A 57,671-nucleotide genomic window follows, 5' to 3' on the forward strand; every position below is an offset into this window, starting at 1 on the left:
ATTTCTTCATCTATATTTTCGTTCAAAATAAGACGGGTAGCATCTTTTTCCGTCACCAGAATAATCTTATTTTCGGACGGTATTCCCGCAAATTTGTTTACAATATGTTGAATGTCTTTTGCCTTGAAACTATAATGATCGGGATAGGTTAATGTATCTACTTTATCTGTATATTCCTCCAGTTTCTTTAATATCATCTTTGGCGATGCTATTCCGGTAGTCAGTAAGATATGTTTGCCTTTCAGGATATCTAACGGCTGTTCGAGGGCAGAATCCTTAAATACCGGCTGTAACTGTTTATAAGTAAATTGCGTAAAATATAATCCCTGATACGGAAAAGCATTTATATCGTGCGAAATAATACGATAATCGATTGGCTGCATATCATCGGGACATTTGGTTACGATTATCATATTCGCATTTACAAGAGCCGATGCAGGCTCTCTCAATCGTCCGGCAGGAAGCAATTCATCTTCATAGACAGGACGGTTGAAATCGGATAAAATAATGGTATAAGAAGGTTTCACATACCTATGCTGAAATGCATCATCCAATAAGATCACTTCGGGAGGGTTTTCTAATGCCAGCATTTCTTTAATACCTCTTCTCCTGTTGCCATCGACGGCAACTATAGCATCCGGAAATTTTTGTTTCATCTGGAACGATTCATCACCCAAATCACGACTGTCAGAATCTTCCGTAGCCAGCACGAAGCCTTTCGATTTTCGTTTATATCCGCGACTGAGTACCCCTACCCTGTATTTTTGCTGCAACAGGCGCACAAGATATTCGGTATGGGGAGTTTTCCCAGTTCCTCCTACTGTGACATTGCCTATGCAGATAACAGGAATATCAAATTCTTCGTGTTTGAGTATTCCCCAGTCAAAGAATTTGTTGCGTATAAATACAATCAGCCTGTACAACCATGAAAACGGCAGCAACCATTTGTTGATATATACAGGCTGATTCTTTATCATTTTTTCCTAAAAAGAACTTATCTGATATTAATATCGTAAGGCATACGTGCCTGGATAAAGTCCTGCTCTTTTATTTCCTTGATTGTTTTGAACAGTTGATAGTCACTACCAAGATATTCTTTCATGGCCCGTGTGGTCAGTTCTTCTTTCTGATCGCTAAGGAAGGATTCGAAGAAGTCCCTTTTCTTAGGGAAACTGTTTAAAGAATAATCTTCGAGATTTGCCAGTTTAGCTGCTTCTTCAATAGCTTTGTCTATACCTCCCAATTCGTCTACCAAACCTATTTTTAAAGCCTGGTTACCGGTCCATACACGGCCCTGTGCGATAGAATCAAGGGAATTTTTATCAATGCCGCGTCCATCCGAACAACGGGTAAGGAATAAATCGTATCCGCGCTCTATATAATTTTGAAGTATAGCCTTTTCATCATCACGCATAGGACGTGTCAGATCGCCGAAATCGGCAAGCTTATTCGTCTTCACATTATCGAATGTAAGACCTACTTTCTTTGTAAGGCCCTCCACATTCGGGAACATTCCGAATATACCGATAGAACCTGTCAATGTATTTGGCTGAGCTATAATTTTGGAAGCATTACAAGATATATAATATCCACCAGAAGCTGCATAGTCTCCCATGGATACTACTACAGGTTTCTTTTCTTTCAGATCAGTAACAGCTTTCCAAATCTGCTCGGAAGCATAAGCGCTGCCTCCGGGAGAATTTACACGGAATACAACGGCTTTTACCTTGTCGTTGTCTTTCAATTTTTCCAGTTCTTTTACAAAGCGTTTGCTTGTGATACCATCCGTACCCGAACCATCGGTTATAGAACCTTCAGCATACAATATAGCTATGATATCTTTCGATTTGCTTTTGTTTTCGAATGGGACGGTGGTCATATCTTTTACCGAAGCCAGACGTACATCTTTGGCCTTTTCTACTCCTGTGAGCAGTGTTTTCAGATATTCTCTTACTCCCGTTTCATACATCAGTGTATCCACCAGGCCATCCTGTACACATACTTCAGATTTTTTGAAAAGGGCAAGTGAATCAGTGATTACGTTTAATTTTTCCACAGAGATATTCCTCGAAGCTGATATTTCACTCGTGATAGTCGACCACATATCACCTATATAAGAAGATACCTGCTCACGGTTCGCATCACTCATTTTGTCGAGCATAAAGGGTTCTACCGCGGATTTGAATGTACCCACTTTGAATATCTGCATCTCTATACCTATTTTATCCAGCAGCCCTTTGTAAAACATAGGTGAAGCTGAAAGCCCGTGCAGGTCGAGATGGCCTTCCGGATTCATTATTAACTTATCAGCTACAGACGAAAGATAGTAACAACCCTGCGTGTATACATCACTGTACGCAACAATAAATTTTCCGCTTTCTTTGAAATCTACCAACTGATCTCTCATCTCTTTAAGAGAAGCACCGGATGCGGAAAAAGCTCCTGCATTTATGTATATACCTTTTATCTTATCATTCTCCTTTGCCTTTTTTATAGACGAAACAATATCATCAAGTCCGATCTGTGGTTCGCTATTTTGATTCAGCATAGCGAGTAAAGGATTTTCTTCTTCTACCCTTTCGGACAATATACCTTCAAGTTTTAATGTCAATACTGTATTATCTTTCAATGTATAACTCTCTTTGGCCGACATTGCTGCCAAAACAATAAAAAATATAAGGAAACAAATTCCTAATACTATCGAACAGCCTAAAATAGAGGCTAATAAACTTTTAAAAAACTCTTTCATCTCGTAGTTTTTATATTTAAATAAGTAACAAAATTATATATTTATCTGGTAATATGCTATTTAAAATCTATAAATCATTAAAATTTATAATTATTGATTGTATGTTCATAACCTGTTGATAACTGTTGATATATTTTTTAAATAAAAATCATGGTTTATCGGAACTAATCATCATATATGAAATAAGTCGCAAATAACAATTAAAAATCACATCAATTTATCAGGACACATTTCAAAGGATTATCAACAGTGATAATCAAAACAGAAACAAGTTATTTTTCAACAAATATAGTTATCAACATTGTTTTAATAAAGTTCACAATACCTTATATACAAATAATTTGCCTAATTTTATACCGGTTAATAACTCACAATCTTATGCAAACAGATTTTTAATAATGAAATATGCAAGCTTTTTCCAAAAAAACAATGAACACAATTAACAGCCTATAATGATCAACATGATTTTTTTTTAAAGTTTTAAACAAAAAGAATAATATTAATATAATTTGGTAATAACTCCGTAATCCGAAAAAGATAGAGATACAATAAGAATATATGAATAAAGGAAAATTTTTCAGAATTATTTTAGTCTTGTCTATAATATTGAATATTGCGACAGTAGCTTATATAGGTATCAACTATTATATAAACAGAAAAAACGGCAATATTTTTAAACTAAATGCCTATGCATGGGCCAACAGCCAGTTGGAAGCTCCCGAACCGGGTGAAAACCGGGTAGTATTTATAGGTAATTCCATTACTGAAAACTGGGTACATCTGAGATATAAGTTTTTTAAGGACAACAATTATACCTGCCGTGGCATTGGCGGGCAGACCAGTCCTCTGCTTTTGCTTCGTTTCCGTCGGGATGTCATAGAGCTTAAACCCAACATAGTGGTTATAAATGCAGGCATAAACGATATAGCCGAGAATACAGGTGAATATGATCCTGTATTCACGATGGATAATATCAAATCCATGGCTCAACTAGCACAAATAAACGGGATAAAGGTTATACTGACATCTGTACTGCCTTCGAGCGGATATGGATGGAAAGGGCATATAAGGAATATTACGCAGAAAATAAAAGACCTCAATGTAGAAATAAAGGCTTATGCCGAAGAAAACGGCTATGAGTATGTGGATTATTACACAGCTATGGTTAATGATCAGGACAGAGGAATGAAAGAAGGATATAGTTTCGATAGCCAACATCCAAGTGAAAAAGGCTATTCGGTTATGGAACCTCTGATACAGAAAGCTATAAATAATGTATTGAATCAAAATTGAAAACGATATGAAAAGAGCATTTTTATTATTTTCCTTATTGGCGAGTATGACGGTTGCCGGATTTTCTCAACAGTTCGATCCGTCGAAACTGTCCGTTGGAGGTAACTTCAGTTTACAGTTTGGAGACTATACTGTTGTGGGTATTTCGCCGCAGATAGGATATGATTTTTCCAAATATCTTACTGCAGGGGCAGGTTTCGGATATACTTATTTTAAAGATAAGCATTACGATTATAAATGGAATAACAGTTATCTGAGTTTCGATGTATTCGGACGTTTTTATCCTGTCGAATATCTGGTTATCAGTGTACAGCCCGAAATGAGCCGTATGTGGCAGAATATAAAATATAATGACGGTATGGAATTCAGTGAAAGTAAATTTGTACCTTCGTTTCTTATTGGTGGAGGTGTGCGCCTTGGCGGTATGATGGCCATGATACAATACGATGTGGTGCAGGATAAAAATTCACCTTATGGAGATAATATATTTTATAGTGTGGGATATACATTCAGATTTTAAGCTCATATTTAGTAAGTAAAACACCTAAATATAGATATATCATTAAATCCTTTTAATCTCTTATATATTATAAAAACTTTAATTAATCATGAAGAAACTTATTTTAATGGCTTCGTTTTTTTCTCTGTTCAGTTTGTTTTCCAACGCCCAGAATTTTAATGAATTGATAAATTTGAAAAGGTATGCTAAAGCTAACAGCGAATTACCTGCACCTGCTAAAGGTGAAAACAGAGTTGTATTCATAGGTAATTCTATTACCGACGGGTGGGCATCTCAGCGTCCCGATTTCTTCAAATCCAATAATTATGTGGGTAGGGGGATAGGTGGTCAGACCAGTCCGCAGCTTTTATCCCGTTTCCGTCAGGATGTTATTAACCTGAAGCCTGCGGCTGTTGTAATTAATATAGGTACAAATGATGTGGCTGAAAATACGGGACCTTACGATGCTGATTTTACACTCGGTAATATAAAATCAATGGCAGAACTGGCGAATGCCAATGGTATAAAGGTTATCCTGTCATCAGTAACTCCGGCAGGAGAATATCCATGGAGAAAAGAGATTAAGGAAGTACCTCTTAAAATTGCTGCATTGAATGCCGGTATTAAGGAATATGCCTCATCTAATGGATTTGCTTATATAGATTACTATACCCTTCTGAAAGATGAAAACAGAGCTATGATCGCCGCATACACTACCGATGGCGTACACCTTACAAAAGAAGGTTATGCTGTAATGGAAAAGGCAGCAAAGGCTGTGATAGATGAAGTATTGAAATAGTAGAAATATAGATTATAAGTGAGCCTTTTAATAATAATATTAAGAGGCTTTTTTATGTAATAAGAAAAGTTTAAGATTGCCAATATTAAAAGCGATAAATAAAAAAATAGTAACTTTGTACCCAAAATAATTTAAAACTGAATAATGGCATTACAATGTGGTATAGTAGGCCTTCCGAATGTAGGAAAATCTACTCTTTTCAATTGCTTGTCGAATGCGAAGGCACAATCGGCAAATTTTCCGTTCTGTACTATCGAACCGAATGTAGGGGTTATTACTGTACCTGATGAAAGGTTGAATAAACTTTCGGAACTGGTAAAACCTAATCGTATAGTGCCTACTACTGTCGAAATAGTAGATATAGCAGGCCTTGTAAAAGGTGCAAGCAAAGGAGAAGGATTAGGGAATAAGTTCCTTGCCAATATCCGTGAAACAGATGCCATATTGCATGTTCTTCGTTGCTTCGACGATGATAATATCACACATGTCGATGGCAGTGTAAATCCTGTACGCGATAAAGAGATTATAGATATAGAGTTGCAATTGAAGGATTTGGAAACTATCCAATCCCGTATACAAAAAGTAGAAAAGCAGGCTAAAACAGGAGGCGATAAGGATGCCAAACGTGCTTATGATATTTTGTTACAGTTTAAAGAAGCATTGGAACAAGGCAAGTCTGCCCGTACAGTCAAATTCGATAACAAAGAAGATGAGAAAATAGCCAGAGAAGTTTATCTGCTGACCTATAAACCTGTACTCTATGTATGTAATGTAGATGAAGCCAGTGCTGTATCGGGTAATAAATATGTGGAACAGGTACGTGAATCGGTGAAAGAAGAAGATGCTGAAATACTGGTTGTAGCCGCAAAGATAGAATCGGAAATAGCTGAATTCGAATCGTACGAAGAGCGTGAAATGTTCCTTTCCGAAATAGGATTGCAAGAATCCGGAGTGGCACGTCTGATTAAGTCAGCTTATAAATTACTAGGCCTGCAGACATATTTCACAGCCGGAGTTCAGGAAGTACGTGCATGGACATTTACAGCAGGATGGAAAGCTCCTCAATGTGCAGGCGTGATACATACCGATTTTGAAAAAGGCTTTATCCGTGCAGAGGTAATTAAGTATAATGATTTTATTACTCTGGGTTCCGAAGCTGCAGTAAAAGAAGCCGGGAAGATGAACGTGGAAGGTAAAGAATACATCGTTCAGGACGGAGATATAATGCATTTCCGATTTAATGTGTAAAAGATAACCTTAAGGTTATGATAATAAACTATGATTCTCCAGGTCAGTTATGCAACAGAATATGGTCATTGTTACCGTCTATTGCTTACGGGCTCGAATATAAAGAGAAAGTCCTTGCGATAAATCTTGATAAGTATTCGGTAGACTTTGAGAATCTGAATAGTAATAAATATATCCGGTTTGCTTCCCGGAAACTTGTCCAAAGATTCCTCTTATCTATGAAAGCGAGAGGATATATACAAAACGGAAAGCCTAATATTTTTTCGAAGTTGTTTAAGCTCAATCTGATAGAAGGCTGGTCGAACCGCTTGGGCAATGAAGAATTGGTAATAAAACATTCCGGTGAAATAAGGAAGATATTCACATTCAGGAGTGAAGTGACAAGTGCAGTAGACACTGTATTCTCAAAGTTCGATAATACTATTATCATTGGTGTGCATATTCGCAGGGGCGATTACGCTGAATGGAATAATGGTATTTATTATTATACTGATCAGGAATATCTTCATGTGATGAAGGACATAGAAAAGCAATTTGATGATAAGGGACAAAATATAAAGTTCCTGCTGTGTTCGAATGAAAATCTGGATATTGAGTATTTCAAAGAATTGGATTGTTTTATAATACCAGATTCGTCAGGGCCTAAAGATTTGTATGCTTTGTCGAAGTGTTCGTATATAACAGGGCCGCCGAGTTCATATTCGCAGTGGGCTTCCTATTTAGGAAAGAAGCCTCTCAGGCTGATACTAAAAGCTAATGAGAACGTCTTATTATCGGAGTTTTCGCAGATTATAGCATTGAATAAATTTGAAAACGGAGACGTTATTAATATAGATTAAATAAACCTTAAAATAACACTGATATGATTAGTCCAGCAGACAAAAAAGATTACCCGGTACTGATAGCTGTATGGGAAAGCGCTGTAAAAGCTACTCATGATTTTCTGTCAGACGAAGATTTTGAATTTTATAAAAAACATATACCCATTTATTTTGAGCATGTGTCGTTATACAAATATAAAGATGAAAAAGGTGTTGTTAAAGCATTTCTTGGAGTAGCGGACAATAGCATCGAAATGTTATTTGTAGATAATGAAAGCCGGGGATCAGGTGTAGGTAAGATACTACTCGACTATGCCGTAAATAAGCTGAATGCCAGAAATGTGGATGTCAATGAACAGAATAAGCAGGCGTTGGATTTCTATTATCATTTTGGTTTTAAAGAAGTAAGCCGCGACGAATATGATGGTGAAGGAAAAGGTTATCCTATCTTACATTTAGTTAAGCCGGAAGAATAATAAAGAGAAAAAATTAGTTTACTTTGTACATCATTTGTTTACTTATAAATGGATGTTGTATATATAAAAAATAATAAAAAGGTCTCAGACCTTAATATTTTAAATACCTGAGATATGGCTCAAAAAAATAAAATCACTACGGTATTGTTCGGTTTAGATGGAGTTGTTGTAGACACAGAACATGATTATGACAATTTTTGGAGTAAAATAGCACAAGATAATGAACTGAAAATAAATAACTTTCCTGATATAATAAAAGGAATGACCCTAAACTCGATCATAGAGCTTTATTTTGCTATCTCCAGTCCTGAAGAAAAACAGGCTATAAGACAGGCATGCTATGATATGGAACAATCTATCGATTACAGAAAGATAGTGATTCCGGGTGTACTCGATTTTATCAGATATATCAAAAAAGAAGGCTATAAAGTAGGTTTGGTAACCAGTTCTCCTGCCAGCAAAGTAAAAGTTGCACTTGCTCAACTATCGTTGGAAGATGCGTTTGATACGGTTATTACATCCGATAGTATAAAGAAAGGTAAACCCGATCCTATGGGATATGTTTTGGCTAAGAACAATTTGGGTGTTTTGTCTTCCGAATGTGCCGTATTTGAAGATTCATTTACCGGTATTAAGGCTGCTACATATGCATTTATGCGTGTGATAGGGATCTCCACTACATTATCGGCCGATTATCTGAAAGATTATACTTATGCGGTTGTATCTGATTTTTCGGATACAGATAAGTTGAAAACACTTTTAGTATAAAAATAATAGTTAGATATATGATGAAAGAGTACCTGTGTGTACTCTTTTTTCGTTTCTTTCCGGCGGTTTAAAGTAAATATTTAGATTTTTATTATTTCAAAGAACGATAAGCTGACAACTCATTATATTGATAAAATTTTTCTGACAAAATACAAAATAGCTAGAATTTCTTATTCTCAGGGAAATAAATATCGAATCTTGTCCATCCATTCTCAGACTTCAGATCAAATTTACAGTTGTGATTTATCAGTACCTCACGCACGAACATCAGACCTATCCCCTGTCCCGACGACTTTGTAGTAAAAAATGGTGTAAAAAGCTTTTGCTTTACATCATCGGGTATTCCGGGACCATTATTTGCAATTTGGATGGATAAAGGGTTCGATCGTGTAACTATTCGTATCTCCCCGTTCTCCCCGATAGCTTCATAAGCGTTTTTAATCACATTTACGAGTACTTGCTCAAATTGGATACCATCCAATCGGATAACGTTATTATCTTCCGTTAAATCCAATTTAAGACCTATATTACGGTGTTTACATTCGAGCCGTGTAAGTGCATCTACCGAACGTGCCAGTTCATTGAGGTCTGTTTCTGCCAGGGAAGGCTCAGGTATTTTAACCACTTCGGCAAAGTTGCTGATAAAATAACCCAGATGCCTGCACCTGTCGAAAGATGCATCTACCGCAGGAAGCACATCTGACAGTTCGTTATTATCATTTTGCCGTAAGATATCCGATATTACATTCAAAGTAGAACTGACAGCGCCCACCGAATTATTTACTTCATGCGCCATCATGCGGATAATGTTTTCGTACGATTTCTTTTCTATTTCCAGCAGTTCATGCGTAAGTTCTTCTATCAGTATAAATGGATGGGAAAATCCCCTGTCGATAAATGAAGAGCGGATGCAGCGGTACATGGTGATACCCGAACTCCTGATAACTACATCTTCGCTTGCTTTAAGCATTTCCAACTGACTGCCTATACTGATACCCGAATCCGAGAGTTTCTTCCCTTTTACTTCGTTTATATTATTGATGTCGAGTAAACGCAGGCCTGAAGGATTGATCTCGGATATATGGTCATCAAAATCAAGGATAATTACTCCCTGTGGCGATGCCTGGATAAGCAGATCCAGAAAGTGGTTTTTTTCCCTTACTTGTAATCGTTCGTCTTTTAGCTGGTCCATCATTTTGTTGAAAATAGAGATCAGCTTATTGGCTTCACTATCGGAGATAAGGCGTAAGCGTGTCGAAAAATCCTGTTCTTTCAGCAGTTCCATCCCATCAGCTATTATCTGGTAGGGTTTTATGAGCCGGTAATATAAAATGATGAACAGGATAATAGCCAGAATAGCCACACCCTCTATTATCATAAATTTATATATATCCGTTTTATAAAAAAGGAATCCGATGGAAAGCAGTGCCCCAAATACCAATATAACCAATAGCCAAAAGAGAATTTTCGATTTCATACGATTATTGTTCGTTGCTGCTTATGCCATATTTTTCCATACGCCTGTATAGGGCCTGACGTGTCAGGCCCAGAGCCATTGCCACTTTAGAATGATTGTTTCCGTACAGTTCCATTGCTTTCAATATCATGTTTTTTTCCAGTTCTTCAAGAGGATAAACAGAATCGGTTAATCCCGTAGAAGGACCGGGTATCTCAGTATATTGTTCTTTAAAATCCTTATCAGTAATAAGATCCTTACCAGATACGAGGATAACACGGTCGACCAGGTTTTTTAGTTCACGGATGTTTCCCGGATATGGAAGCCTTTGCAGGTAATTCATTGCATCGGATGAAATTTCTATACTATTCAGTCCGTTCAGTTCTGCTTGTTTCTTTGCAAAATGATTGACCAGTAAAGGAATGTCTTCTATACGTTCACGCAACGAAGGCACACGAATAGTGATTAAGTTTATACGATAAAACAGGTCTTCGCGGAAAGTACCTTTCGATACCATTTCGGCCAGATTTCTGTTCGTAGCACTTATCACACGTATATCTACCTGCTTTTGTTTGCTATCGCCCAGCGATTCAAATGTTTTATCCTGTAATACCCGCAGCAGTTTTACCTGACAGGTGGCATCTAGTTCTCCTATCTCGTCCAGAAATATACTGCCCTTATTCGCCAGTTCGAAGCGCCCTACCCTATCATAATGCGCATCTGTAAAGGCTCCTTTCTTATGGCCGAACATCTCGCTTTCGAACAATGATTGGGAAATACCTCCCAGATTGACCTTTACAAATGGATTCTTGCTGCGGTTACTATTTTCATGTATTGCCTCGGCTATAAGTTCTTTTCCTGTCCCACTCTCGCCTGTTATCAGTACAGATGCATTGGTTTTTGCTATACGTGAAATGGTATTGAACACATTTTGTAAAAGGGGCGATTTTCCTATGATTTTGTCACTCCGGAAAGTCTTTATTGTTGAACTACTGCCAGTTTCCGTTTCTTTTTCTGTTTCTTCTTTCAGCTGTATGGCAGTTTGTATGGTATTCAGCAAAGCCAGATTATTCCAGGGTTTGGTTACAAAATCGAATGCGCCTGTTTGTATTCCCTTTACAGCCAAACTGATAGAACCCCATGCTGTAATCAGTATCACGGGTACACCGGGTGCGAATATTTTCACCTGACGAAGCAATGTAAGGCCTTCTTCACCACCGGTACCTTTTGTATAATTCATATCCATCAGGATGAGGTCGGGTAGGGTAGTGCGCACAAAGTCAATGGCTTCTTGTGGGGAAGCGACATTTGCTGTCTTATATCCTGCCCGGTTAAGAACCAGAGTCAGTGAGGAGCGTATGGCAGCATCATCGTCGCAGATTAATATCATAGATTATCTTTTTTGAATCAGTAAAAATAGTTATTTCCAGTATATTGAATCGAAAAAGGTAACAAAAGTAACACCTTTTACACATTTTCAATGGTTGTTACTTTTTGGTTTCCTTGGTCATTAACTCTGTATTTCTCATAAAAGGTAACAAAGGTTACACATTTTCATTCATTTGCTAACTAATTCATTCTTTCAAAGAGCTATAATAACAACTTACTGTATAGATAAACCTTATTTAATTTGTTGCACTTCCATAGTCAACAAAAATCTCCCTGTCGCTGATGAAGTCATATAGCGTCAGACTTCTTATCTGATAATAATAAGACCATAGCTGATACATCTGCTCTATATAATTCCTGCGTGCTTCATCTTTCGATGATTGTGAATCATTCAGGTTTAATACATCTATTTTTCCCAATACGAATGCTTCGATAGATGTATTGTAGCGCTGTTGGGCTATCTTGTCAGTTTCTTTGGCAAGTTCGAGTTGCTTCGACTGGCTGTTGAAATTCTGTACCCGCAGGAAAACGTTCTGATTAAAGTCCATTTGCTCTTTTTCTATTCGTGAGTTTTCTACATCACGTTCCGCTTCGGCGATTTTTACTTTCCCTTTTCCTTTTCCCCAGTCGAGGATAGGTATTTTTATACCTACATTTACTATCTGGTTATTGCGCCAGTTGTTACTGTTGAATGCACGGGAGAATGTATCTTCCTGCCCCGACATGCCGAAGGATACAAACAATTTTGCATTCCAGCGGTCGGCCTTTGCCTGACTTACGTCACGGTTAGCTTCGAGCATCCTTTTCTGTACATTCTGGGTAAATGAATTGTTTTCCCGGGCCAAAGCTATTACCTGCGCATACGAAAGGACAGGTAATTTATCTGCCAGTGATTGGGGTATTACAGGTTCCAATATAATATTTTCCCCATAATTCAGGAAAGAGCGCAGCTGAAACATACGCGCATTGAGTGAAGCCTGAGCATCGGTGAGGTACGATTCGGCTTTCAGTAGCGATACTTTCAGCTGTAATAAATCGTTTTCCGAGATCTGTCCTATTTTTCGCTTGGCTTCGGCAATCGTATATAGTTTCTCCGAGTTTTTAAGGTTTTGCTGTGCTATTTCCATATTTATCTGTCCCAGCAACAGATTGAAATAGTACTGTATGGCCGTGTTGGAAACTTCTTCCATATCTCCTATAAGTTTTTGTTGCGCTTCCTTATATTTCACAGGTTCTATACGTTGAAGCCATTTTACACGGTTGAATCCGAAAATAGGCTGTTCTAATGTAACGGATGCCGGTATGCCCATATAACGTGTAGAGCCTCCTTCCCCATATTGCTGTAAACGTTCGAAGCTGCTTTCTACAGATAGGATACCTCCTGTGAGAGGAATGTTCTGCGATATGGACAGGCCCCCGTCTATCCGGCTGTAATCATTGCTTACATAGGTGTATGTTCCGTCCGTATTCTGGAATTGGTTGTACGACTTTGAATAATAGGGTAGGGTAGAGTTGAGAGTTACTTCGGGTAACAACTCGGCTTTATAGGTACGGTAGCCCCAGTAACTGGACTTGTACTGGTTGCGTGCCACAACTGCATCTACCGAATTGGATACACTGCGGTTAATGGCATCCGTCAGGCTGATAGCAATAGTGTCTTGTGCAGTCAGCCCGGCAGAGAACCAAAGAGAAATTGCTATGGTAGAAAGAGTTTTTTTCATAATCCTTTATTTTTTATTCATCCCTTAGTGCTATTGCCGGTTGTATCTTCGATGCTCTCTTTGCCGGATACCATACGGCAGCGATAGCTATTACGGCCAGTATAATAAACGTGAGCCCGTAATTGATGAAATATTGCGATATGTGTATAGGATTCCATTCCCTGTTGATAGATGGTACTCCTATGTCTTTTAATACATCTACTAATGTCACATTTATGCAAATAACTGTGGCTATTATACTTGCCAGAAACAACAGAATCAACGTTTCGGTCATAAACAATCTTTTTACCCTACTGTGAGATGCACCCAGCGCGATCCGTAATCCTATCTCGCTCCTGCGGGATTGTATACGGAACCAGAATGTACCTACAACAGCGAGGAATATATTGATAAGCAGAAATGCACTGATAGAATAGATGCTTTTCAGGTTATTATCCCAACCATTCCATTTTATATAATTACTGCGTATATCTCTGAAAGATTGTACTGATGACAGGAAGTAGGGGCCTACAGCAATCTGTTCCTGCATATTTTTAGAAAATCTTTCTTCAAAACCCTTAGTTGTTCCGGGTTTTACACGGACACTGATTTCTATGGAAGGTGTATAAAGCAGGTCGCCTTCATCCCTTCTCAGAGGTATATATACCATCGTGTTGTATGCGTCGAACTGGCTTCTCTTCGATTTATTGGCGACCCCTGTTACCTTCAAACGTAAATAATCCTGACTGTTGTGATCTCCGTAATTTATTGTGTCTATCTGGAATACACTTTTTTTCAGGAGTATGTTATCCACATCTCCGGAAACAACAGCTTCGTTCATATTATCTCCGGAAAAACTCTTTCCTTTTTCCATATTGATTCCGAATACATCGAAAAATTCAGGAGTAACACTTTTTTTCTGAGGATAATCTATTACCGTATCTATAAAGAATTCCCGGCTCATCCATGAACCAGAATGAGGTACCGCCGCAGAGGATATACAGGCGTTCTCTATTTCGGGATATGCTTTTATACGATCGAAAATAGTCCATATATTTTCAAATAATTCAGCCTTTTTTTCTTCGTCATCGGAATTAATAACTGACTGTCCTTCATCCTTTATTCCCAGATTTATAGCATAGACTTGTTCTATACCGAACCCTTCCGGTTCTATATACTTCTTGGCGAGAAAATAGATGTAATCGACACAAAACCACATAATACAGAAGACCAGAATAAGCTCGATCAATATCCATATATTCACCTTTCTTTCTGTCCAGATTATTTTGAGAGTATGAAGTATCATATTTATACATTTTTTTGATTAAGAGAATCTACTATTTTCATTGTGGAGGCACGATATGCAGGTAGGCCGGCCGATAACAGGTTGAGAAGGAAACATGCTGCAAATACTCCCAGAAATACCGGAGCTGATACTAAAGCGCCTATTGGTATACTACTGTCTGTACCAATATCGAGCAACCATTGTTTGAGCCATATTACTACCAGATAGGAAAGGATCAGGCCGATGATACCTCCAATGAAAGAAGTAATCAGATTTTCATATATTACCTGAATGAGTATCACGTATTTTTTTGCACCGAATGCTTTTCGTATACCGATCTCTTCGGTGCGCCTTTTTATACGCGACATACTGAAGCTGGAAAGGTTGACGGCAGGTATAAGCAAGAGAATCAATATGATAAAAACCATTTTTCGTGTTGCTTTGCCGTCCTCCGGATCTTCATTCGAATACCGGGCCAGTTGCATTTGTTTATGGTCGTATGGCCCTCTCAGAGTCAGATCCCATTCATTATCCACGGCATTGAATTTCCGTTCGGCAGCCCTGAACTCTTTCCTTAGCAAATCAAAATCTGCCTTGTCTTTCATCAGAAAAAGTATAAGAACCTGCCTGCTTTCATATCCGCTTTTAGATGTATAAGGAATATAAATTTCGCCATATGCGTAGGTGAAGGCCTGTGATACATCTTGTATAATACCTATGACTTTATATTCTTTAAAATCTATTTCTATATTTTTCCCTATTGGATTTGTGTTACCGAATACTTTTGTCGCCATGCTTTCTGTAATTACAGCATTTCTTATACCCGAGTTAAATTCTTCCTGATTGAATGGTCTGCCTTCGATGAATGAGAAAGAAAGCACTTTCCAGAAGTCGGCATTTGTCAGTTTTGTTTTAGCCAGAAAGCGTTGGTTATTATTGTTCTCCTTCACCATATACTGGTCTCCACTCCATGTATTATCTATGACGGCAGTATATTCCGGACTTTTTACCTCCGACAGATAATTCTTATAGACATCATATGGGAGATTACCGCTCCACATACGGTCTTTCTTTTCTTTACCGTATTTAGTGAAATGTTTTATGTACATCGTCCTGTCTCTGTTAATTTCGGGAGCGATACTTATATTTTTTATAGAATCGGTTACTACGATCACCATTATCATCATAATAGCGAGGGCTGTACCTATAATGGTTATAATACTCACAAACTTGTTTAGTTTGAGTATCTCTATGGCTTGTTTGAAGTAGGTTTTATACACGGCTTCTATTTTTATGTTGTTTTTTACTCATCTCTCAGTGCTTCTGTTGGTTGTATATCCGATGCTTTCTTTGCAGGATACCATACGGCAACAATTGCTATCAGTGCAAGGAAAAGGAATGTAAATCCATAGTTTATAAAATATTGTAAAATACCTGCGCTTTCTCCTTCCCTGTTAGGTATAGGTACATTGATGTCCCTGATTACATCTGTTACCGATACATTTATACAGATTATGGTTGCTACGATACTTGCCAGAAACAGCAATAAGATAGTCTCCAATACAAACATATTTTTTACATTCGATTTTGATGCTCCCAATGCGATACGCAATCCTATTTCACTCCGGCGCGATTGTATGCGGAACCAGAATGTCCCTATAATGCCGAGGAATATATTTACAATAAGGAAAGCTGTGATAGAATATATGCTTTTGAAATTGTTTTCATAACCATTCCAGTTCATATATTGCTCCCTGTCTTCTTCTATCGATATTACTGATGAGAGGTAATAAGGGCCTACTTCCAGTTGGTTTCGCATATCTTTAGTAAATTTCTCTTCGAAATTCTTATCGGCTTCCGGTTTTACCCTCACACACACTTCCCTGTATTCGGCTACATAATGGTGGTCCTTTTTCATAGGCCTGTAGAGGACGGCACTATAATTCTCATATTCATTTCTTTTGGTTTTAACAGCTGTTCCTATAACAGTCTCTTCATGTTCTCCTCCGGGGTTTGTACATTTTACTTCTTGTGGAAGTTTATTGGCTATCAGTCCGTCCCGTCCGGGGCTTATTATGATAGGCCTGCCTACAATTACATTATCCCAACTGAAGGGAGTACCCGAAAGGATATCTATTTTGAATACATTAAAAAATTCGGGAGTTATGGTTTTAAATTGGAAATACGCGCTTACCGAATCTATCATCATGTCTCCATTCGACCAGGAACCGGAATAAGGATAGGCTGAACTGGAATAACTTAGATACTCTATTGCCGGATAGCTTTTTATGCGATCATAAATAGTCCATATATCGTCCCTCATTTCATTTTTCTTTTCTTCATCCGATGAGGCCAGTATTTCGCGTCCTTCATCTTTCAGATCTATTCCTATCCGGTATGTATGTTCTATATTGAATCCCCGGGGTTCAAGATATCGCTTTGTCATAAAGTATAAATAATCGGTACAAAACCACAATATGCAAAACACGAGAATCAGTTCCAGTAATATCCACGCATTTACCTTACGTTCTGTCCAAATCAGTTTTAAAATGTGCTTTATCATGGTTATAAGTTATTTCGGTTAAGAGAATCTACTATATTTACGTTAGAGGCTCTGTAAGCCGGAATACCAGCCGAAAGAAGGTTCAGGAGCAGGCATACGAGAAATACAGCGAGGAATACCGGGAACGACACTAACGTTTCCAGCGGGATAGAACTATCTTCTCCTACATCCAGGAGCCATTTCTTCAGCCACATTACCACAGCAAAAGAGAAGATAAGTCCTACGACACCCCCTATAAGGGATGTAATGAGGTTTTCGTATAGTACCTGCATCAGTATGACATATTTTTTTGCTCCGAATGCTTTTCTTATTCCTATTTCTTCTGTCCGTCTTTTTATTCGCGAAAGGCTAAAGCTGGACAGGTTTATGGCCGGTATGATCAATAAGATGGCCAAAACAAATATAATTTTCCTTATATTTCCTTTAATGTCCGGATCGCCGAGAGAGTTGGTCATTTTATGCACTGCGTGACTATACGGCCCTAAAAGTTTAAGTGTCCATTCTTCGTCTGTAGCATTGTACTTCCGCTCGGCTGCACGTACTTCTTCTACAATGGTGTCAAAGTCTTTTTTGCTTTTTGCCAAAAATAAAATCTGAAAAGATCCCTGTTCGTAAGCAGAGCGTGATGTATATGGAATATAAATATCTGTAGAGGCATATTTGAATATTTGTGATACATCTTTCACTATTCCCACTATGGTATACGGTTTAAAATCGATGTGAATGGTTTTACCTAAAGCATTTTGATTCCCGTAAAGTGTTTTTGCTGTTTTTTCTGTTACAACGGCCTTTTTCAGACCAGATTTAAAATCCTCTTCACTGAATGGGCTACCTTCGGTAAACGAAAAAGACATGATTTTCCAGAAATTTGCATCTGTCGATTTCAATTCAAAAGGCATTCGTTCCATCAGGTCTTCAGATGTTGTTACCTGACTTTTGTTCCATGCATTAGCTTGTATGCTGATTAATTCAGGAGACTTCATTTCCGACAGATAGTCCTTGTATACCTGGTAACTGGTATTACCATTGCTTTGCCTTCCTTTGTTGTTTTTCTGTTCTTTTATTTCGCCGCGGATGTACATCGTTCTGTCGCGGTTGACTTCGGGTGCTACACTTATATTTTTGATAGATTCGCTGACTATGAGAACCATAATCATCATAATAGCCAATGCCGTTCCCGCAATAGTTATTATACTGATAAACTTGTTCTGTTTCAGCATTGCAATGGCTTGTTTGAAGTAGATCTTATACATGATATGTGGTTTTCAATTGTCGGATAATCATATTAATACGAATTTGTTATTACCTGTATTTCTGTTGCCGGATAAAGGTCTATTCAACTCTTCTGCCATCAAAGAAGCGGATAATCCGTTTTGTGGTTTTGGCGATATGTTCATCATGCGTTACCATCACTATGGTTGTGCCTTCGTTGTTCAGTTCAAATAACAGGTCCATGATTTCAGCTCCCATTTTGCTGTCCAGATTTCCGGTAGGCTCATCGGCAAGTATGATCTGCGGGTCGCCGATGATAGCACGGGCGATAGCTACACGTTGACATTGCCCGCCCGATAGTTGTGACGGGAAGTGTTTCATACGGTGCGATAAACCAACTTTCTCCAATACTTTTTTAGCCATCTCACGCCGGCTGCTATCTCCCGATTTGCGATAAAGAAGGGGGAGTTCCACATTGTCGAGCACATTGAGCGAGTTTATCAGATGGAAACTTTGAAATACAAAACCCAGAGTTTTATTCCGGAACTCCGCCATCTCTTTATCTTTCATATTATGAGTTTCGGTATTACCGATAAGCACTTTACCCTCGCTGGGTACATCGAGCAGTCCCATGATGTTCAGCATTGTACTCTTTCCACAACCCGAAGGCCCCATTACGGAGAGGAAATCTCCTTTCTGCACTTCCAGATTTACATTTTCCAACGCTACTGTCTCGACCTCTTTTGTGCGGTAAATCTTTGTTATACCTTGTAAGTTGATGATTGACATAATTTTATGAATTATAGGTTATTGATTTCTTGTTTATTTTATCTTTATTGATTTCTTCCCCTTATATTGGCTCATATCAGAGACAATTACCTGTTCTCCCTGATTTAATCCATTGATCACTTCTACATATTCGAAGCTGCTCTCTCCCAGTTTCACTTTACGAATCTCTGCCTGCCCGTCTTTTACTACCCATAGTTCATATTCTCCTGCACCGATGTAGTAGGATGCATTTGGTATGCGTAAGGCATCTTCCTGAATGCCATGCGATACAAATACGTCGGTTTTAAGCCCACTTCGCAGGCGTGAATTCCCTGCATCTTTCAGCATAACTATGAATTGGATAACCCCATTTTTTACAGATGGCGTAATGTTGACGACGGTCCCTTCCAGTTGCAATTGTCCGATTTTGATGATTGCTTTTGCTCCTGTGCTTAATTTTTCGGCGTAGCTGTCTGCTATATCGGCTTCTACCTTAAAGTGGCTTAAATCGGATATAATCGCTATTTGCGTGCCTGCTGATACCTGCGAACCAATCTGGTTGTTTACATAAGTCAGGGTTGCCTTTTGCGGCGACAGTATCCGTGCATCTTTTAGCAGGCGTGCACTTTCGGCTAACGATTTTTCAAAAATGCTTATTTCCAGTTCCTGTACTTTTGTTTCTGCAGAAGCGTTTTTCTTCTGATTCTCTATTTGTTGTTTCAGCTGTTGAAGCTCGAGTTTGGCTACTTCATAGTTCAATGCTGCCTGACGCACTTTATCTGTTGTGCTTGCTCCGATACTGTCGAGGTATTGCTCATTTTTGAGTTCGGTCTGCATCTGTTTCAGGTTCATGTCTTTCACCTGCATCTGCATTTGCAGTTCCGATATTCTATTTTCGAGGGTAATCTTCGATTGGATCAGCTTGCTGGCCTTCATCTCTTTCTCGTCCAGTTTTTGGTTATAGTCCGTTTCTACGGAAGCCAGTTCCAGTTTCAGGATGGGTTCACCGGAAAGTACCGAATCCCCTGCATTTTTATATACTTCGAGTATTCGGCTGTTGATGGGGGAAACGATAATTTCTTCGGTCAGAGGAATCACTTTGCCGGACGCATTTACTGTTACTTCTATTGTACCTTTATCCACTGTACCTATCGTTATACTTTTATAGGAGAGTGTGCTTTCCAGTATATTCATTAAGAAAATAATAACAATTATTATTGCCAATGCAATTATTCCATACCGGAGTATTAATTTCCGTTTTTCTTTTCGCTGTATACTGAGTGGTATTTCCCTGTCCATTTCTGAAATTATTTAGTATTCCATACTTTATTTATCAATGAATATGCCAATAAGTCAATATGTTTATTTTCAATGTTTTGATGATATCCAGATTGTCCGTTTTCGGACAGTTGTGTACGGAAAGTAATATTCGGGCCAGCATGTTTTATTGCTATTTTCTTTTATTGGATGCTTTATATTTAACTTTCCTCATTATATTTATGGAATTTATATCAAAACGCAATCTATCTTATAAACTACTTAGTCATTAATCTAATTATTTATACTATGGGACTACAAACAAAACGATACATCATCCTACTTTTAACATGCTGCTTTTTCATGTTCTCTTACGCTGTACATGCCATTACTGTAACAGGTACAGTGAGAGAAGATAATGGAGATGAACTGATAGGTGTATCGGTGATGGTGAAAGGCACCACAAAAGGAACGGTAACAGATGTTAATGGAGAGTATACCATCGAAGCTAATATAGGAGATCAGCTTCAGTTTAATTATGTGGGATTTATATCACAAACAATTAAGGTAACCAGATCAAAACATGATGTAGTGCTAAAAGAAGACAATAAATCGCTTGATGAGATGGTAGTAATAGGCTACGGGGTATCATCTTCAGATAGTTATTCTTCATATTCCTACAGCGAACCAGTACCTCCTGCCTATTTCGATAATACTGAAAGTTACAGGGCATTTACTGATAATAAGTTTGTCAAGGTTTCTGCTGAGCCTCTTTCTACTTTCTCCATAGATGTGGATAAGGCTTCGTATAGTAATATGCGCCGTTTCATCAATAAGGGTGAAGTGCCTCCTGCAGATGCTATCCGTGTAGAAGAGCTGGTAAATTACTTTAAATATGATTATCCGAAGCCTGAGGGGGATGACCCTGTAGCATTCGGGATAGAGGTAGGGAAATGTCCATGGGATGGTAAACACCGTTTGGTGAAGATAGGTCTGAAAGCTCGAGAGATAGATACGGATAACCTGCCTGCGACCAATTTTGTATTCCTGATTGATGTTTCGGGTTCGATGGATTGGGATGGCAAGCTCGATCTGGTAAAATCATCTATGAAGCTTCTGGTAAATAATCTTCGCCCTATCGACCGTGTTGCCATAGTGGTATATGCGGGTGCAGCAGGACAGGTATTGCCTTCTACTCCAGGCAGTGAGAAGTCTAAGATATTGGAGTCTCTCAACGGCTTGACAGCAGGTGGTTCTACAGCAGGTGGCGAAGGAATAGTACTTGCTTACAAAATTGCGAAAGAGAACCTTATTGAAGGAGGAAATAACCGTATAATCCTTTGTACAGACGGGGATTTTAATGTAGGTGTATCCAGTAACGACGGATTGGAGAAGCTGATTGAGAATGAACGTAAATCGGGTGTATTCTTATCAATACTCGGTTATGGAATGGGCAACTATAAGGATGATAAAATGCAGACACTTGCTCAGGCTGGGAATGGTAATCACGCTTATATAGATAATATGCAGGAAGCAAATAAAGTATTGGTTTCCGAGTTTGGAGGGACTATGTTTACTGTGGCTAAAGATGTCAAGTTACAGATAGAGTTTAACCCTCTGAAAGTTGATTCCTATAGGCTGATAGGTTATGAAACCCGTTTGCTGGAAAAAGAAGATTTTAATAATGACCAGAAAGATGCCGGAGATATGGGTATGGGACATACTGTGACAGCTTTCTACGAGGTAATACCTGCTAAAGAGAAGAAAGATAAGAAGAGTAAGGGAGAAGATACGTCTGTAGATCCGCTCAAATATCAGACAATGTCTCCTACAGGTTCGGATGAGTTGCTGACAGTTAAATTAAGATATAAACATCCCGAAAGTGAGGAGAGCAAGCTAATGTCTGTGCCTGTGATAGACGATGGCCTGGATAATGTCTCCGAGGACTTTAAATTCGGATCTGCGGTGGCTATGTTCGGTATCATGCTTCGTGATGATAAGCAACATGGTTCAGGTGACCTGTATAAGGTTATTTCACGGGCCAGATCGGGTTATGGAAAAGATGAGGATGGGTATCGAAGGGAGTTTGTTCGATTGGTACAGTCGCTAACCGGAGAGTGATAATTTAATCAATTAATATAAAGAGAGTTATCAGAATGATGGCTCTCTTTCTCTATGAGTTAGCTACAAAGAAAAAAGACACCCACATTTCTGTAAGTGTCTCTTCATCAGAGCGGAAGACGGGGCTCAAACCCGCGACCCTCAGCTTGGAAGGCTAATGCTCTATCAACTGAGCTACTTCCGCAAAGTATGTGGGCAGTGAAGGATTCGAACCTCCGAAGACGTAAGTCAGCTGAGTTACAGTCAGCCCCAGTTGGCCACTTTGGTAACTGCCCTTTTATCTTTAGCGAATGCAAAGGTAATATATTTATTTATTCCTCCAAATTTCTACGATAAAAATCTATCATTTTTAGTGCTGTAATAGCGCATTCATCCCCTTTGTTACCATGACGACCACCGGCACGTTCTTCAGCCTGCTGCATATTGTCAGTGGTCAACAGCCCGAATATGAACGGTATATCGTAACGGATATTCATATCGGCGATACCTTGCGTTACACCGCTGCAAACGTAGTCGAAATGCGGAGTATCTCCTCTGACTACACAGCCCAATGCGATTACTGCATCTATTCCTTTATTTTCTACCATATGCTTCGAGCCGAATATCAGTTCGAAACTACCCGGAACAAAATCAATCAGGATATTTTCTTTTTTTACTCCATGCTTTATCAGTGTATTGAAAGCGCCCTGGAGTAGGGGAGTGGTTACAGTTTCGTTCCATTCCGAAACTACAATCCCTATTTTCATATCTTCGCCGTTAGGAACTGTTTCGGGATTATAAGATGATAAGTTGTGATATGCTGTTGCCATAATTATTCTGTTTGTTTTTGAGCAAAGATAAGTTTTTTTTTAATACGTATGCTTCTTATTCCTTTATGCTATCTAGCAAATTATCGGCCAGACGGCTTGCCCCTATACGGAAATACTCATTATTCAAATATTCTTCGCCTAAGACCTCTTTTACAATCGTGTAATATTTGACAGCATCTGCGGTGGTAGAAATTCCTCCCGATGCTTTAAAACCTACTTTTCGGCCTGTTTTCACCGTGTATTCCCTGATAGCTGTACACATTACATATGCGGCCTCCGGAGTGGCCCCTTCATAACCTTTTCCTGTGGATGTTTTGATAAAGTCAGCTCCCGAGTATAGGGCCAGGAGGGATGCTTTCATTATGTTCTTAGCAGATTTCAGCGCCCCTGTTTCCAGTATGACCTTTAATTTTGCCTCGCGGCAGGCGTGTTTTATTTCGTCTATTTCCTCGCTCAGTTCCTCATAGTTTTCATCTAAGAAAAAGCCCAGATTGAGAACGATATCGATTTCGTCTGCACCACTGGCTATCGCGAGTGCCGTTTCTGCTATTTTCACTTCTGTAAATGTCTGTGACGAAGGGAATCCTCCGGCTACAGAAGCGATTTTTACATCGGCTGTAAGGGCTTCCTTTACAGTTTCGATGAAATTAGGATATACACAAATAGCTGCTACATTGGCTACATCGGATGCTCCGTCCCGCTCGTTCACCTTCTCGGTAAACTTCCAGATGTCTTCGCGTGTATCAGTTGCATTTAGCGAGGTCAGGTCTATGCACGAGTATAGTCTTTTATATACCTCTCTATTGTTATTCTGAGCGAATTTCTTGCTTATTATTTCCTCTACTTTTTCAGCTATATCAGCATCTTTGAGGTCTGTTTTATACTTCTTTAGTGTATCGGTATATTTATTTATTTCTGCCATATTAAGTAATTGATATAATTATTGTCGGGTTATAATTTGTTCTTGTTGTATCACTTATCAAAGTAACAAGCAGGCTTATGGGGTTATTTCAATTTTTCATTATTCTTATGCCTGTCTTTATCCCTGTTTGTTTTCTTTTCCAGATTTTTTTGAAAAGCTTCTGTAAGGTTTATTCCTGTCTGGTTTGCTAAGCATATCAGTACCCAAAGCACATCGGCCATTTCGTCTCCCAGGTTTTTGTCCAGATCAGATTTCTTGAAGGACTGATCTCCGTATGTGCGGGCCATAATACGTGCCAGTTCACCGACCTCTTCAGTGAGGATGGTCATATTGGTGAGTTCGCTGAAATAGCGTACTCCGATTGTTTTAATCCAGTTGTCAACCTCCAGTTGAGCTTCTTCTATTGTCATTATTCTTTTACTTTAGAGTCTATCCATATCGTTACAGGCCCGTCATTTATGAGTTCTACCTGCATATCTGCTCCAAACTCGCCTGTTCTTATATCTTTATTTAGTTTTCTTCTCAAAGTCTCGCAAAACGCCTCATAAAGAGGAATTGCTGTATCCGGCTTTGATGCACGGATATAAGACGGACGATTTCCTTTCTTAGTCGATGCATGCAGCGTGAATTGTGAGACTACCAGCATATCAGCCTCGGTATCCAATGCAGACAGATTCATCACACCGTCTTTGTCATTAAAGATACGAAGGTTTGTTATTTTATTGCAGAGCCATTCTATATCTTCTTTGTTGTCGTTATCTTCTATCCCGAGTAATATAAGGAATCCTTTTCCTATCTGCGATTTTATGTTGTTCTCTATTGTTACGGATGCTTTTGTAACACGTTGTATCAATACTCTCATTGTTATTCTTGTTTTAGCTTCGCTGGCAAGTGACTTTCCTGAAAAGGTAACAAAGGTAACACAGAAAACAATTAATAATTAAGAATGAAAAATTAATAATTAGCTTGTCTTGCTGAGCAAAGCATCCCGTCAGTGAACAGTCATCAGTCAACAACTTGTATCTTGTACCTCGCCTATTCGTATCTTATATAACTTTCAACTTACTACTTGTTAAAAGGTAACAAAGGTAACACTTTTGTATTATTTTTCTTAATATCACTTTTTCTATATTTTTTGATGTCATCTGTTTTCGGTTTTTCTTTCTCTATATTGATAAAGTTCCTTCCTCTTTATAATGGATAATATGTGTAAGTATTGGATTTTAGTGTCCGCTTATTTTATACTATACACAACTATAGATTGTTTGTGTTCCTTTTGGGCAATACTAAAATAAATATTCTGGAGAAACGATGCAGGTAAGAAGAATAGAATTTATGTAAAAATATGATTTAAATTTCAGATTTACAGAATAATAAAGCCGTATATCCTAAAAATATGCGGCTTTAATTAATTCTGGATTCCTGTTTGTTATTCTTTTAAATCTTTTTCTATTTCATCCATTTCTTTATGTAAAGATTTCAACTTAAATCCTAGATATATACGGAAGAAACCGTAGGAAATAAATGAAATGCTGACTAACGCTATGATGAAACCGGTGGTAAATGCAGGGCTCATAATGAAGATGAACGACATAATAACTCCGAGTACAGCTAATGCCATCAACCATCCCCATCCTTTTACACCGTTGCGTTGAAGTTCGGCTGCCGAGCCTATCGCCCATATAGACTGGAACATAACCCAGAATCCGACGAAATAAGTTAATACAAGTGCAATAACTTCTACAGGCATGGCGACAAGGATAAGCCCGAAAATAAGGTCTATAATACCGCTAATAAGCGTCCATCCCCATCCCTTTAGGACTTTTTTGTTGGATAGGGCAAAGGCGATTTCGAAGATGCCACTGACAAAGAATGTGATGGCAAAGACCAGAGTAAGAGCCACTAATGTAGTTAACGGTGTTATCAAAGACCATATACCAAGAGCTACGGCAAGCATTCCTACTAATATTGAAACCCACCAAAATTTTACTGCTTGTTTCGCAGAATAAAATAAATCATTTTTCATAATTCTGTAAGTTTAGATTGTTTATACTGAATGTTTTCTTAAAAACCCAGTTTTAATATAAACAATTAACATATCCAAAGAGTTCTAAATGAAGATTCGATATGGCAGTATATTCAGATATATGAATTATGCTCTCTGATCTCAAAAATGGAGTCATCAGATTGATGGATATATCAAATGTATCTTCTCTGGTTACAATAGAAATCTACGTATATAGTTATAGATTAGAAGATTATAATATTATTTATTTACGTCTCTGCTATTTTATTTTAGCTTATTCTTTATCTTTTTATGACTCTCTATTATTGATTTTAGAATATTCAAGTCTTCCTTTGATATTTTACTTTTCGGAATTACATATGCGATATATCTGCTAGGATATAATAGTATCCAACTCTTGGTTTCTGCAACCATATATACTTTATCCCACGTAAAGCTAGAATCAAATGACTCTCCTTTAGATTCTACGATCTCATTATCGAAAGTATAAGTAATGGTTTCTGTAATTCTGGAATCATTAAAATAGTTCCTTCTAAATAAATAATATGTTAAGGCAGGAAAAAAGATTATAAAAATAACACCAAAATAGAGGGCAGAGATATTTGCATATCCTAATATATAGAAGAAAATAGATAATAGACCTACAAAAGGAAGGAGCCACATACTCCATTTCTTAAAGAGTAGATAATAGTTCACTTTTAAATACTCGTTTAGACCTAATTGTGTTGTTACAATAATTTTATCCATGTTGTTTTCCATATTTATACAAATATAATATTGGGATATAAATTATTTAAGCTTTTTCGGGACAAAATGAGATTTTTATACCTTCTTAAATTATCAATTCAGATAATCCATTTGTTAAGTACAGGTATCTTTTTGATTATGAGAACAACCCCAAGAGATGCCATATATACGAGGATAGACAATACAGGAACGGATAGGATGGCCGGGAAGGTTCCTGTGTTTATATTCAGAATATTAAGTATTATATTGAAAAAATCATGTACAAGATATATGCCCAATCCACAGTTTGCAAGGGTAGTTATATACTTATTGTTCGTGTATTTCAGCAATTTAGGGCTATTGTTGACTAGGTCTTTAACAAAGACGAATATAAAGAATGCCGATAGCATGGTATTGGGGCCGGTCCTGTCGAAAAATTGGGTCGCGGGGCCTCCATTGGTGACTCCAACAATAGTAGAGACGGCATATGTTCCTACGAATGATGCAATTCCCAATGTGTATAAAACAATTTTCTCTCTTTTTGTAAGGTCGAATTTATAGAAAAAATATCCTGCAATAAAGTATCCTGTATATGAAAATAACTCACTTATGTTAAAGCTGATATGTATCTGAAAACGAGCGTCTATTGTCGGTATTACAGAACCGAATATAAAGTAGAGAATAAGGAAGTAAATGTAATGTTCCTTTTTTGCATTTGCAGTGAAAATGCGGAGTAGGGGGGTGAGTATATACATTGCCAGTAGCGGATATATGAACCATAGGTGGTGCCATGGTGTACCCAGGAATATTTCTTCATAGATACGGTGGAAATCGTCACCTGTAATGGGTTTTATATCCAGAAAAGAAGCTACCAAAGGCGAAAGCAGGCGATAAGCTATGCTCCAGAATATAAGAGCACATAATATACGTGGTATTGTCTTGCTATACAGCTTTTTAATTGTTGTATGATAAGTGGGATCCAGAAATATCATCCCGCTCAGCATAAAGAATACGGGGACGCACCATCTTAGGCAGGCAACGAATATATTTATTGTATGCCATTCGGCAGGGTTTTCCTGAAATGAAGTAAACCAGCGATTAGTCGTTATATGAAATACTATAATAGCGAATATTGTGAATACTCTTAGTATATCTGCAAACAAGATTCTATCCTTATATTTATTCTCTATCATAATTCGGGTAGTAGTGCTAAGTGGCCTACTGGCAAAGATAAAAAATATTTAATTGTTTTTTTCTTCGAAATACTTTCTTATCAAAGCAGTCTTGAACTTTCCTATAATTTTCTCAAGTTCTCTGTCTTCTGCCAGCTTTATTCTTTTTACACTCCTGAACTCCCTAAGAAGCAGTCTTTTAGTTTCATCTCCGATGCCTTTTATATTGTCTAGTTCGGATTTCACCTGACTTTTACTCCGTTGATTCCGGTGGAAGGTAATACCGAATCTATGTGCTTCATCTCTAAGGTGTTGAAGTACTTTGAGCGATTCTGAATTTTTATCAAGATAGAGAGGAATTGAATCTTCGGGATAGTAAATTTCTTCCAGCCGTTTGGCGATACCTACTATCGCGACCTTTCCATAGATATCCAGTGCTTTAAGTGATTCACAGGCAGCACTTAACTGTCCCTTACCTCCGTCTATAACAATGAGTTGGGGTAGGGGAGCTTCCTCTTCCAGCAATCGGCGATAGCGACGATAAACGACCTCACGCATGGTTGAAAAATCATCAGGGCCTTCAACTGTTTTTACATTGAAGTGTCGGTAGTCTCTTTTCGACGGTTTTCCCATTTTGAAGACAACGCAAGCTGAGACCGGATTCGTTCCCTGTATATTTGAGTTGTCAAAACACTCGATATGGGTAGGTAACTCTTTGAGGTTTAGGTCTTTTTGTATTTCTTTCAGAATTCTTACACTACGTTGTTCAGGGTTAAGACTTTCTGCTTTTTTTAATTTGTCTATTTTGTACTGTCTTACGTTTTGTGTCGAAAGAAGCAATAATTTTTTCTTATCTCCACGCTGTGGAATCATGAATTCTACACCTTCGAGTGTGAGGTCGGGATAAAAGGGAACAACAATTTCTTTGGCCTTCGATCCGAATCGTTCTCTTACTTCTATAATGCCCAAGCCAAGAAGCTCTTCTTTCTCTTCTTCCAGCCGTTTGCGATATTCAAATGTATAGGCTTGTATTATTGCTCCGTTGTGTACGTTCAGATAATTGATATATGCTGAGCTTTCATCTTCATCGTAGCTATACACATCTATATTATAATTTATATTGCTTACGACGGTCGATTTATTTTTGAAGTTTTCTACAAGCAAATATTTTTCTTTCAATTTATTCGCTTCTTCAAATTCCTGATTCTCGGCAAGCTCGAGCATTTTTGCATATATCTCATCACTTACGAGATTTGTATTTCCTTTCAGTATCTCTTTTATCGACTCTACATTTTTTATATAATTTTCAGACGTCTGTAATCCTACGCATGGGCCGAGGCATCTTTTTATATGATATTCCAGGCAAACCTTATATTTTCCCTCTGCGATTTTCTCAGGGGTTAGATTTAGTGAGCATGTGCGGATAGGATATAATTTATGGACAAATTCTAAAAGAGTTTTTACGCTTAATACATTTGTATAAGGCCCAAAGTATTGTGAGCCGTCTTTCGAGATTTTCCTGGTGAGTTCTACTCTCGGATAATATTCGTTACGGATAACAATTGACGGATAAGATTTGTCATCCTTGAGCATTACATTATAGCGCGGTTGAAATTCCTTTATCAGATTGTTCTCGAGTAGGAGAGTGTCTTCTTCTGTGTCTACAATGATATATTTTATGTCCCGTATTTTGCTGACAAGTATTCTTGTCTTTGGACTATCGTGATTTTTTGTAAAGTATTGTGAAACCCTTTTTTTTAGATTTTTAGCCTTACCTACATATATAATAATCCCCTTGTCATCAAAATATTGATAACAGCCGGGTTTGTCCGGAATGTTTTGTATTATATTTTTGAGGTATTCATTCATTTTTTATATAGAAAACTGTATCAAAGCCTTAATGTCTACATCTTTTGGGAATAGTGTCCGTCCTTTTAACTCTTCCAGCTCTATTATAAAATTCACATAAATATTTTTCACACCCATTCTTTTTACCAGATTATAGGCGGCAAACATGGTTCCTCCTGTTGCAAGCAGATCATCGTGTATGAGGACAACGTCATCTTCATATAACGAATCTTTATGGATTTGAATTTTATCCACGCCATATTCTTTCTCATATTCTTCTTCGAATACTTCTGCCGGAAGTTTGCCCGGTTTTCTGATCGGTACAAATCCTGCTCCAAGTTCGAGAGCCATTATCGGACCCATAATAAATCCTCTTGATTCTATACCTACTACTTTAGTGATACCTTTCCCTTTATATTCTTCCAGAAGAACATCTGTTAATATAGATAGAGATTCTTTAGTATTAAATAATGGTGTCACATCTTTAAACTGGATTCCGGGAATTGGAAAATCAGGGATGTTTCTTACTGTATTCCTTAAGAAAGTCAGCTTCTGCTCTTTTGTGAATTGCTTCATTTTTATTGTTAAATATTTATATGTTCCACGTGGAACATTCTTTTCTTGTTTTATAATTTCTCGTGTGTTCCACGTGGAACATCTTGTTTTATCTCCCCAAAATTACCAATAATATTGAGATATCATTCGGTGAAACTCCCGGAATTCGACTTGCCTGAGCAATTGTTTCAGGATCTATTTTTGCTAGTTTTTGACGAGCTTCGGTGGAAAGAGAGAGTATGGCCTCATAATTAAATTTTCCTTTTATCTGGATGTTTTCGAGGCGGGAGATCTTATCTGCGATTAATTGCTCTCTCTTGATGTAGCCGTCATACTTGATGATTATTTCGCAGGCCTCTTTGATCTCTTCTTTTCTGTTTGGGATCTTATCCAGCTCCGCTTTGAATGCAGGGACCAGCTCGGCTATGCTATCTATTGATACCTGCGGACGTGTAATTATATCTTTCAATTTCAACCCGTGCTTTAATGGGCTGGTGCCAAGTTTTTCCAATCCTTCGTTTATATATTCCGGCTTTAAGGAATAATTGGCGGTGAAATCGATGATCCTGTTCATCTCCTCTTTCTTCTGGTTCAGGAGATCAATTCTCTCTCTCTTTGCTAAGCCCATATTGTAACCCTTTTCGGTAAGGCGTGCATCTGCATCGTCTTGACGAAGTAGTATTCTATATTCCGCACGGGAGGTAAACATACGGTATGGTTCGTCAACGCCTTTGGTTACCAGATCGTCGATTAATACGCCGATGTATGCTTCGTCTCTTTTCAGGATGAATTCGTCTCCCCCTTGTGTTTTTATATGAGCGTTTATTCCCGCGATCAATCCCTGGCCGCCTGCTTCTTCATATCCGGTAGTGCCATTTATCTGTCCTGCGAAAAATAGGTTGTCGATTAGCTTCGTTTCCAACGTATGTTTTAGTTGTGTAGGATCGAAGAAGTCATATTCGATTGCATAACCGGGTCTGTAGATGTGTATATTTCTGAATGCCGGGATTCTTTGTAGTGCTTCAATTTGAGTATGGAGTGGGAGAGAGGACGAGAATCCATTTAAGTAATATTCTTGTGTGCTTTCTCCTTCCGGTTCCAGAAATAATTGATGCGAAGTTTTCTCCGCGAATGTTACAACTTTAGTTTCTATACTCGGGCAATAGCGTGGCCCTATACTTTTTATCTGTCCGTTGTAAAGGGGAGAATCATCCAATCTATCGCGTAAAGTGGAGTGTACTTCTTCGTTGGTGTAAGTAATCCAGCAACTAAGTTGTTTCAATGTGCGGGGTGCGAAGTCGAGATATGAGAACTTGTGGAAATCATCATCTCCTTTTTGTTCTTCCATTAAACTGAAATCTACACTTCTTCCGTCTATTCTGGCGGGAGTACCTGTTTTCATCCTGTCGGTAGTAAATCCAAATTCCCTCAATTGTTCGGTAATTCCGAACGATGCCGGTTCTGAAACACGTCCTCCTCCGAGCTGTGTTTTGCCTATATGCATTAGTCCGTTCAGGAATGTGCCGTTTGTGAGAACTACCGATTTTGCCGAGAAGTTTACACCCATCGCGGTCTTTACACCTGTTGCCGTTTTGTTTTCTATAATCAGGGATGTTACAGTGTCCTGCCATACAAAAAGGTTATCGGTGTTCTCGATGATCCCTCTCCATTTAAGTATGAATTGCGCGCGGTCGCTTTGTGCCCGTGGACTCCACATGGCAGGGCCTTTCGATTTGTTCAGCATGCGGAATTGGATGGCAGTAGTATCCGTGACAATTCCCATCTGTCCGCCGAGGGCATCTATCTCCCGTACGATTTGTCCTTTTGCAATGCCACCTACTGCGGGGTTGCAACTCATCTGGGCGATTTTGTTCATGTCCATTGTTATCAGCAGGGTTTTGGATCCCATGTTGGCCGCTGCGGCCGCAGCTTCGCAACCGGCATGACCTGCCCCGACAACAATTACGTCATATTTGAAGTTCATCTTTTTTTCTTTGGATAAAATTAATTAGGATGCAAAGTTAGTATTTTATTGTATTTTCTGCGATAATTACTTTATGCTTATGAATGTGCTGCTTTAGATATGATGGCGATTTAAATATTATTGGCATTTTCTATTGCCTGTTTAACTTTTTCGGGATCAGTCAGAAGCATGCTGTATTCTTCTTCGTTTGTAAAAAAAGGTGATTTGTATTGCATTCCTCCATTATACCTGCACCTGCTTCGGAACGAGCCGTGAAATTCTTTCAAATCGGTAGCTCTAACCAGCTCGGAAATATTGTTCTCCGTAATTCCTCCACCGGGCATAATTATTATTCTATCGTTGGCCTGACTGATTAATTTCTTTAATATTTCTTTTCCTTCCGGTGCGGATTCCATCCCGCCTGATGTAAGTATGCGGTCACACCCTAGTTCTATGATATCTTCTAACGAACTGAACAAATCGTTGCATCTGTCAAAAGCCCGATGAAAAGTAATAGTCATACGATATTTATGCGCAATTTTTACTAAATCCTGATTGCGTTCTTTATCGATACTGCCATCTGTGTTTAATATTCCGAATACAACACCGTCGCATCCTGCTTTTCCACAGTGGTGTATATCCTGTTTCATTATTTCAAATTCTAAATCGCTATATAGAAAGTCTCCCTCACGCGGACGTATGAGTACATTTAATTGAATATCAATATATTGTCTTGTTTTTTCTATCTGTGATAGGGAAGGGGTAGTCCCTCCTTCGCTCAGATTATCACATAGTTCGACTCTGATTGCTCCTCCTTTTTGTCCATTTATAGCGGATTGTGTTGAATTGGCACAAACTTCAAGTGTAATCATATAATTATATTTGAATTAAATATTTGATATTCAGGTAATTGTTGGATAAACTATTAATAAATTGATAGTTTTTTCAACAGATCCTCTCTTTTTAATTTCTTCAAAGACTTGATAATCTGAGGTCTATAATTTTTATCGTACCAGAAAAAGTATTGACGCTGAGCCAGTTTCTGCTCTTTGGTTCGTGCTGTATATACTTTTTCAAGCGTATAGGGATGATAGCCGGTATAATAAATTTCGGTGGCTACTGTCATTGGTGAAGGTGTAAAGTCCTGAACCTGTTCCAGTTTAAAGCCCAAAGGCTTTGTCTCGGAGGCTAATTCTGCCATATCTATCTCTGTACAAGCCGGATGGGATGATATAAAATAAGGGATAAGCTGCTGTTTTAATCCGTTTTCGGAATTGATCTTATCGAATATTCTTTTAAATGTATGGAACTGCGAGAAACTCGGTTTACGCATACAATTAAGTACCTTGTCCGATGTATGTTCCGGAGCCACTTTCAGTCTGCCGGATACATGGTTTAATATCAGTTCCTTTGTATACTTCTCGGATATTTTGTTTAACCGGTCATCGTCATTCCGGTGCAACAACATATCATAACGCACCCCACTGCCGATAAATGACTTCTTGATTTTGGGAAGTGCATCCACTGCTTTGTAAATATCCAAAAGGTGTGAGTGGTCTACATCGAGGTTTTTGCATATCTTCGGATGAATACACGAGGGCCGTTTGCATTTAGCGCAAATGTTTTCATCCCTGCCTTTCATTTTATACATGTTTGCCGAAGGGCCTCCCAGATCACTTAAATATCCCTTGAAATCCGGCATTTCCGTGATTTGTTTTACTTCGTTCAATATCGATTTTTTCGAACGGGAGGCAATGAATTTTCCCTGATGAGCCGAAATGGTACAAAAGGCGCATCCGCCGAAACACCCCCGGTGCATATTTACCGAGAATTTTATCATTTCAAAAGCCGGGATGGTTTTTCCTTTGTATTTCGGATGGGGCAGGCGGGTATATGGCAGATCGAACGAGGCATCTATCTCTTTCTCAGACATGGGAGGGTAGGGCGGATTGATTATTACCGCCTTTTCATCGTATATCTGTATAATGCGAGAAGCATTCATCATATTCGATTGCTCTTCTACAATGCGGAAATTACCCGCTTGTTTAAGTTTATCGGCAAGGCACTCTTCATGAGAAGCCAGATAAATATCCTTTCCATCCGGACGCTGTTTTAAAGCGTTTTTGGCGCATAGATGTGCTGTTTGTGGTATATCACTCAATTCATCGAGAGATTTGCCGTTTTTGAGCTCCGAAACTATCTTTTTCAATGGATTCTCACCCATGCCATATACCAGCAGATCCGCTTTTGAGTCGACAAGTATAGATTTATATAATTTATCATCCCAGTAATCGTAGTGCGTTACCCTGCGCAACGAGGCCTCTATCCCCCCTAATAATACAGGTACATCGGGGAAAAGCTCTTTTAGTATATTGCAATAGACAATGGAGGCTCTGTCGGGGCGCATTCCCGCCTTTCCATCAGGCGTATAAGCATCGTCGGAACGCAGTCGCTTGTTGGCCGTATAGTGGTTTATCATCGAGTCCATTGCTCCGGCTGTTACCCCGAAGAAAAGGCGGGGTTTACCCAATTTTTTGAAGTCGCGCAGATCGTCCCGCCAGTTCGGTTGCGGAACAATGGCTACCTTCAGCCCTTCGGCTTCAAGCATGCGTCCTATGACAGCCGCACCAAAAGACGGGTGGTCTATATATACGTCTCCCGAGAAAAGGATAACATCCAGTTCATCCCATCCTCTGAGTTCCACTTCTTTTTTTGTGGTCGGTTGCCAGTCGGTCAGTCGGTATTCTTTCATAATCAGCCACAAAGGTATTGCTTTTTCCAGATTTATGATTCAAATATGAGTATTCTTAACTTTTTAGTTCGTTGTTGAACATTTCCATTTATCTTTATCTCTTCCAAAATTAGTCATATAAAGCAAAGAAATGTACATTGAATATCAACCACATCCGTTTCTAAGTCAGTATATCGAAACCTACTGGTCTTCAATAGATTTTGCAGAGAAGGAGGTTTGTCGGCGTGTATTGCCTGATGGTTGCGTAGATATTATATTTTCATTTCACCGGCAGTCTCTTCCCCACATTGTGGGTACTATGACTACTTTTCTGGAAGTAGAATATCTGGGAGAGGTCAGGTTTATTGGGATTCGTTTCAAACCGGGAGGAATAACGGCTTTTATCCGTGTGCCTGTAAACGAATTTACTGATTCGCGGGTCGAACTTTTTTCTACGGAATCGGTATTTGATAAATCTTTCAGTGAAGATATTCCCTGGGAAAGGAGTACAACAGATATTATCTCTTTTGTGGATAACTATTTATTAAGCCGGCTTCCTAAACTGTCTCTGTTGGATGAAAGGGTTGATTATGCCGTATCGCTGATAAAACAAGGCAAGGGAAATATACCGATACCGCTTATTGCAGAACAGGCCTGTCTGAGTAAACGGCAATTTGAACGCAGGTTTCTGGCCGGTATAGGAATCTCTCCAAAAGCATTCAGCCGTATTATCAAATTCAAGAATACTCATCATCTTTTAAAATCGGGGGCGAATCAAAGCCTTTTTGATCTGGCGGTCGACTGCGGTTATTATGACCATGCCCATCTGATAAAAGAGTTTAAACGGCTTTCGGGTTCTTTACCTTCGGAACTTTAAGATTGTCGTTTTTTTACACAAATACTATGGTCTGTATTCTCTACTTTTGGAAGTGATTTTCAAATATATAAACTTAAATATAGAGATATGGTACTAAATGATTCTACTCCGAACCTGATGGTCAGGAATGTTCGTCAGACAGTTGATTTTTATACAACAATCCTCGGTTTCAAACTTGTTGGTGCTGTTCCCGAATCGGGAAACGATTTGGTCTTTGCAATCGTACAGTCCGGAAATGTTATGTTTATGTTTCAGGAAGAAAACAGCCTGAAAGAAGAATATCCACAGCTTGCAAAATTTCCGCAGGGTGGGGGATTAACCTTCTACATTCATGTATCCGATATTCATGGGCTGTACGAAAAACTCAATGAAAAAGTCACTATTGCAAAAGAAATGCATGAGACATTCTATGGATCTACCGATTTCGCAATTGAGGACTGTAACGGTTATATTCTGACTTTTTCTCAGGAAAATACAAAATAGGGTAGGTTTTTCTTAAATAATAGCCCAAGAAATTCGTTTTATCAAGAGTTAACAAAAACATTGTATATTTGTAAAACGTTAATATTCTTGATGAGAAAACTTGCACTTATATCTTTTGTCTTTATCCTGACGGCATGTAATACTACCAAGAACATACCGGAAGGGCGCTATCTGTTGGATAGTTATCAGATCAAGCATGATACTAAAAATGCTACGGCCGATTTGGAAGATTTCGTTCGTCAGCAGCCTAACACGAGTCTTCCTCTGCTTGGAAAAGTCCGTCTGGGTATATATAATATGGCCGGACAGGATACAAGTAAGTGGATAAACCGTACTATACAAAAGCTGGGACAAGCGCCGGTCTTGTATAGTGCATCGCAGACAATCATGTCGCAAAATCAGTTGAAGAAGCAACTGAATAACCAGGGCTATCTGAATGCTGAAGCCGATACTACCCTGAAAGTGAAAGGGAAGAAAATGTCTGTTACCTATAATCTGAAAGGCGGTATTCCATATCGTGTACGTAACTATACGCACCAGATAGGCGATACGACTATGGCCCGTATTATGGGAAAGATACCTATCGAGCCATTACTCAAAAAAGGTGATATGTTCGACATGGGCATGTTGGAAGAAGAACGCTTGCGGATAAATACCATTATGCGTAATGTAGGCTATTCTACTTTCTCCAAAGAGTATGTATATTTCCGGGCCGATACTACACTTAATTCGCATGAAGTGGATTTGTATCTCGATATTTATCCGAATAAGGATAGTTTGCCTTATCCCCGATATAAACTGAATAATATTACGATTATTTCAGGGGTCAATTCTGTTGATAATGTATCAGGTTCCGGAGGGCAGATAAATACTAACCGATGGTTTTACAGGAATGCAGATACAACGGATTATTATGGGACTAAGATAATACGTGGCAGAAATAAGTTCCTGCGAAATTCTGCCGTGTTGCGTAATAATTATCTGAAGAAAGGGGCATATTATTCCGATTACAATATAACCCGTACATACGAGGCCTACACGAATATGGAGGCTATTAAGCAGGTAAATATTACTACCCAGCCTTCGCGCGAAGACAGTACACACCTGCTGGACGCCACAATCATACTGCTTCCCGCCAATGCTCACTGGTTTAAGGCCGGGCTTGATGGGACCAATACCGCCGGAGATATAGGTATTGCTCCAAGTATTTCATACCAACATCAGAACTTATTTAACGGATCGGAACAATTGAGTATCAAACTAAAAGGTGCTTATGAGTTCATCGCCGGAGACAAAAGCGGGGATGTGATGAACAGCAACTTCTATGAGTACGGAATAGAGACAGGGCTTACCTTTCCTCAGTTTCTTTTCCCCTGGTTGAAGAAAAGCTGGAGGGAATTACCATCTTCCAGTACACGCTTTACTGTGGGATTGAATAATCAGCATAGGCAGGAATATACCCGTCAGTTTTTTAACTTAGGCGTAAATTATAGTTGGAATACATATAAAAACAGACTGCGTCACGGTCTGGACTTACTCGATGTAAACTATATCCGTATGCCATGGGTGTCAGATTATTTCCAGAAGAATTACCTTGACTCTACTAATAATGTCTTGTTGAGAGAGAGTTATAGCGACAAGCTGGTGGCACGTACCGCCTATACGGTTACGTTGGTCAACGGACGCCGATTTACGGGGCTGTATCCCACCTATTCATTGCGGATGTCGATAGAAGTCGCGGGAGCTTTACCACGTCTGGCAACAACAATAGGCGGGGCAAAAGAGAATGAATTCGGAGAAAAGATGATATTAGGCGTGGCATATGCGGAATATGTGAAAGGAAGCGTCGATTATGCCCATACCTTCTATTTCTCTAAGAAACATTCTGTAGCTTATCACTTGGGACTGGGACTTGCGCAGCCTTACGGTAATTCCGGGATTCTGCCTTTCGAACGGCGTTTTTTCTCGGGAGGAGCCAACAGTGTAAGGGGTTGGAGTACCCGTTCTCTGGGTCCCGGATCATATAAACGCCAGGGAAACAGTGACTTTGTAAACCAGGCCGGAGATATGAAGCTCGAACTTAGTATCGAAAACAGGATGAAGATAACCGATCTTTTCGAATTTGCCCAATTCATCGATGCCGGAAATATATGGACATTAATCGACTATGAGGAGCAGCCGGGAGGACAATTCAAATTCAAATCGTTCTATAAAGAAATAGGCCTGTCTTATGGGATCGGTTTACGAATGGATTTAAGTTTCCTGCTTCTTCGTTTCGATGCGGGGATGAAAGCCTATGACCCGGGGAGGGACCAGTCGGATCGTTTTATTCTTTTCAAGCCAAGGCTGAATAATATGGCATGGCACTTTGGGATAGGATATCCATTCTGATTTGTAGTAAACAGTCTTTAGTTAATATCTTGTATTTTATTACTCTCTTTGAATAGAAACATAAATTTTCAAAGAGATGATAGCTGTCTGTGCATAGATAGTTTATAAAGAAATTATATTTATTTCTGAGAATTTCGGATATTTTAGATTCCTTTAAATTAGCCAACTAAGATAATGCGCTTATTTTTTCGTAATTTTGTATCCATTTTTTGAAGAGATTATGTCAGAAGAGAAAAATATATTTATAAAAGGTGCACGGGTAAACAATCTGAAAAACATTGATGTAGAGATTCCCCGAAATAAATTTGTGGTAATTACAGGACTATCCGGTTCGGGTAAGTCTTCGCTTGCATTTGATACGCTCTATGCAGAAGGCCAACGCCGCTATGTGGAAAGTTTATCGTCGTATGCCCGTCAGTTCCTAGGCCGTATGAATAAGCCGGAAAGCGATTATATCAAAGGCATTCCGCCGGCTATTGCTATCGAGCAACGGGTAAGCGCTCGTAACCCGCGTTCCACAGTAGGTACCTCGACAGAGATATATGAATATTTGCGGTTGCTTTTTGCCCGTATAGGGAAGACTATTTCTCCCGTATCGGGGCAGGAGGTGAAGAAGCATCAGGTGAGCGATATTGTAGAAAAGATGCAATCATATCCGGAGGAAACGCGTCTAGCCATTCTGACTAAAATAATTCTCCGCGACGGTAGGTCTTTGAATGAACAACTCGAAATTTTACAGAAGGAAGGCTTCTCAAGAGTAGAGATAGCCGGTAAATTCGAACGGATTGAGGATGTTCTGGCATCCAAGACCAAATATAAAGCGGACGAATTGCTTCTGCTTATCGACCGCCTTACCTGCGATAAAGACGCGGCCAATATCAGCCGTTTCTCAGAATCCATAGAAACCGCTTTCTTCGAAGGAGAGGGTGATTGTGTGATCCGTTTCTATATAGGGGATAAAGTTGAGAGTTTCGACTTTTCGAGACATTTCGAGGCCGATGGCATTCAGTTTGAAGAACCGTCCGACCTGATGTTCAGTTTCAACAGCCCGGTAGGAGCCTGTCCCGTTTGTGAAGGCTTTGGCCGTGTGATGGGGATAGATGAAGACCTTGTGGTTCCCAATAAAAGCCTGTCGGTATATGAAGACGCCGTAGTCTGCTGGAAAGGAGAGAAAATGAGCGAATGGAAGATGGAGTTTATCCATGCCGCCTCTAAGCATAATTTCCCTGTTCACCGTCCTTATTTCGAATTATCGGATAGCGAACGTGATTTGCTCTGGCATGGTGCGAGAGGCTTGCACGGCATAGACGATTTCTTCAAAATGGTGGAAGAAAACCAGTATAAGATACAATACCGTGTAATGCTTGCCCGTTACCGGGGAAAAACGACTTGTCCGGCTTGCAAAGGTTCGCGGCTTAAACCTCAGGCATTGTACGTAAAAGTAGGCGGTAAAACCATTGCCGACCTCGTATTGATGCCTATATCCGAACTGAAAGTATTTTTCGATTCCCTTGATTTGAATGAAACAGATGCAGCTATCGCTAAGCGTCTGTTAACCGATATAAATATCCGTATCCTGTATCTTATGAATGTCGGGTTGGGATATCTTACTTTAAATCGTTTGTCGAATTCCCTCTCTGGAGGAGAGAGCCAGCGTATAAACCTGGCTACATCGCTGGGAAGCAGTCTTGTGGGGTCGCTCTATATATTGGATGAACCGAGTATCGGATTACACTCTCGTGATACCGATTTATTGATCAATGTCTTGCAGGAATTGAAAGCTATTGGTAATACTGTGGTTGTGGTAGAGCATGACGAAGAGATAATACGTGCCGCTGACTATATTATCGACATAGGTCCTAAAGCCGGACGATTAGGCGGTGAGATCGTATATCAGGGAGATGTGGCCGGCCTGCAGAAGCATACCGAAAGTTATACTGTCCGCTATCTGAATGGAGAAGAAAAGATAGATGTTCCCAAAGTAAGGCGCAAATGGAATAACTTCATAGAGATAAAAGGCGCACGGCAAAATAATCTGAAAAATATCGACGTGAAGTTCCCGCTAAATGTGATGACCGTGGTAACAGGTGTCAGCGGTTCCGGTAAATCATCATTGGTATGTGATGTTTTCTATACTGCCTTGGAGCGCCATTATAAAGGAAAGGGAGACCAGATAGTGCAATACAATGGACTGGAAGGTGACCTGAAGCTGATAAAGGATATAGAAATGGTAGATCAGAATGCCATTGGGCGTTCGTCTCGTTCCAATCCTGTGACCTATATAAAGGCTTATGATGAGATTCGCAAGTTATTTGCAGAGCAACCTCTGGCAAAACAATTGCATTTTACTCCGGCTTTCTTCTCCTTCAATGTAGAAGGCGGAAGATGTGAAGAATGTGCAGGAGAAGGTAAGATACTGGTAGAGATGCAGTTTATGGCCGATGTACTGCTCGAATGTGAGGTATGCAAAGGAAGACGTTTCAAGCAGGATGTTTTGGATGTACAATACAGAGGTGCAAGTATCCACGATGTGTTGGAAATGACAATAGATCAGGCTATCGAGTTCTTTGAAGAAGGAAAAGGCAACACGGAAAAGAAAATAGTAAAACGCTTGAAACCATTGCAGGATGTAGGTCTGGGATACGTAAAATTGGGACAGTCGTCATCATCTTTATCAGGAGGAGAAAACCAACGTGTAAAACTGGCGTTCCACCTTGTGGACGAGAAGCCTGAGCCTACTCTCTTTATATTCGATGAACCTACTACGGGATTGCATTTCCACGATATAAAAACCCTGTTGAAAGCGTTCGATTCTCTGATAAAAAGGGGACATACCATTGTTATCATCGAGCATAACATGGATGTTATCAAATGTGCCGATCATATTATCGATATAGGCCCCGAAGGGGGAAAAGAAGGCGGCTATGTGGTCTGTGAAGGTACTCCTGAGAAGATTGCCAAATGTGAGAAGTCGTATACTGGGAAGTTTTTAAAAGAGAAACTTTAAACACTTTCCAATAACAATTCATATAATCTGAACCATTTCAGATGTTCATATCCCAGTTGTAAATCGACCGTGGCTATATATGTATAGCCCAGTTTTTCATATAATGATATGGCTGCTGTATTGTTAACAGAGACATCCAACCGGATTGATCTCATTTTCAGCCGAATTGCATATTCCTTTGCAAAAGTCATAAGCTTAAACGCCACACCTTTTTGCATAAAATGCGGATGCACTACAAGAGTGTGTACTACAAATACATCTTTGTAATCCGCAGATACATTCCAGTCCGCTTCTTTATAGGCGGTTTCCTGCTTATGGTTCAGAATAATGCTGCCGGCTATCCTGCCGGCGGTTTTTAAAACAAACAGGCTCTCGTCTTCAATACCTTCAAGTGCTGTTTGCCGTATAGGGTAAATATGTTTGATCCAACCGGGATAATTAATGTTCGATTCCAGATAATCATTCAGATCATTGTATAGGTCTTCCAGTTCATCTATGTCGTTTATTGTCCCTTTTTCTATAATCATGCGCCTCTTCAACTTTAAAACCCACGTTGCCTCATGGCCTCAAAGGTGAGAACGGCAGTGGAAACGGAGACATTCAGCGAATCTATTTTTCCCCGCATCGGTATTTTTATCCTTGCGTCCGCGTTGGTGAGCCAGAAATCAGTCAGTCCGTCCGCTTCCGTACCCATTACTATCGCTGATGGAATAGAAAAATCCGTATCCTGATACCATTGCGAAGCCTGCAATTCGGCGGCAAACGATTTTATCTTCTTATGCCGGAGGAAATCCAACGCATCCCGTGATGAACATACAGCCGTTTTCACGGTGAAAAGGCAGCCTACACTGGAACGTATAGCATTGGGATTGTACAGGTCGGTGGCCGGGTCGCAGATGATGACGGCATCAGCCTGCGCCGCGTCGGCCGTGCGGAGTATTGCCCCCAGGTTACCGGGTTTTTCTACCGCTTCAAGTATGATGATAAATGGGTTTTCAGATAGTTGCAGATCTTTTAAAGTATGGTTTTTCGGTACGGCAAGAGTCAGTAGTCCGTCCGAACCTTCACGGTATGCAATTTTTTCGAACACTGCCTCCGATACTTCAAACAGTTTGTTTTCACCGATAGAATCGAGAACATCCGGATAATCTGTCTTCCGGAATAATTCCGGGCAGACATATACCGAATTTATCTCATAATCAGCCGTCATGGCTAGGCTCAGTTCCCTTGCTCCTTCTATCAGGAAGAGATTTTGTTCCTTGCGCTCTTTGTTTTTGGCGAGTTTTGTGATATTCTTTATTCTTGGGTTTTGCAGGCTGGTTATTTTTTCCATTTGTTTTTTACATCCTTTTCATTTTTAACCGGGTTGCCATAAAAGGCAAAGACAAAAATAACAACTAAGGCGGTTATTTTGTACCTTTGTGCCGGAAAAATCAAAATTAAGGAGATTTATGAGATATATGTGGATACTTTCAATCGGTATTCTATCTATGATAAGTTGTAGTTCGAAAGGGCAAAGCGACGAGGAGAAGCCAGCGGCCGAAGTAAGGAAATATAGTCGCTTTAACGGGAATTACAATAAAACGTTTGCCGATTTGCAGGATGTCCAGATTGAAGCCGCCATCGCAAACGGGGTAGGCCCCCTGGTTTCCAGAGCGGATACAGCCTTGTATGAAGGACAATTGGTACGCATACCGAACGAACTGGATATATACAAGGTGGATAAGCTGAAACACTCGATGCCTTTCCTTGTACCGAAAGCGGCTACCCTGCTGTCGGATATCTGCCTTAATTTCAGGGATTCGCTTATCAGCAAAAAAATGGTCTTATATAAGCCGATTGTTACCAGTATTACACGGACGGATGATGATGTAAAAGGGCTCTCAAGACGTAACAGGAATACGAGCGACAACTCGACACACCGCTATGCCACGACATTCGATATCGCCTGGACACGCTTCGAGAAGGTAAATCCATCAGATCCGCGTACTCTCGACGATGGCAGGCTAAAAGCTGTACTGGGGCAAGTCCTCCACGACCTGCGGCAACGTGACAGATGTTATGTGAAGCACGAAAGAAAACAGTCTTGTTTTCATATAACGGTAAGATAAAATCAATTAGAAAATTTGCCAATTAGCATATTAGCAAATGTTTAAAATCAAAATCCTTACAATTTGCTAATTTTCGAATCTGCTAATTCGCTAATTAATGAATAATGAAACGTTACTTCATATATTTATCATACAACGGGGAAAAGTATTGTGGATGGCAGATACAGCCTAATGGCGTATCGGTACAGGAAACAATAGAAAAAGCGTTGTCCACCTTGCTGCGTATGCCGGTATCTATTGTGGGTGCCGGGCGTACCGATGCGGGTGTACATGCCCGTATGATGACAGCGCATTTCGACAGCGAACAGGAAATTACGGATCTGTTATTGCTGGCAAATAAGCTGAACAGCCTGTTACCAAAAGATATTGCCATACAAAAAATAATAGAAGTAAAGCCGGATGCCCATGCCCGTTTCGATGCTGAATCGAGGCTGTACAGATATTATATTACAACCGATAAAGATCCCTTTCTGCATCATCTGAAATATAAGATATACGGAAATCCGGATATAGAAATAATGAATGCCTGCGCAAAGGTATTATTCGATTACGAGGATTTTACCAGCTTCAGCAAGTTGCATACCGATGTGAAAACGAATAACTGCACGATTATGCTTGCCCGGTGGGAACAGGCCGGGAACGATTATATATTCACCATCAAGGCGAACCGTTTTTTGCGTAATATGGTACGTTCCATCGTGGGAACACTGCTTGAAGCCGGACGGGGAAAGATAACCACAGATGATTTCCGGCGCATTATTGAAGCTAAAGACAGGTGTAAAGCCGGGACTTCTGTTCCGGGACATGCCCTCTTTCTGGAAGAAATAGAATATAATAACGATATATTTAACAACGATGAGGATATCTAACCTTTTAAGTGGCAGAACACTGCGTAGATTTATGGAAAGTGAGAAGTCGGGAGGACTTACTCTCATCGTATGCACATTAATATCGATACTGCTCGCCAACTCCAGTATTGGGGGAGGTTATCGTGGTATATGGGATTTTCATGCAGGTAGCCATACTGTCGCAGAATGGATAAACGACGGATTAATGGCTGTTTTCTTCCTTTTGGTAGGATTGGAACTTATTCAGGAAATTTATGAAGGTGAGTTGTCGAATATAAAAAGGGCCATGCTGCCTATTTCGGGAGCATTGGGAGGGATGTTGATCCCCGCAGCAATATATATGTCCTTCAACTTCGGAACCGATACACACGCCGGATTTGGGATACCTATGGCAACGGATATTGCTTTTGCTCTTGGCGTACTGTCTTTGCTTGGCAACCGCGTACCTGTTTCGCTGAAAGTATTTCTTACCGCTCTGGCGGTTATCGACGATTTGGGGGCTATCATTGTTATCGCCATATTTTACACTACGTCACTGGCATGGGTGTACCTGATTATCGCATTGGGTATGTTTGTATTATTGCTCACCCTGAATAAGAAATTCAAAGTAACCAATCTTATCCCTTATCTTATAGGCGGTGCCATTATGTGGTACTGTATGCTTCATTCGGGTGTGCATGCGACTATTGCTGGGGTATTGCTCGCCATAACAATCCCGTTCAGGAGAGGGGATGCGAAATGCCTGTCCAACAGGATGCAGCATGCTTTGCATTATCCGGTCGCATTCTTCGTATTACCGGTATTTGCTTTAGCAAATACAGCTATGGTAATAGAGGGTAACTGGGACCAGTCGGTTGGAGAGCCGTTCGCAATGGGTATTCTCCTAGGCCTGATTGTCGGTAAACCTTTAGGTATAACGTTATTCAGCTTTATCTCGGTGAAAACAGGCTTATGCGCACTTCCCAGAGGTGTGAACTGGAAAGCATTGCTCGGAGCAGGTATGCTGGGAGGTATAGGATTCACTATGTCTATATTTATTACTTTACTGGCATTCAAAGGAAATGTGCATTATATCAATGAGTCGAAATTGATGATATTATTGGCGTCTCTGGCATCGGGAATTATTGGTTATGCATGGTTGAGTAATGTGCTGAAGAAAGAAAATTCAAAATAAGCTGAAACAGATAAAAAATATCTGTAACTTCACAAACAATAAAAGTCTCAAAAGGTAATTGTATTAACAACCCTTTAAAGCTAATTAATAATAGAAAATGGGCTACATTATTCCAATACTACCGCTAGCTATCGAACTTGAGACAAAAGCCGTTCTCAAGCAATTAAATGCAGCTAACAGAAAACTTGCTGAATTAAAGGGTGTTGCATTGACAATTCCAAATGAGAATATTCTTATCAATACACTTTCTTTGCAAGAGGCAAAAGACAGTTCGGCAGTAGAAAATATTGTTACAACTAACGATGAGCTCTTTAGAGGAGAGTTGGATATAGAAAGGAAAGCATATATGGTATCAGCCGCAACCAAAGAGGTTTTAAATTATGCTCATGCCTTGAAGTCAGGATTTATTTTAGTAAGGGAAAGCAGATTATTAACTAATTCTCATATAAAACATATTCAGGAACTATTAGAGGAAAATAAGGCAGGTTTCCGTTCTGCTCCCGGGACTACACTTAAAAACCAATTTAACGAAATAATATATACTCCACCACAAGACAGGAATCAAATTGAGGAATATATGAAGAATCTGGAGGCATATATTAACGATGACACATTATCTGATGTAGATCCTCTTATCAAAATGGCAGTTATTCACCATCAGTTTGAGAGTATTCACCCATTTTATGATGGGAATGGTCGCACGGGTCGTATTATCAATATCTTGTATTTGGTAATAAAAGGTATGTTAGATTTGCCAATACTCTATTTAAGTCGTTATTTTATCCGTAATAAAGCAGAATATTATACTTTGTTACAAAGAGTAAGAGACAATAATCTGTGGGAAGAATGGATACTATATGTTCTGAAGGGTATTGAGCAAACGGCTACACAAACTATAGAGTTAGTGAAAGGTATCTCATTGCTGATGATACAATATAAACAAGATATGAGGCCATTGTTAGGGAAAGCATATAATCATGAACTTTTGAATAATTTGTTTAACCACCCATATACCAAAATTGAATTTGTTGTTAGAGATTTAAATGTTACCCGAATCACAGCAACGGGTTATTTAAACAAATTAGTAAAAGCTAAATTACTGACTAAAGTCAGATTAGGAAAATATAATTATTATCTAAACATGCCATTGATAGATTTGCTAATGAGTGTTAGTGGAGAGTTACCATATCGACAAACCGAACAGGTAGAATCAGTAAATAATTAAACAAAACTATACATGTAAACAATGACATATATAGAAAACCGCTAAAATCTATACATGTTAATTTGATATGTATAAGAATCGATCAAATTCTTTACATATAATAGAATACAACTTATCATAAACCAAGGGTATTTAATATATAATTTTCATTACTTTTGTGCCTTAATCTTATAGTCCTTGTTTAATAGAAACGCGCCTTTCGAATTATGTGGTTAGCGCTTGCTTTTGTTTCGGCATTCTTTCTCGGATGCTATGATATATGTAAAAAGAAGTCGGTTGACGGAAATGCTGTCATACCTGTATTGTTTCTCAATACGCTGTTTTGCTCCCTGCTGCTCTTGCCCCTTGTCCTTATATCCAAAGTTTCGCCCGATACGTTAAGCGGTACGATAGGATATGTACCATCCGTCTCTCTTGAAACCCACGGGTATATCTTTATAAAATCGGTCATTGTCCTCACCTCATGGATATTCGGATATTTTGCCATAAAACATCTGCCTCTGACCATCACAGGTCCGATAAATGCCACTCGCCCCGTAATGACACTGCTTGGCGCGCTGTTTATATTCGGTGAGCGTTTGAACTTATTCCAGTGGATAGGGGTAATTATAACTATTATCTCCTTCTTCCTGCTTTCTCTTTCGGGTAAAAAGGAAGGGATCAGCTTCCATAAGAATAAATGGATATTCTTCATGGTTCTGGCTTCTGTAGCAGGGGCTGTGAGCGGCCTCTACGATAAGTTCCTGATGCAGCAGTTCAGTTCTACGGCAGTTCAGTACTGGTTCAATACATACCAGTGCCTGCTGATGCTGATAGTTCTTCTTACGCTGTGGTATCCTAAACGGGAGAAAACGACTCCGTTCAAGTGGAAATGGAGTATAATCCTTGTGTCTGTATTCCTTACCATTGCCGACTTTGTCTATTTCTATGCATTGACAGACTCCGATGCCATGATCTCGATCGTATCCATGGTAAGGCGCAGTAGTGTACTGGTGTCATTTGCCGGAGGAGTACTGTTCTTCCATGAAAAAAACTTAAAAGGGAAAGCTATAGACCTCGTTTTAATAATTGTAGCGATGTTTTTCCTATATTTGGGGACGAAATAAGTCAGTTAGCAGTGAACAGTAAACAGTTCGCAATATACATCTAATGTAAATAAATAAGCAGAATGAAAAAAATAGTATTCACAATAGCCTTTATTATAACGAGCGTAATCTCTCTTCCGGCACAGGAAATAGGCAGTATATTCCTTACCATGCCTGAGAATATTATCTTCGGCCTGGAGGCTGCCCAGAAAGATTTGCTTATTTCTAATCCGGGCGATACAACAGAAATAAAAATTGACAGGGAAACATACGGAGAAGTAAAGAGACTGGCTATGTCGTCCGATTTTATTTCATTACAGACCTCGGAAGTGGGTACAACACAGATAAAGCTGCTACCGTTGATAAACGATTCCAAGATCGTATGTGTTGTAAAAACCGTATGCGGAAAGGATAGCCTTTGCGATAGCCAGATACAGTTCTATACAACGAAATGGCTACCGATCAATCAGGGAGACCTGTTTCCGAAAAGAGATAAAAACTGGTTTATAAAAGCCGATGCAGACCGGGATACACAGGATTTTAAGAATGCTTATGCGGCGCTGGATATGAATCCGATGAAGATAACCTTGTCTCCTGCCGATAATTCTTTGACACTGGTATATGAAATTAAAAAGTATCTGTCGGAAGAAGATTATAAGAAGATAGAGCCATATCTGACAGAGGAACCTAAGATATTTAATTGGGATAAGTCGTCGTATAAATAGGAAGCGGCTAACGAAGAAGCATTTAATAAAGAGGGCGGATATATCAAAATATCTGCCCTCTTTATTTGTAATCCGGAATACTTATCACTCATTTCCCGCCACGATATCCTCATACTCAGGATGACGTTGTATATATGCTTTTGTATAAGGGCAGATTGGACGTACCTTATAGCCGTTGTCCCGGATATAATCGAGTAATGTCCTGGTCAGAGCGCCTGCAATACCCCGCCCTTCCAGTTGAGGGGGAACTTCGGTATGCGTCACCAGAAAAACATTATCCCTCTTCCTGTAATCTACAAGAGACAAGAGGCCTTCCACTTCTGTTTCGAAGCGGCTTTTTTCTTCGTTATGTATGATGTTATATTCCATGACTATAATTTTTTATAATTACATATATTGCTGACCGATTGTAGCCAACAGATTAATTTCCTCCGAAGCTGAAGTTTACAGGTATATACATCGGTGATGCCACAGGAGTATTGCCGATCATAAATGTCGGTTTGAGCTGTAGTGATACATTCGATTTCTTAGAACCGATACCCAGAAAGTTTTTGGCAATCTCTGTTACAGCGTCTTTCGAGTTATTCTTCATCAATTTCGCCAGATCTACACCGATAGTAAGCGGCAATGTCTGGGTCTGTCCCGAGGCAATATTCAGGGTCTGGTTAATAGAACCGGTAGTAAACTCGATATCATCCACACTGACGATATATTGCAGGCCATGTAGCAACGCAGCCGATTCATTCGGGTTCTTCACATTTACGTTCAATGTAAAATTGAGCGGAATAGAGGTCGCAGTTCCCGATAGAATGGAGGTTATCTTAGGAATAGATGTTACGGATAAGCCATTGGAAAGATTCATTCCGGATATGGTTAACCCCGTAATCGACTTATAACTGTATTCACAGTTTATCAGGTTATAAGTACTTCTTAATCCCTGTTGAACGCTGTCGCAACCAACCAGTGTAGTTACAACCAATAATAATGCTAAAATTCTCTTTTTCATTCTGATAAATTATTTAGTTTGTGTGTAGTTGATGCTATTTTATTGTGACCATTGTAGCCCCGTATCCGTATTCCCGGAAAGAAGCATCCTGATAATAAACCGATTTATAGTTTGAGTTTAATTCCTTTAGTACCGCATTTTTGAGAATGCCATCCCCTTTGCCATGGATAAAGACTATTTTCTGACCTTTGTTCCGTTTGTTTTCATCCATTACTTCCCTGAACTTCTTCAACTGATATTCCAGAATATCACCTGATGATAAACCGTTTGTATTATCTAAAAGTTCATCGGCATGCAAATCTATTTCGAGTACCGTGTTTTTTTCTTTCTTCACTATCGGTTGTATGCGCGGACGGCCCTCTTTCTGTTTCATGGCCGTTTCTATTTCCGCGGCCGAAATGACAAGTTCTTTTTCCGCAAGGTCGTGGCGGGCTATCGGGTATATAATCGCTTCGTCTTCGAAATAGTCGTTTTCTCTGAAACTATGGAGTTTGTAGAACTTCACGGTATCTATATGTACTTCGACGGAATATGCGTTCTTTAGAGCGAAAGGCTTTTCCTTCTTATAGGCAAAGAACTGGAGGCAGATATGCTCGATATCGTTCAACTCCATTTTGTCGAATTCCTCGATGAACAGCTTTGTATTCGGCTCTATTACGTTTGCATTCCGGCTTACCCATCCGTTGTCGCTCCTGCTCATATAATTGAAAGACAGATAGTAGTTGCTGTCATTTATAAGGTAGCATTCAAAAGCCGTTGTACTCAGGTTTTTTATATCTACAGGCAGGTAAGCAAGGAAAACCGATAATTGCTCTCCCTCTTTCGTCTCCTCCGTTTTATAATCCTCATATTTTTCTTCAACCTTGCCTATTACGGCTTTTTGCTGAACTTCAGCCGTTGGTTTCGATGTTTGTCTTACCTGTGCATCGTTGGCAGGTTCTATGACCACGCATTCGCGTATCAGCACGGGAATGTCGAAGCCCTCGTCGTCTTCTACCAGGGCTATGTCTTTTCCCTGAAACCCTTTTACTACGCCGCCTCCTGTTGTGTTTAGAAAGCGGACCTTATCTCCTGTTTTCATAAATCTTAATTATTCAATTTCACTAGTCGTTTTACATAACCCGGCATAATCAAAATAAATTCTGTTTCTGCTCTCGCTATTTAAAACGTTCTTTTAAGCTCTCTTCCGGCTTTTTTATTCACACAAAGTTGCTTATTTTTGTCGGATAAAAAAAACGAAAGTGGAAGTATCAATTTTCTGGGATATACGAATTAACGATTACGATTATGGCTTACCCGACAGCCGCATTGCAAAGTACCCTCTGGTTAAACGGGACGAATCAAAACTTCTTGTATATAAGGAAGGAAAAATAACGGATGCCCGTTTCTGTAATTTAGCGGAGTATTTGCCGGACAATAGCCTGATGATTTTCAATAATACAAAAGTAATTCAGGCGCGGTTGCATTTTCAAAAAATAACGGGCGCGCAAATTGAGATTTTCTGTTTAGAGCCTCATAGCCCCAATGATTATCAATTAAATTTCCAGCAAACACAGCGATGTTCATGGGTTTGCCTGGTGGGTAATCTGAAAAAGTGGAAAGAAGGGGACCTTATAAAAGAACTGGTTGTAAATGGTGAACCTGTGATGTTCAAAGCTCGCAGGATACAGACCAACGGAGACTCCCATATCATAGAATTTGAGTGGGACAATACCGGTGTTACATTCTCCGAATTGCTCGAAGTAGCCGGGGAATTACCTATTCCACCCTATCTGAACAGGGATACGGAAGAACAGGATAAAGAGACATATCAGACCATTTATTCGAAAATAGACGGCTCGGTAGCTGCTCCTACAGCAGGATTGCATTTCACGCCGGAAGTCTTCGAATTATTAGGTAAGAGCGGAGTAAAGACGGCAGAGGTTACACTTCACGTGGGCGCAGGAACCTTCCGCCCTGTAAAAACTGAGGAGGTGAAAGACCATGTGATGCATTCCGAGTTTATCTCGGTGAAAAGGGATGTAATAGAGCAGCTGCTAAATCATAAAGGAAAGGTAATTGCTGTGGGAACAACCTCTGTACGTACACTCGAAAGCTTGTATTACATTGGTGAACTACTGGAAAAAGATAACTCGTCCGGAGAGTTGAAAGTAACACAATGGCAACCTTATAAAGCCTCTACTGAAAAAGAGCTTTCTGTAAAGGAATCCTTAACCAATATTCTTACATATCTGGATAAAAATAACCTGACATCGCTTATTGCCGAAACACAGATCATTATAGCACCGGGATATATTTATAAAATTGTCGATGGAATAATCACGAATTTCCATCAGCCAAAAAGCACGCTGCTTTTGCTGGTATCGGCATTTACGGGTGGAGATAACTGGAAGGCTATTTACAAACATGCACTGGATAATGACTACCGCTTTTTAAGTTATGGCGACAGTTCATTATTACTAAAAGAATAATTGATATGATGGAACTATCGATAATACAAAGCAAGATATACGAGATACGAGGCTGTAAAGTGATGCTCGATTTTGATTTGGCGGAGATGTACGGAACGGAAACAAAGCGCTTAAAAGAGGCTGTAAGGCGCAATATCAGAAGATTTCCATCTGACTTCATGTTCGAATTGTCAAAAGAAGAATATACCTCTTTGAGGTCGCAAATTGCGTCCTCAAATACAAGAGGGGGAACGCGATATATGCCGTTTGCATTTACGGAACAAGGAGTAGCAATGCTTTCTTCTGTACTTAACAGTAATGCCGCAATAGAAATAAACATCAATATCATGCGGGCCTTTGTCGCTGTACGCCAACTATTAACTAATCCTCCCATTAATGAAAGCAAGCAATTACAGGATGAAGTAAAAGAACTAAAAGCATATATTGAGGAAGTCTTTGCCGACTATAACGATATGCATGAAGATACACGGATGCAACTCGATCTTATCAATGAAACATTAGCAGAACTTCAGACCAAGCATGTAAACAAACCTCGTAAGCCTGTAGGGTATATCAAACCGGAAGAATAATTCCTCACATAAATTTGTTTTGCCTGCGAGTTGCTTATAGAGTTCAGATAAAACACGGTTTGCAAAATTGCGCTTGGGGTATTAATTAAAAGCTGAAATAACTGTTACTTTTTCTCCATCATTTTATCTATACGTTACAGATAATAAGCCTGCTATCTGATGAAAGGTTACAATATAAAAAATAAGAAAAAGGTGTTACCTTTGTTACCTTTTAACGACTGATGTGTTACTATTAAAAGAATAAAGCCGAAATGAAAAAGAAGATTTTATATACTTTTATTATAATTGTGGTTATAGTCATAGCAGCCGGTGCATACGGATATAGTATTATAAGCACAGGATTTAATATAGATAAGACCGTTTATCTCTATATAGATGAAAATAGAGATTACGATGCATTGCTGAAAGAGTTGAAAGATAGTGCGAAAGTAAAAAATATAAGTAATTTCGAGCTGTTGGCTTCCGTTATGGATTATAAAGGTAATTTAAAGACAGGGCGTTATGCTGTCAAACCGGATATGAATATCCTCGATCTTATGCGCCACCTGCGTAGCGGGCATCAGACACCTTTGAATCTGAAATTTAACAATATACGGACAAAAGAAGATTTTGCTGAACGTATTTCCAATCAGTTGATGTTGGGCAAGGATGATCTGTTAGCAGCTCTAAATAATCCCGAAAAATGTAAAGATCTGGGCTTTACTACAGAGACGGTAGTTGCCATGTTTATTCCCAATACATATCAATTTTACTGGGATGTTACTCTCGATGAATTTCTTCGGAGGATGAAGACTGAATATAGTGATTTTTGGAATAAGAAACGGATGGCGCAGGCAGAGGAATTAGGCCTGTCTCCGGTCGAAGTATCAACACTGGCTTCCATTGTTGAGGAAGAGTGTACTTTTGCCGATGAATATCCGGTTGTGGCAGGATTGTATCTTAACAGGCTCCGTTCGGGCCAGGCATTGCAGGCAGACCCTACGGTTAAGTTTGCAGTGGGTGATTTCAGCCTGCGCCGTATATTGAACAAGCACCTTGAAGTAGATTCTCCATACAATACGTATATGCATACGGGTCTGCCTCCCGGCCCGATCCGGATACCTTCGATCAAAGGGATTGACAGTGTGCTTGATTATACAAAGAGCGACTATCTGTATATGTGTGCAAAAGAAGATTTCTCAGGACGTCATAATTTTGCCCGTACCTATGCTGAACATCAGAGGAATGCGATTAAATACAGAAATGCATTGAATGCGAGAGGGATATATTGAACTGGGCGGTTGTTTTCTTTAGAGATTGCAGCTTATAACAGCTTTAAGATGAATTTCTAATACTATTTTTTCGCCTTCAATTCATCTTCCAGTTTAATCACCTGATCGCGAAACTGGGCCGCTTCCAAAAACTCGAGTTTCTTAGCGGCAGCAGACATCTGCTTGCGTGCTTTTTCGATCGCTTTTTTGAGTTCGTCTTTGGTCATATATTGTATTTTGTCTTCTGATGCTATCGCAATAGATGAATCCTGAGTATACGATTTCACCGAGAATTGTTCCTCTTTACGTAGGCTGAATACAGAGGTACGCGCCTTGCGTATTTGCTGCGGGGTGATGCCGTGTTCTTTATTGTAAGCCATCTGTATCTCACGACGGCGATTGGTCTCGTTTATGGTCTTCTCCATGCTTTCCGTAATCTTATCCGCATAGAAGATCACTTTCCCGTTTACGTTACGGGCAGCACGCCCCACGGTCTGCGTCAGAGAGCGGTGAGAACGCAGGAAACCTTCCTTATCCGCATCCAGGATTGCAACAAGCGAGACTTCGGGCAGGTCGAGTCCTTCACGCAACAGGTTTACCCCTACCAATACATCGAACTCCCCGCTGCGTAGGTCATCCATTATCTGCACACGGTCCAGCGTATCCACATCGGAATGGATATAGCTGCACTTCATCCCATTGTTTAGCAAATAGGCTGTTAATTCTTCTGCCATCCTCTTCGTCAACGTGGTGACAAGCGTACGCTCGTTCTTATCCACCCGTGTCTGTATTTCTTCCATCAGGTCGTCTATCTGGTTAAGACTTGGGCGAACGTCGATAGGAGGGTCGAGCAAGCCTGTAGGGCGTATCAATTGCTCAACGACTATACCTTCCGATTTCATCAGTTCATAATCGGCAGGAGTGGCGCTTACATATATCGTTTGAGGTACAAGCGATTCGAATTCTTCAAATTTCAGAGGCCTGTTATCCAGTGCCGCAGGCAAACGGAAACCATACTCTACTAGATTCTCTTTACGGGAGTGGTCTCCACCGTACATTGCCCGTATCTGGGGAATGGTCACATGGCTCTCGTCTATTACGAGCATAAAATCCTCAGGGAAGAAGTCTAGCAGGCAGAACGGACGTGTACCCGGTTTACGGTTGTCGAAATAGCGGGAATAGTTTTCTATACCGGAGCAATGTCCTACTTCACGGATCATCTCCAGATCGTATGTTACACGTTCATAAAGCCGTTTTGCCTCCAGCTGCTTACCTATCGACTGTAAAAAATCGACCTGACGTCCGAGGTCTATCTCTATTTCGGCAATAGCTCTCACCATACGGTCCTTAGTAGTTACGAAAAGGTTGGCAGGATAGATACGAAAATCGTCATACTTATCTATCTTGACTCCGCTCAGAGGATCGAGGCATTCTATACTCTCTATTTCATCCCCCCAGAATACTACCCTCACTATAGGGTCTCCATAGGCAAGAAACACATCGACCGTGTCGCCTTTCACCCTGAAATTTCCGGCTTTTGGCTCAATTTCATTACGGGAATACAGCGCACTCACCAACGCACGCAAAAACACGTCACGCACAAGTTTTTGACCGACATGTATAGAGATAGTCGAATTCTCAAAGTCCTCCGGATTTCCCATGCCATAAAGGCAGGAAACGGATGATACCACTATAACATCGCGCCGGCCCGACAGCAAAGATGTAGTCGTTGCCAGCCGGAGTTTTTCTATTTCTTCGTTTATCGAAAGGTCTTTTTCTATATATGTATTTGTGGAAGGAATATATGCCTCGGGCTGATAATAATCATAATAAGAGACAAAATATTCGACTGCATTGTCAGGGAAAAAAGTCTTAAACTCACTGTATAGCTGGGCTGCCAGAGTCTTGTTATGGCTAAGTACTAAAGTGGGCTTATTCACATTCTGGATAACATTGGCGACCGTAAAGGTTTTTCCGGAGCCTGTTACTCCAAGCAATGTTTGTGAAGGAAGATTCTGTAAAATGCCCTCCGACAGGGCCGCAATTGCAGCAGGCTGATCTCCGGTGGGGTTGTAGTAAGAAGTTAATTTGAAATCCATCGTTCTGTATCTTTCGGAATTCCAAAGGTAATAAGAATTATGCAGTTATATATTGAAATAGTGCCTATTAACTATTTGGTGAAAATATGTACAATTTTATGAAAAAGCAAAGCAGGGGGTAATAATGATTACCCCCTGCTTTTACAATTTGATTATTATTATCAAAAAAAGTATCCTATTGACAAAGAAATATTCCCCGACTTCATCTTACTGCCTTCTGCCTCATTGATATCGGCAAGGCCAATTTGATTATTCAGGCTCAACACAAGTTTATTTATCTCTATACCGACTCCTATACCCACTCCATAGTCCCAGCGTTTCATATCAGAACCTTTCGAAAATATTTCTGTATCCTCTGCCTTGCCATTTATTTCCCCTTTTGCTTTGCCATACATATTATAGCTCAGATAAGGTCCTCCATATACAAATATCTTTTTATCGCCCAATCCGAATGAAGCTTTCAGGTTTACAGGCAATTGCACGGAATTCAGCGTTATATGTCCATCCGACATCCCGAATGAATTCTCTTTTTTCAGGTTCGCTCCTCCGTTTGTATACATCAGTTCGGGCTGTATTGCAAATATATCTGATAATGAATACTCTATCATACCTCCGAAGTGATAACTTACCCTTGCCTTATACTGGTCCGCATTTATACCCTGATTATTCCCGCTTACATACAGATTCGAAAGGTTAGTTCCGGCTTTTACCCCGAAGCGGATTTGGGCACTCATAGTAATAGTTGCAAAACAAAGAACGATGGTAGTTAAAATTAGCTTTTTCATAATAATTGCTTTTATTGATTTAATATTTATTTGATTCCGATTATTTATACTGCGAAGATAAAGCGTGCCGGAAAGTGCTTTTGGAAAAAGAGACGAAATGCTTTATATCGCATACCAAATGCAATATCCGGTATATCAGAGTCAAATAAATATTTTTGAGAGACTGTTTGTATCAGGAACCACTTCGTAGGAAAAACTTAAATATACTCTTAATTAAAAAATGTATTTTTGCATATTGAACCAGAATATCATGATTATGAAGAAAGTTATTCTCTTTCTGTACCAGTTGTTCATCTTCGCCCCCCTATTTGTACTGGCGACTATTATCACAGCTGTCACAGTAATGATTGGCTGTCTTATAGGTGACCGGACGTTTTGGGGTTACTATCCGCCGCGCCTTTGGAGTAAA

At 39.5% G+C, this 57,671-nt stretch carries 52 protein-coding genes and 2 tRNA genes (2 of these 54 cut by a window edge); 22 read left to right on the plus strand and 32 right to left on the minus strand.

Annotation, left to right across the window (positions count from 1 at the left end):
• A protein-coding gene (gene lpxK, locus HMPREF9455_RS15555; protein ID WP_006800687.1) for a tetraacyldisaccharide 4'-kinase crosses the window boundary here: on the minus strand, positions 1 to 977 show its 5' portion. Its footprint begins 124 nt before the window's first position; the window shows 977 of its 1,101 coding nt (coding positions 1-977); it begins with the start codon at positions 975 to 977; the stop codon falls past the left edge of the window.
• A 17-nt stretch (positions 978 to 994) separates the two neighbouring features.
• On the minus strand, positions 995 to 2,749 hold the full coding sequence (gene sppA / locus HMPREF9455_RS15560) for a signal peptide peptidase SppA (RefSeq protein WP_006800688.1): 1,755 nt from the start codon (positions 2,747 to 2,749) through the stop codon (positions 995 to 997).
• A gap of 558 nt (positions 2,750 to 3,307) precedes the next feature.
• Between sppA and HMPREF9455_RS15565 the strand changes: the two genes are divergently transcribed.
• The 7 genes from HMPREF9455_RS15565 to HMPREF9455_RS15595 all read left to right on the plus strand — a co-directional run bounded on the left by HMPREF9455_RS15565 (position 3,308) and on the right by HMPREF9455_RS15595 (position 8,653).
• The gene (locus tag HMPREF9455_RS15565) at positions 3,308 to 4,042 is read left to right on the plus strand and encodes a GDSL-type esterase/lipase family protein (RefSeq protein ID WP_006800689.1); all 735 of its coding nucleotides are present in this window, start codon (positions 3,308 to 3,310) and stop codon (positions 4,040 to 4,042) included.
• A gap of 7 nt (positions 4,043 to 4,049) precedes the next feature.
• Positions 4,050 to 4,562: a hypothetical protein gene (locus HMPREF9455_RS15570; protein ID WP_006800690.1), complete on the plus strand. Its 513-nt coding sequence runs from the start codon at positions 4,050 to 4,052 to the stop codon at positions 4,560 to 4,562.
• Positions 4,563 to 4,650: 88 nt separating this feature from the next.
• Complete coding sequence (locus tag HMPREF9455_RS15575; protein WP_006800691.1) at positions 4,651 to 5,340, plus strand: SGNH/GDSL hydrolase family protein; 690 nt, start codon at positions 4,651 to 4,653, stop codon at positions 5,338 to 5,340.
• Positions 5,341 to 5,484: 144 nt separating this feature from the next.
• Positions 5,485 to 6,588: a redox-regulated ATPase YchF gene (ychF, locus tag HMPREF9455_RS15580; RefSeq protein WP_006800692.1), complete on the plus strand. Its 1,104-nt coding sequence runs from the start codon at positions 5,485 to 5,487 to the stop codon at positions 6,586 to 6,588.
• Positions 6,589 to 6,605: 17 nt separating this feature from the next.
• Positions 6,606 to 7,427: an alpha-1,2-fucosyltransferase gene (locus HMPREF9455_RS15585; protein ID WP_006800693.1), complete on the plus strand. Its 822-nt coding sequence runs from the start codon at positions 6,606 to 6,608 to the stop codon at positions 7,425 to 7,427.
• Positions 7,428 to 7,450: 23 nt separating this feature from the next.
• A complete protein-coding gene (locus tag HMPREF9455_RS15590; protein ID WP_006800694.1) occupies positions 7,451 to 7,885 on the plus strand; it encodes a GNAT family N-acetyltransferase in 435 nt (144 codons plus the stop codon).
• A 114-nt stretch (positions 7,886 to 7,999) separates the two neighbouring features.
• Positions 8,000 to 8,653: an HAD family hydrolase gene (locus HMPREF9455_RS15595; RefSeq protein ID WP_006800695.1), complete on the plus strand. Its 654-nt coding sequence runs from the start codon at positions 8,000 to 8,002 to the stop codon at positions 8,651 to 8,653.
• 160 nt (positions 8,654 to 8,813) lie between these two features.
• Here the strand turns inward: HMPREF9455_RS15595 and HMPREF9455_RS15600 are convergent, their stop codons facing one another.
• The 9 genes from HMPREF9455_RS15600 to HMPREF9455_RS15640 all read right to left on the minus strand — a co-directional run bounded on the left by HMPREF9455_RS15600 (position 8,814) and on the right by HMPREF9455_RS15640 (position 20,325).
• Entirely contained in the window at positions 8,814 to 10,130 is a 1,317-nt protein-coding gene (locus HMPREF9455_RS15600; RefSeq protein ID WP_006800696.1) for a sensor histidine kinase, read from the minus strand.
• 4 nt (positions 10,131 to 10,134) lie between these two features.
• Entirely contained in the window at positions 10,135 to 11,499 is a 1,365-nt protein-coding gene (locus HMPREF9455_RS15605) for a sigma-54-dependent transcriptional regulator (RefSeq protein WP_006800697.1), read from the minus strand.
• 235 nt (positions 11,500 to 11,734) lie between these two features.
• Positions 11,735 to 13,219, minus strand: a complete 1,485-nt coding sequence (locus HMPREF9455_RS15610) for a TolC family protein (protein ID WP_006800698.1) — start codon at positions 13,217 to 13,219, stop codon at positions 11,735 to 11,737.
• Between the two features lie 13 nt (positions 13,220 to 13,232).
• Positions 13,233 to 14,504: an ABC transporter permease gene (locus HMPREF9455_RS15615; RefSeq protein WP_006800699.1), complete on the minus strand. Its 1,272-nt coding sequence runs from the start codon at positions 14,502 to 14,504 to the stop codon at positions 13,233 to 13,235.
• 2 nt (positions 14,505 to 14,506) lie between these two features.
• Positions 14,507 to 15,763: an ABC transporter permease gene (locus HMPREF9455_RS15620; protein ID WP_006800700.1), complete on the minus strand. Its 1,257-nt coding sequence runs from the start codon at positions 15,761 to 15,763 to the stop codon at positions 14,507 to 14,509.
• A 23-nt stretch (positions 15,764 to 15,786) separates the two neighbouring features.
• A complete protein-coding gene (locus HMPREF9455_RS15625) occupies positions 15,787 to 17,046 on the minus strand; it encodes an ABC transporter permease (RefSeq protein ID WP_006800701.1) in 1,260 nt (419 codons plus the stop codon).
• A gap of 2 nt (positions 17,047 to 17,048) precedes the next feature.
• Complete coding sequence (locus HMPREF9455_RS15630; RefSeq protein ID WP_006800702.1) at positions 17,049 to 18,299, minus strand: ABC transporter permease; 1,251 nt, start codon at positions 18,297 to 18,299, stop codon at positions 17,049 to 17,051.
• 79 nt (positions 18,300 to 18,378) lie between these two features.
• Positions 18,379 to 19,047, minus strand: coding sequence for an ABC transporter ATP-binding protein (locus HMPREF9455_RS15635; RefSeq protein WP_006800703.1), 669 nt, complete (start codon positions 19,045 to 19,047; stop codon positions 18,379 to 18,381).
• A 33-nt stretch (positions 19,048 to 19,080) separates the two neighbouring features.
• The gene (locus HMPREF9455_RS15640) at positions 19,081 to 20,325 is read right to left on the minus strand and encodes an efflux RND transporter periplasmic adaptor subunit (RefSeq protein WP_006800704.1); all 1,245 of its coding nucleotides are present in this window, start codon (positions 20,323 to 20,325) and stop codon (positions 19,081 to 19,083) included.
• A 267-nt stretch (positions 20,326 to 20,592) separates the two neighbouring features.
• Between HMPREF9455_RS15640 and HMPREF9455_RS15645 the strand changes: the two genes are divergently transcribed.
• The gene (locus tag HMPREF9455_RS15645; RefSeq protein WP_006800706.1) at positions 20,593 to 22,404 is read left to right on the plus strand and encodes a vWA domain-containing protein; all 1,812 of its coding nucleotides are present in this window, start codon (positions 20,593 to 20,595) and stop codon (positions 22,402 to 22,404) included.
• 111 nt (positions 22,405 to 22,515) lie between these two features.
• On the opposite strand, the gene HMPREF9455_RS15650 is transcribed toward HMPREF9455_RS15645, so the two are convergent.
• The 14 genes from HMPREF9455_RS15650 to HMPREF9455_RS15715 form a co-directional block, all read right to left on the minus strand.
• Positions 22,516 to 22,588, minus strand: a tRNA-Gly gene (locus tag HMPREF9455_RS15650).
• 8 nt (positions 22,589 to 22,596) lie between these two features.
• A tRNA-Tyr gene (locus tag HMPREF9455_RS15655) sits at positions 22,597 to 22,679 on the minus strand.
• Between the two features lie 36 nt (positions 22,680 to 22,715).
• The gene (gene ribH, locus HMPREF9455_RS15660) at positions 22,716 to 23,213 is read right to left on the minus strand and encodes a 6,7-dimethyl-8-ribityllumazine synthase (protein ID WP_006800707.1); all 498 of its coding nucleotides are present in this window, start codon (positions 23,211 to 23,213) and stop codon (positions 22,716 to 22,718) included.
• Positions 23,214 to 23,268: 55 nt separating this feature from the next.
• On the minus strand, positions 23,269 to 24,135 hold the full coding sequence (gene deoC, locus HMPREF9455_RS15665; protein WP_006800708.1) for a deoxyribose-phosphate aldolase: 867 nt from the start codon (positions 24,133 to 24,135) through the stop codon (positions 23,269 to 23,271).
• An 83-nt stretch (positions 24,136 to 24,218) separates the two neighbouring features.
• Positions 24,219 to 24,545, minus strand: a complete 327-nt coding sequence (locus HMPREF9455_RS15670; protein WP_006800709.1) for a nucleotide pyrophosphohydrolase — start codon at positions 24,543 to 24,545, stop codon at positions 24,219 to 24,221.
• Positions 24,545 to 24,997: a D-aminoacyl-tRNA deacylase gene (gene dtd, locus HMPREF9455_RS15675; RefSeq protein WP_006800710.1), complete on the minus strand. Its 453-nt coding sequence runs from the start codon at positions 24,995 to 24,997 to the stop codon at positions 24,545 to 24,547. Before dtd ends, HMPREF9455_RS15670 begins: the two co-directional genes overlap by 1 nt.
• Before the next feature lie 567 nt (positions 24,998 to 25,564).
• Positions 25,565 to 26,161, minus strand: coding sequence for an HdeD family acid-resistance protein (locus tag HMPREF9455_RS15680; RefSeq protein WP_006800711.1), 597 nt, complete (start codon positions 26,159 to 26,161; stop codon positions 25,565 to 25,567).
• Between the two features lie 264 nt (positions 26,162 to 26,425).
• Positions 26,426 to 26,920 (minus strand): YcxB family protein, encoded by a 495-nt coding sequence (locus HMPREF9455_RS15685; protein WP_044216486.1) that lies wholly within the window; start codon positions 26,918 to 26,920, stop codon positions 26,426 to 26,428.
• Between the two features lie 86 nt (positions 26,921 to 27,006).
• Positions 27,007 to 28,080, minus strand: a complete 1,074-nt coding sequence (locus HMPREF9455_RS15690) for an acyltransferase (protein ID WP_006800713.1) — start codon at positions 28,078 to 28,080, stop codon at positions 27,007 to 27,009.
• 48 nt (positions 28,081 to 28,128) lie between these two features.
• Positions 28,129 to 29,928, minus strand: coding sequence for an excinuclease ABC subunit UvrC (gene uvrC, locus HMPREF9455_RS15695; protein WP_006800714.1), 1,800 nt, complete (start codon positions 29,926 to 29,928; stop codon positions 28,129 to 28,131).
• A 3-nt stretch (positions 29,929 to 29,931) separates the two neighbouring features.
• Positions 29,932 to 30,483: an adenine phosphoribosyltransferase gene (locus HMPREF9455_RS15700; protein WP_006800715.1), complete on the minus strand. Its 552-nt coding sequence runs from the start codon at positions 30,481 to 30,483 to the stop codon at positions 29,932 to 29,934.
• A gap of 88 nt (positions 30,484 to 30,571) precedes the next feature.
• The gene (gene mnmG, locus HMPREF9455_RS15705; protein ID WP_006800716.1) at positions 30,572 to 32,446 is read right to left on the minus strand and encodes a tRNA uridine-5-carboxymethylaminomethyl(34) synthesis enzyme MnmG; all 1,875 of its coding nucleotides are present in this window, start codon (positions 32,444 to 32,446) and stop codon (positions 30,572 to 30,574) included.
• A 110-nt stretch (positions 32,447 to 32,556) separates the two neighbouring features.
• Entirely contained in the window at positions 32,557 to 33,297 is a 741-nt protein-coding gene (locus HMPREF9455_RS15710) for a copper homeostasis protein CutC (RefSeq protein ID WP_006800717.1), read from the minus strand.
• 53 nt (positions 33,298 to 33,350) lie between these two features.
• On the minus strand, positions 33,351 to 35,177 hold the full coding sequence (locus HMPREF9455_RS15715; protein WP_006800718.1) for a YgiQ family radical SAM protein: 1,827 nt from the start codon (positions 35,175 to 35,177) through the stop codon (positions 33,351 to 33,353).
• Positions 35,178 to 35,307: 130 nt separating this feature from the next.
• Between HMPREF9455_RS15715 and HMPREF9455_RS15720 the strand changes: the two genes are divergently transcribed.
• The 4 genes from HMPREF9455_RS15720 (at position 35,308) to uvrA (ending at position 41,914) form a co-directional block, all read left to right on the plus strand.
• The gene (locus tag HMPREF9455_RS15720; protein ID WP_006800719.1) at positions 35,308 to 36,033 is read left to right on the plus strand and encodes an AraC family transcriptional regulator; all 726 of its coding nucleotides are present in this window, start codon (positions 35,308 to 35,310) and stop codon (positions 36,031 to 36,033) included.
• Positions 36,034 to 36,120: 87 nt separating this feature from the next.
• Positions 36,121 to 36,516, plus strand: a complete 396-nt coding sequence (locus tag HMPREF9455_RS15725) for a VOC family protein (protein ID WP_006800720.1) — start codon at positions 36,121 to 36,123, stop codon at positions 36,514 to 36,516.
• 90 nt (positions 36,517 to 36,606) lie between these two features.
• A complete protein-coding gene (tamL, locus tag HMPREF9455_RS15730; protein WP_006800721.1) occupies positions 36,607 to 38,907 on the plus strand; it encodes a translocation and assembly module lipoprotein TamL in 2,301 nt (766 codons plus the stop codon).
• Positions 38,908 to 39,127: 220 nt separating this feature from the next.
• Positions 39,128 to 41,914, plus strand: coding sequence for an excinuclease ABC subunit UvrA (gene uvrA / locus HMPREF9455_RS15735; protein ID WP_006800722.1), 2,787 nt, complete (start codon positions 39,128 to 39,130; stop codon positions 41,912 to 41,914).
• On the opposite strand, the gene HMPREF9455_RS15740 is transcribed toward uvrA, so the two are convergent.
• Together HMPREF9455_RS15740 and HMPREF9455_RS15745 are read right to left on the minus strand one after the other, a co-directional pair.
• Complete coding sequence (locus HMPREF9455_RS15740) at positions 41,911 to 42,441, minus strand: GNAT family N-acetyltransferase (RefSeq protein ID WP_006800723.1); 531 nt, start codon at positions 42,439 to 42,441, stop codon at positions 41,911 to 41,913. The genes uvrA and HMPREF9455_RS15740 overlap by 4 nt on opposite strands.
• Positions 42,442 to 42,455: 14 nt before the next feature.
• Positions 42,456 to 43,247, minus strand: a complete 792-nt coding sequence (locus HMPREF9455_RS15745; protein WP_006800724.1) for a TrmH family RNA methyltransferase — start codon at positions 43,245 to 43,247, stop codon at positions 42,456 to 42,458.
• A 118-nt stretch (positions 43,248 to 43,365) separates the two neighbouring features.
• Here HMPREF9455_RS15745 and HMPREF9455_RS15750 point away from each other — a divergent pair, with 118 nt between their 5' ends.
• The 6 genes from HMPREF9455_RS15750 (at position 43,366) to HMPREF9455_RS15775 (ending at position 49,082) form a co-directional block, all read left to right on the plus strand.
• A complete protein-coding gene (locus tag HMPREF9455_RS15750; RefSeq protein WP_006800725.1) occupies positions 43,366 to 44,025 on the plus strand; it encodes a DUF5715 family protein in 660 nt (219 codons plus the stop codon).
• A 104-nt stretch (positions 44,026 to 44,129) separates the two neighbouring features.
• Entirely contained in the window at positions 44,130 to 44,894 is a 765-nt protein-coding gene (gene truA / locus HMPREF9455_RS15755; protein ID WP_006800726.1) for a tRNA pseudouridine(38-40) synthase TruA, read from the plus strand.
• Positions 44,881 to 46,047, plus strand: a complete 1,167-nt coding sequence (gene nhaA / locus HMPREF9455_RS15760; protein ID WP_006800727.1) for a Na+/H+ antiporter NhaA — start codon at positions 44,881 to 44,883, stop codon at positions 46,045 to 46,047. Before truA ends, nhaA begins: the two co-directional genes overlap by 14 nt.
• A 97-nt stretch (positions 46,048 to 46,144) precedes the next feature.
• Positions 46,145 to 47,272, plus strand: a complete 1,128-nt coding sequence (locus HMPREF9455_RS15765) for a Fic family protein (RefSeq protein WP_006800728.1) — start codon at positions 46,145 to 46,147, stop codon at positions 47,270 to 47,272.
• A gap of 206 nt (positions 47,273 to 47,478) precedes the next feature.
• On the plus strand, positions 47,479 to 48,378 hold the full coding sequence (locus HMPREF9455_RS15770; protein WP_006800729.1) for a DMT family transporter: 900 nt from the start codon (positions 47,479 to 47,481) through the stop codon (positions 48,376 to 48,378).
• Positions 48,379 to 48,440: 62 nt separating this feature from the next.
• Positions 48,441 to 49,082, plus strand: a complete 642-nt coding sequence (locus HMPREF9455_RS15775) for a DUF3256 family protein (RefSeq protein WP_006800730.1) — start codon at positions 48,441 to 48,443, stop codon at positions 49,080 to 49,082.
• 84 nt (positions 49,083 to 49,166) lie between these two features.
• Here the strand turns inward: HMPREF9455_RS15775 and HMPREF9455_RS15780 are convergent, their stop codons facing one another.
• The 3 genes from HMPREF9455_RS15780 to HMPREF9455_RS15790 are packed head-to-tail and all read right to left on the minus strand — an operon-like array spanning position 49,167 to position 51,169.
• Entirely contained in the window at positions 49,167 to 49,451 is a 285-nt protein-coding gene (locus tag HMPREF9455_RS15780; protein ID WP_006800731.1) for a GNAT family N-acetyltransferase, read from the minus strand.
• A 52-nt stretch (positions 49,452 to 49,503) separates the two neighbouring features.
• Complete coding sequence (locus HMPREF9455_RS15785; protein WP_006800732.1) at positions 49,504 to 50,088, minus strand: LEA type 2 family protein; 585 nt, start codon at positions 50,086 to 50,088, stop codon at positions 49,504 to 49,506.
• 34 nt (positions 50,089 to 50,122) lie between these two features.
• Positions 50,123 to 51,169 carry a DUF2027 domain-containing protein gene (locus HMPREF9455_RS15790; protein ID WP_006800733.1) on the minus strand — a complete coding sequence of 349 codons (1,047 nt, stop codon included), beginning with the start codon at positions 51,167 to 51,169 and terminating at the stop codon, positions 50,123 to 50,125.
• A gap of 160 nt (positions 51,170 to 51,329) precedes the next feature.
• Between HMPREF9455_RS15790 and HMPREF9455_RS15795 the strand changes: the two genes are divergently transcribed.
• From HMPREF9455_RS15795 to mltG, 3 genes are all read left to right on the plus strand, one after another.
• Positions 51,330 to 52,559, plus strand: coding sequence for an S-adenosylmethionine:tRNA ribosyltransferase-isomerase (locus tag HMPREF9455_RS15795; RefSeq protein ID WP_006800734.1), 1,230 nt, complete (start codon positions 51,330 to 51,332; stop codon positions 52,557 to 52,559).
• A 5-nt stretch (positions 52,560 to 52,564) separates the two neighbouring features.
• Positions 52,565 to 53,128: an ORF6N domain-containing protein gene (locus HMPREF9455_RS15800; protein WP_006800735.1), complete on the plus strand. Its 564-nt coding sequence runs from the start codon at positions 52,565 to 52,567 to the stop codon at positions 53,126 to 53,128.
• Between the two features lie 251 nt (positions 53,129 to 53,379).
• A complete protein-coding gene (gene mltG / locus HMPREF9455_RS15805; protein ID WP_006800736.1) occupies positions 53,380 to 54,399 on the plus strand; it encodes an endolytic transglycosylase MltG in 1,020 nt (339 codons plus the stop codon).
• A 62-nt stretch (positions 54,400 to 54,461) separates the two neighbouring features.
• Here mltG and uvrB read toward each other — a convergent pair whose 3' ends face one another.
• On the minus strand, positions 54,462 to 56,477 hold the full coding sequence (gene uvrB, locus HMPREF9455_RS15810; protein WP_006800737.1) for an excinuclease ABC subunit UvrB: 2,016 nt from the start codon (positions 56,475 to 56,477) through the stop codon (positions 54,462 to 54,464).
• 161 nt (positions 56,478 to 56,638) lie between these two features.
• On the minus strand, positions 56,639 to 57,262 hold the full coding sequence (locus HMPREF9455_RS15815) for a porin family protein (RefSeq protein WP_006800738.1): 624 nt from the start codon (positions 57,260 to 57,262) through the stop codon (positions 56,639 to 56,641).
• A 256-nt stretch (positions 57,263 to 57,518) separates the two neighbouring features.
• Between HMPREF9455_RS15815 and HMPREF9455_RS15820 the strand changes: the two genes are divergently transcribed.
• Positions 57,519 to 57,671 carry the beginning of a lysophospholipid acyltransferase family protein gene (locus tag HMPREF9455_RS15820; protein ID WP_044216538.1) on the plus strand. The gene runs 579 nt beyond the window's last position, so 153 of the gene's 732 nt are visible here — the first part of the coding sequence; it begins with the start codon at positions 57,519 to 57,521; its stop codon lies off the right edge, out of view.

It is taken from the genome of Dysgonomonas gadei ATCC BAA-286 (assembly GCF_000213555.1).
Classification (GTDB): Bacteria; Bacteroidota; Bacteroidia; order Bacteroidales; family Dysgonomonadaceae; genus Dysgonomonas; species Dysgonomonas gadei.

Excerpts from the sequence above, each read along its gene's own strand:
- sppA (WP_006800688.1), bottom strand. The coding sequence starts at position 2,749 with ATGAAAGAGTTTTTTAAAAGTTTATTAGCCTCTATTTTAGGCTGTTCG.
- HMPREF9455_RS15565 (WP_006800689.1), top strand. The coding sequence starts at position 3,308 with ATGAATAAAGGAAAATTTTTCAGAATTATTTTAGTCTTGTCTATAATA.
- HMPREF9455_RS15570 (WP_006800690.1), top strand. The coding sequence starts at position 4,050 with ATGAAAAGAGCATTTTTATTATTTTCCTTATTGGCGAGTATGACGGTT.
- HMPREF9455_RS15575 (WP_006800691.1), top strand. The coding sequence starts at position 4,651 with ATGAAGAAACTTATTTTAATGGCTTCGTTTTTTTCTCTGTTCAGTTTG.
- ychF (WP_006800692.1), top strand. The coding sequence starts at position 5,485 with ATGGCATTACAATGTGGTATAGTAGGCCTTCCGAATGTAGGAAAATCT.
- HMPREF9455_RS15585 (WP_006800693.1), top strand. The coding sequence starts at position 6,606 with ATGATAATAAACTATGATTCTCCAGGTCAGTTATGCAACAGAATATGG.
- HMPREF9455_RS15590 (WP_006800694.1), top strand. The coding sequence starts at position 7,451 with ATGATTAGTCCAGCAGACAAAAAAGATTACCCGGTACTGATAGCTGTA.
- HMPREF9455_RS15595 (WP_006800695.1), top strand. The coding sequence starts at position 8,000 with ATGGCTCAAAAAAATAAAATCACTACGGTATTGTTCGGTTTAGATGGA.
- HMPREF9455_RS15600 (WP_006800696.1), bottom strand. The coding sequence starts at position 10,130 with ATGAAATCGAAAATTCTCTTTTGGCTATTGGTTATATTGGTATTTGGG.
- HMPREF9455_RS15605 (WP_006800697.1), bottom strand. The coding sequence starts at position 11,499 with ATGATATTAATCTGCGACGATGATGCTGCCATACGCTCCTCACTGACT.
- HMPREF9455_RS15610 (WP_006800698.1), bottom strand. The coding sequence starts at position 13,219 with ATGAAAAAAACTCTTTCTACCATAGCAATTTCTCTTTGGTTCTCTGCC.
- HMPREF9455_RS15615 (WP_006800699.1), bottom strand. The coding sequence starts at position 14,504 with ATGATACTTCATACTCTCAAAATAATCTGGACAGAAAGAAAGGTGAAT.
- HMPREF9455_RS15625 (WP_006800701.1), bottom strand. The coding sequence starts at position 17,046 with ATGATAAAGCACATTTTAAAACTGATTTGGACAGAACGTAAGGTAAAT.
- HMPREF9455_RS15630 (WP_006800702.1), bottom strand. The coding sequence starts at position 18,299 with ATGTATAAGATCTACTTCAAACAAGCCATTGCAATGCTGAAACAGAAC.
- HMPREF9455_RS15635 (WP_006800703.1), bottom strand. The coding sequence starts at position 19,047 with ATGTCAATCATCAACTTACAAGGTATAACAAAGATTTACCGCACAAAA.
- HMPREF9455_RS15640 (WP_006800704.1), bottom strand. The coding sequence starts at position 20,325 with ATGGACAGGGAAATACCACTCAGTATACAGCGAAAAGAAAAACGGAAA.
- HMPREF9455_RS15645 (WP_006800706.1), top strand. The coding sequence starts at position 20,593 with ATGGGACTACAAACAAAACGATACATCATCCTACTTTTAACATGCTGC.
- ribH (WP_006800707.1), bottom strand. The coding sequence starts at position 23,213 with ATGGCAACAGCATATCACAACTTATCATCTTATAATCCCGAAACAGTT.
- deoC (WP_006800708.1), bottom strand. The coding sequence starts at position 24,135 with ATGGCAGAAATAAATAAATATACCGATACACTAAAGAAGTATAAAACA.
- HMPREF9455_RS15670 (WP_006800709.1), bottom strand. The coding sequence starts at position 24,545 with ATGACAATAGAAGAAGCTCAACTGGAGGTTGACAACTGGATTAAAACA.
- dtd (WP_006800710.1), bottom strand. The coding sequence starts at position 24,997 with ATGAGAGTATTGATACAACGTGTTACAAAAGCATCCGTAACAATAGAG.
- HMPREF9455_RS15680 (WP_006800711.1), bottom strand. The coding sequence starts at position 26,161 with ATGAAAAATGATTTATTTTATTCTGCGAAACAAGCAGTAAAATTTTGG.
- HMPREF9455_RS15685 (WP_044216486.1), bottom strand. The coding sequence starts at position 26,920 with ATGGAAAACAACATGGATAAAATTATTGTAACAACACAATTAGGTCTA.
- HMPREF9455_RS15690 (WP_006800713.1), bottom strand. The coding sequence starts at position 28,080 with ATGATAGAGAATAAATATAAGGATAGAATCTTGTTTGCAGATATACTA.
- uvrC (WP_006800714.1), bottom strand. The coding sequence starts at position 29,928 with ATGAATGAATACCTCAAAAATATAATACAAAACATTCCGGACAAACCC.
- HMPREF9455_RS15700 (WP_006800715.1), bottom strand. The coding sequence starts at position 30,483 with ATGAAGCAATTCACAAAAGAGCAGAAGCTGACTTTCTTAAGGAATACA.
- mnmG (WP_006800716.1), bottom strand. The coding sequence starts at position 32,446 with ATGAACTTCAAATATGACGTAATTGTTGTCGGGGCAGGTCATGCCGGT.
- HMPREF9455_RS15710 (WP_006800717.1), bottom strand. The coding sequence starts at position 33,297 with ATGATTACACTTGAAGTTTGTGCCAATTCAACACAATCCGCTATAAAT.
- HMPREF9455_RS15715 (WP_006800718.1), bottom strand. The coding sequence starts at position 35,177 with ATGAAAGAATACCGACTGACCGACTGGCAACCGACCACAAAAAAAGAA.
- HMPREF9455_RS15720 (WP_006800719.1), top strand. The coding sequence starts at position 35,308 with ATGTACATTGAATATCAACCACATCCGTTTCTAAGTCAGTATATCGAA.
- HMPREF9455_RS15725 (WP_006800720.1), top strand. The coding sequence starts at position 36,121 with ATGGTACTAAATGATTCTACTCCGAACCTGATGGTCAGGAATGTTCGT.
- tamL (WP_006800721.1), top strand. The coding sequence starts at position 36,607 with ATGAGAAAACTTGCACTTATATCTTTTGTCTTTATCCTGACGGCATGT.
- uvrA (WP_006800722.1), top strand. The coding sequence starts at position 39,128 with ATGTCAGAAGAGAAAAATATATTTATAAAAGGTGCACGGGTAAACAAT.
- HMPREF9455_RS15740 (WP_006800723.1), bottom strand. The coding sequence starts at position 42,441 with ATGATTATAGAAAAAGGGACAATAAACGACATAGATGAACTGGAAGAC.
- HMPREF9455_RS15745 (WP_006800724.1), bottom strand. The coding sequence starts at position 43,247 with ATGGAAAAAATAACCAGCCTGCAAAACCCAAGAATAAAGAATATCACA.
- HMPREF9455_RS15750 (WP_006800725.1), top strand. The coding sequence starts at position 43,366 with ATGAGATATATGTGGATACTTTCAATCGGTATTCTATCTATGATAAGT.
- truA (WP_006800726.1), top strand. The coding sequence starts at position 44,130 with ATGAAACGTTACTTCATATATTTATCATACAACGGGGAAAAGTATTGT.
- nhaA (WP_006800727.1), top strand. The coding sequence starts at position 44,881 with ATGAGGATATCTAACCTTTTAAGTGGCAGAACACTGCGTAGATTTATG.
- HMPREF9455_RS15765 (WP_006800728.1), top strand. The coding sequence starts at position 46,145 with ATGGGCTACATTATTCCAATACTACCGCTAGCTATCGAACTTGAGACA.
- HMPREF9455_RS15770 (WP_006800729.1), top strand. The coding sequence starts at position 47,479 with ATGTGGTTAGCGCTTGCTTTTGTTTCGGCATTCTTTCTCGGATGCTAT.
- HMPREF9455_RS15775 (WP_006800730.1), top strand. The coding sequence starts at position 48,441 with ATGAAAAAAATAGTATTCACAATAGCCTTTATTATAACGAGCGTAATC.
- HMPREF9455_RS15780 (WP_006800731.1), bottom strand. The coding sequence starts at position 49,451 with ATGGAATATAACATCATACATAACGAAGAAAAAAGCCGCTTCGAAACA.
- HMPREF9455_RS15785 (WP_006800732.1), bottom strand. The coding sequence starts at position 50,088 with ATGAAAAAGAGAATTTTAGCATTATTATTGGTTGTAACTACACTGGTT.
- HMPREF9455_RS15790 (WP_006800733.1), bottom strand. The coding sequence starts at position 51,169 with ATGAAAACAGGAGATAAGGTCCGCTTTCTAAACACAACAGGAGGCGGC.
- HMPREF9455_RS15800 (WP_006800735.1), top strand. The coding sequence starts at position 52,565 with ATGATGGAACTATCGATAATACAAAGCAAGATATACGAGATACGAGGC.
- mltG (WP_006800736.1), top strand. The coding sequence starts at position 53,380 with ATGAAAAAGAAGATTTTATATACTTTTATTATAATTGTGGTTATAGTC.
- uvrB (WP_006800737.1), bottom strand. The coding sequence starts at position 56,477 with ATGGATTTCAAATTAACTTCTTACTACAACCCCACCGGAGATCAGCCT.
- HMPREF9455_RS15815 (WP_006800738.1), bottom strand. The coding sequence starts at position 57,262 with ATGAAAAAGCTAATTTTAACTACCATCGTTCTTTGTTTTGCAACTATT.